At 68.4% G+C, this 57,671-nt stretch carries 50 protein-coding genes and 1 tRNA gene (2 of these 51 running past the window's edge); 26 read left to right on the forward strand and 25 right to left on the reverse strand.

Annotation, left to right across the window (positions count from 1 at the left end; genetic code table 11):
• A protein-coding gene (locus ACFVIV_RS28930) for a helix-turn-helix domain-containing protein (RefSeq protein WP_379201659.1) crosses the window boundary here: on the reverse strand, positions 1–331 show its 5' portion. It extends 1,607 nt beyond the left edge of the window; the window shows 331 of its 1,938 coding nt (coding positions 1–331); the start codon lies at positions 329–331; its stop codon lies beyond the left edge, outside the window.
• A gap of 257 nt (positions 332–588) precedes the next feature.
• Here ACFVIV_RS28930 and ACFVIV_RS28935 point away from each other — a divergent pair, with 257 nt between their 5' ends.
• From ACFVIV_RS28935 to ACFVIV_RS28945, 3 genes are all read left to right on the forward strand, one after another.
• Positions 589–1,914 (forward strand): hypothetical protein, encoded by a 1,326-nt coding sequence (locus ACFVIV_RS28935; RefSeq protein WP_379201661.1) that lies wholly within the window; start codon positions 589–591, stop codon positions 1,912–1,914.
• 33 nt (positions 1,915–1,947) lie between these two features.
• Entirely contained in the window at positions 1,948–3,258 is a 1,311-nt protein-coding gene (locus tag ACFVIV_RS28940) for a hypothetical protein (RefSeq protein ID WP_379201663.1), read from the forward strand.
• 114 nt (positions 3,259–3,372) lie between these two features.
• Entirely contained in the window at positions 3,373–3,609 is a 237-nt protein-coding gene (locus ACFVIV_RS28945; RefSeq protein WP_379201665.1) for a hypothetical protein, read from the forward strand.
• A gap of 6 nt (positions 3,610–3,615) precedes the next feature.
• Here the strand turns inward: ACFVIV_RS28945 and ACFVIV_RS28950 are convergent, their stop codons facing one another.
• The 8 genes from ACFVIV_RS28950 to ACFVIV_RS28985 form a co-directional block, all read right to left on the reverse strand.
• Positions 3,616–4,986, reverse strand: coding sequence for an amino acid permease (locus ACFVIV_RS28950; protein WP_379201667.1), 1,371 nt, complete (start codon positions 4,984–4,986; stop codon positions 3,616–3,618).
• A 92-nt stretch (positions 4,987–5,078) separates the two neighbouring features.
• Entirely contained in the window at positions 5,079–6,080 is a 1,002-nt protein-coding gene (locus ACFVIV_RS28955; RefSeq protein WP_379201669.1) for a proline racemase family protein, read from the reverse strand.
• The gene (locus tag ACFVIV_RS28960) at positions 6,080–7,657 is read right to left on the reverse strand and encodes an FAD-dependent oxidoreductase (protein WP_379201671.1); all 1,578 of its coding nucleotides are present in this window, start codon (positions 7,655–7,657) and stop codon (positions 6,080–6,082) included. Before ACFVIV_RS28960 ends, ACFVIV_RS28955 begins: the two co-directional genes overlap by 1 nt.
• Positions 7,654–7,842, reverse strand: coding sequence for a hypothetical protein (locus ACFVIV_RS28965; protein ID WP_379201673.1), 189 nt, complete (start codon positions 7,840–7,842; stop codon positions 7,654–7,656). The genes ACFVIV_RS28960 and ACFVIV_RS28965 overlap by 4 nt, the downstream gene beginning before the upstream one ends.
• Positions 7,839–8,273, reverse strand: coding sequence for a (2Fe-2S)-binding protein (locus tag ACFVIV_RS28970; protein WP_379201675.1), 435 nt, complete (start codon positions 8,271–8,273; stop codon positions 7,839–7,841). Before ACFVIV_RS28970 ends, ACFVIV_RS28965 begins: the two co-directional genes overlap by 4 nt.
• A gap of 8 nt (positions 8,274–8,281) precedes the next feature.
• The gene (locus ACFVIV_RS28975; protein WP_379201677.1) at positions 8,282–9,766 is read right to left on the reverse strand and encodes an NAD(P)/FAD-dependent oxidoreductase; all 1,485 of its coding nucleotides are present in this window, start codon (positions 9,764–9,766) and stop codon (positions 8,282–8,284) included.
• Between the two features lie 122 nt (positions 9,767–9,888).
• Positions 9,889–11,361, reverse strand: coding sequence for an aldehyde dehydrogenase (NADP(+)) (locus ACFVIV_RS28980; protein ID WP_379201679.1), 1,473 nt, complete (start codon positions 11,359–11,361; stop codon positions 9,889–9,891).
• Between the two features lie 59 nt (positions 11,362–11,420).
• Positions 11,421–12,332, reverse strand: coding sequence for a dihydrodipicolinate synthase family protein (locus ACFVIV_RS28985; protein WP_379201681.1), 912 nt, complete (start codon positions 12,330–12,332; stop codon positions 11,421–11,423).
• Positions 12,333–12,512: 180 nt separating this feature from the next.
• Here ACFVIV_RS28985 and abaF point away from each other — a divergent pair, with 180 nt between their 5' ends.
• The 4 genes from abaF to ACFVIV_RS29005 all read left to right on the forward strand — a co-directional run bounded on the left by abaF (position 12,513) and on the right by ACFVIV_RS29005 (position 15,890).
• Positions 12,513–13,886, forward strand: a complete 1,374-nt coding sequence (gene abaF / locus ACFVIV_RS28990) for a fosfomycin efflux MFS transporter AbaF (RefSeq protein ID WP_379201683.1) — start codon at positions 12,513–12,515, stop codon at positions 13,884–13,886.
• Between the two features lie 80 nt (positions 13,887–13,966).
• Entirely contained in the window at positions 13,967–14,629 is a 663-nt protein-coding gene (locus ACFVIV_RS28995; RefSeq protein WP_379201685.1) for a GntR family transcriptional regulator, read from the forward strand.
• Between the two features lie 92 nt (positions 14,630–14,721).
• Positions 14,722–15,423: a helix-turn-helix transcriptional regulator gene (locus ACFVIV_RS29000; RefSeq protein WP_379201687.1), complete on the forward strand. Its 702-nt coding sequence runs from the start codon at positions 14,722–14,724 to the stop codon at positions 15,421–15,423.
• 89 nt (positions 15,424–15,512) lie between these two features.
• A complete protein-coding gene (locus ACFVIV_RS29005) occupies positions 15,513–15,890 on the forward strand; it encodes a VOC family protein (RefSeq protein ID WP_379201689.1) in 378 nt (125 codons plus the stop codon).
• Positions 15,891–15,950: 60 nt separating this feature from the next.
• On the opposite strand, the gene ACFVIV_RS29010 is transcribed toward ACFVIV_RS29005, so the two are convergent.
• Positions 15,951–16,973, reverse strand: a complete 1,023-nt coding sequence (locus ACFVIV_RS29010; RefSeq protein WP_379201691.1) for an alpha/beta hydrolase — start codon at positions 16,971–16,973, stop codon at positions 15,951–15,953.
• A 221-nt stretch (positions 16,974–17,194) separates the two neighbouring features.
• Between ACFVIV_RS29010 and ACFVIV_RS29015 the strand changes: the two genes are divergently transcribed.
• From ACFVIV_RS29015 to ACFVIV_RS29030, 4 genes are all read left to right on the forward strand, one after another.
• A complete protein-coding gene (locus ACFVIV_RS29015; protein ID WP_379201693.1) occupies positions 17,195–18,061 on the forward strand; it encodes an RNA polymerase sigma-70 factor in 867 nt (288 codons plus the stop codon).
• 128 nt (positions 18,062–18,189) lie between these two features.
• On the forward strand, positions 18,190–18,627 hold the full coding sequence (locus tag ACFVIV_RS29020; RefSeq protein WP_379201695.1) for a hypothetical protein: 438 nt from the start codon (positions 18,190–18,192) through the stop codon (positions 18,625–18,627).
• 105 nt (positions 18,628–18,732) lie between these two features.
• On the forward strand, positions 18,733–20,313 hold the full coding sequence (locus ACFVIV_RS29025; RefSeq protein ID WP_379201696.1) for an AAA family ATPase: 1,581 nt from the start codon (positions 18,733–18,735) through the stop codon (positions 20,311–20,313).
• Positions 20,313–21,149, forward strand: coding sequence for a hypothetical protein (locus tag ACFVIV_RS29030; protein ID WP_379201698.1), 837 nt, complete (start codon positions 20,313–20,315; stop codon positions 21,147–21,149). The genes ACFVIV_RS29025 and ACFVIV_RS29030 overlap by 1 nt, the downstream gene beginning before the upstream one ends.
• A 22-nt stretch (positions 21,150–21,171) precedes the next feature.
• Here ACFVIV_RS29030 and ACFVIV_RS29035 read toward each other — a convergent pair whose 3' ends face one another.
• Positions 21,172–23,265: a phosphocholine-specific phospholipase C gene (locus ACFVIV_RS29035; RefSeq protein ID WP_379201700.1), complete on the reverse strand. Its 2,094-nt coding sequence runs from the start codon at positions 23,263–23,265 to the stop codon at positions 21,172–21,174.
• 199 nt (positions 23,266–23,464) lie between these two features.
• Between ACFVIV_RS29035 and ACFVIV_RS29040 the strand changes: the two genes are divergently transcribed.
• The 4 genes from ACFVIV_RS29040 to ACFVIV_RS29055 all read left to right on the forward strand — a co-directional run bounded on the left by ACFVIV_RS29040 (position 23,465) and on the right by ACFVIV_RS29055 (position 31,253).
• Entirely contained in the window at positions 23,465–28,930 is a 5,466-nt protein-coding gene (locus ACFVIV_RS29040) for a carboxyl transferase domain-containing protein (RefSeq protein ID WP_379201701.1), read from the forward strand.
• Between the two features lie 115 nt (positions 28,931–29,045).
• Positions 29,046–29,534: a peptidylprolyl isomerase gene (locus tag ACFVIV_RS29045; RefSeq protein ID WP_379201703.1), complete on the forward strand. Its 489-nt coding sequence runs from the start codon at positions 29,046–29,048 to the stop codon at positions 29,532–29,534.
• Between the two features lie 31 nt (positions 29,535–29,565).
• Entirely contained in the window at positions 29,566–30,027 is a 462-nt protein-coding gene (locus ACFVIV_RS29050; protein WP_379201705.1) for an SRPBCC family protein, read from the forward strand.
• Positions 30,024–31,253, forward strand: a complete 1,230-nt coding sequence (locus tag ACFVIV_RS29055) for a cytochrome P450 (RefSeq protein ID WP_379201707.1) — start codon at positions 30,024–30,026, stop codon at positions 31,251–31,253. Before ACFVIV_RS29050 ends, ACFVIV_RS29055 begins: the two co-directional genes overlap by 4 nt.
• On the opposite strand, the gene ACFVIV_RS29060 is transcribed toward ACFVIV_RS29055, so the two are convergent.
• Both ACFVIV_RS29060 and ACFVIV_RS29065 read right to left on the reverse strand, forming a co-directional pair.
• On the reverse strand, positions 31,211–32,023 hold the full coding sequence (locus ACFVIV_RS29060) for an SGNH/GDSL hydrolase family protein (RefSeq protein ID WP_379201709.1): 813 nt from the start codon (positions 32,021–32,023) through the stop codon (positions 31,211–31,213). The genes ACFVIV_RS29055 and ACFVIV_RS29060 overlap by 43 nt on opposite strands.
• 25 nt (positions 32,024–32,048) lie before the next feature.
• Positions 32,049–32,729, reverse strand: coding sequence for a hypothetical protein (locus ACFVIV_RS29065; protein ID WP_379201710.1), 681 nt, complete (start codon positions 32,727–32,729; stop codon positions 32,049–32,051).
• 67 nt (positions 32,730–32,796) lie between these two features.
• Here ACFVIV_RS29065 and ACFVIV_RS29070 point away from each other — a divergent pair, with 67 nt between their 5' ends.
• Positions 32,797–33,303 carry a MarR family winged helix-turn-helix transcriptional regulator gene (locus ACFVIV_RS29070; protein WP_379201712.1) on the forward strand — a complete coding sequence of 169 codons (507 nt, stop codon included), beginning with the start codon at positions 32,797–32,799 and terminating at the stop codon, positions 33,301–33,303.
• Here the strand turns inward: ACFVIV_RS29070 and ACFVIV_RS29075 are convergent.
• Positions 33,257–33,865 (reverse strand): YybH family protein, encoded by a 609-nt coding sequence (locus tag ACFVIV_RS29075; RefSeq protein WP_379201714.1) that lies wholly within the window; start codon positions 33,863–33,865, stop codon positions 33,257–33,259. The genes ACFVIV_RS29070 and ACFVIV_RS29075 overlap by 47 nt on opposite strands.
• 143 nt (positions 33,866–34,008) lie before the next feature.
• Positions 34,009–34,082: transfer RNA gene (locus ACFVIV_RS29080), tRNA-Leu, on the reverse strand.
• A gap of 232 nt (positions 34,083–34,314) precedes the next feature.
• On the opposite strand from ACFVIV_RS29080, the gene ACFVIV_RS29085 reads away from it, so the two are divergent.
• Positions 34,315–36,132: a VWA domain-containing protein gene (locus tag ACFVIV_RS29085; RefSeq protein WP_379201716.1), complete on the forward strand. Its 1,818-nt coding sequence runs from the start codon at positions 34,315–34,317 to the stop codon at positions 36,130–36,132.
• Here the strand turns inward: ACFVIV_RS29085 and ACFVIV_RS29090 are convergent.
• From ACFVIV_RS29090 to ACFVIV_RS29115, 6 genes are all read right to left on the reverse strand, one after another.
• Positions 36,129–37,595 carry a peptide MFS transporter gene (locus tag ACFVIV_RS29090; protein WP_379201717.1) on the reverse strand — a complete coding sequence of 489 codons (1,467 nt, stop codon included), beginning with the start codon at positions 37,593–37,595 and terminating at the stop codon, positions 36,129–36,131. The genes ACFVIV_RS29085 and ACFVIV_RS29090 overlap by 4 nt on opposite strands.
• Positions 37,596–37,730: 135 nt before the next feature.
• Positions 37,731–38,690 carry an exopolyphosphatase gene (locus tag ACFVIV_RS29095; protein ID WP_379201719.1) on the reverse strand — a complete coding sequence of 320 codons (960 nt, stop codon included), beginning with the start codon at positions 38,688–38,690 and terminating at the stop codon, positions 37,731–37,733.
• A gap of 3 nt (positions 38,691–38,693) precedes the next feature.
• Positions 38,694–39,254, reverse strand: coding sequence for a DUF501 domain-containing protein (locus ACFVIV_RS29100; protein ID WP_379201721.1), 561 nt, complete (start codon positions 39,252–39,254; stop codon positions 38,694–38,696).
• Positions 39,251–39,880, reverse strand: coding sequence for a septum formation initiator family protein (locus tag ACFVIV_RS29105; RefSeq protein WP_379201723.1), 630 nt, complete (start codon positions 39,878–39,880; stop codon positions 39,251–39,253). The genes ACFVIV_RS29100 and ACFVIV_RS29105 overlap by 4 nt, the downstream gene beginning before the upstream one ends.
• Before the next feature lie 31 nt (positions 39,881–39,911).
• Entirely contained in the window at positions 39,912–41,198 is a 1,287-nt protein-coding gene (gene eno, locus ACFVIV_RS29110) for a phosphopyruvate hydratase (RefSeq protein ID WP_379201725.1), read from the reverse strand.
• A gap of 154 nt (positions 41,199–41,352) precedes the next feature.
• The gene (locus ACFVIV_RS29115; protein ID WP_379201785.1) at positions 41,353–42,093 is read right to left on the reverse strand and encodes a lytic transglycosylase domain-containing protein; all 741 of its coding nucleotides are present in this window, start codon (positions 42,091–42,093) and stop codon (positions 41,353–41,355) included.
• 360 nt (positions 42,094–42,453) lie between these two features.
• On the opposite strand from ACFVIV_RS29115, the gene ACFVIV_RS29120 reads away from it, so the two are divergent.
• From ACFVIV_RS29120 to ACFVIV_RS29150, 7 genes are all read left to right on the forward strand, one after another.
• Positions 42,454–43,413: a TauD/TfdA family dioxygenase gene (locus ACFVIV_RS29120; RefSeq protein WP_379201727.1), complete on the forward strand. Its 960-nt coding sequence runs from the start codon at positions 42,454–42,456 to the stop codon at positions 43,411–43,413.
• A 23-nt stretch (positions 43,414–43,436) separates the two neighbouring features.
• Complete coding sequence (locus tag ACFVIV_RS29125) at positions 43,437–44,399, forward strand: ornithine cyclodeaminase family protein (protein WP_379201787.1); 963 nt, start codon at positions 43,437–43,439, stop codon at positions 44,397–44,399.
• A gap of 46 nt (positions 44,400–44,445) precedes the next feature.
• A complete protein-coding gene (locus ACFVIV_RS29130) occupies positions 44,446–45,798 on the forward strand; it encodes an alanine racemase (RefSeq protein WP_379201729.1) in 1,353 nt (450 codons plus the stop codon).
• A 76-nt stretch (positions 45,799–45,874) separates the two neighbouring features.
• On the forward strand, positions 45,875–47,041 hold the full coding sequence (locus ACFVIV_RS29135; RefSeq protein WP_379201730.1) for a PLP-dependent cysteine synthase family protein: 1,167 nt from the start codon (positions 45,875–45,877) through the stop codon (positions 47,039–47,041).
• Positions 47,038–48,450 carry an MATE family efflux transporter gene (locus ACFVIV_RS29140; protein ID WP_379201732.1) on the forward strand — a complete coding sequence of 471 codons (1,413 nt, stop codon included), beginning with the start codon at positions 47,038–47,040 and terminating at the stop codon, positions 48,448–48,450. Before ACFVIV_RS29135 ends, ACFVIV_RS29140 begins: the two co-directional genes overlap by 4 nt.
• Before the next feature lie 143 nt (positions 48,451–48,593).
• Complete coding sequence (locus tag ACFVIV_RS29145) at positions 48,594–49,544, forward strand: phosphodiesterase (RefSeq protein WP_379201734.1); 951 nt, start codon at positions 48,594–48,596, stop codon at positions 49,542–49,544.
• 170 nt (positions 49,545–49,714) lie between these two features.
• Positions 49,715–50,164 carry a flavodoxin domain-containing protein gene (locus ACFVIV_RS29150; RefSeq protein WP_379201736.1) on the forward strand — a complete coding sequence of 150 codons (450 nt, stop codon included), beginning with the start codon at positions 49,715–49,717 and terminating at the stop codon, positions 50,162–50,164.
• Between the two features lie 12 nt (positions 50,165–50,176).
• Here the strand turns inward: ACFVIV_RS29150 and ACFVIV_RS29155 are convergent, their stop codons facing one another.
• Positions 50,177–51,634: a stealth family protein gene (locus ACFVIV_RS29155; protein WP_379201738.1), complete on the reverse strand. Its 1,458-nt coding sequence runs from the start codon at positions 51,632–51,634 to the stop codon at positions 50,177–50,179.
• A gap of 423 nt (positions 51,635–52,057) precedes the next feature.
• On the opposite strand from ACFVIV_RS29155, the gene ACFVIV_RS29160 reads away from it, so the two are divergent.
• Together ACFVIV_RS29160 and ACFVIV_RS29165 are read left to right on the forward strand one after the other, a co-directional pair.
• Positions 52,058–52,543, forward strand: coding sequence for a hypothetical protein (locus ACFVIV_RS29160; protein WP_379201740.1), 486 nt, complete (start codon positions 52,058–52,060; stop codon positions 52,541–52,543).
• 150 nt (positions 52,544–52,693) lie between these two features.
• A complete protein-coding gene (locus tag ACFVIV_RS29165) occupies positions 52,694–53,269 on the forward strand; it encodes a TerD family protein (protein WP_379201742.1) in 576 nt (191 codons plus the stop codon).
• Between the two features lie 54 nt (positions 53,270–53,323).
• Here ACFVIV_RS29165 and ACFVIV_RS29170 read toward each other — a convergent pair whose 3' ends face one another.
• From ACFVIV_RS29170 to mfd, 3 genes are all read right to left on the reverse strand, one after another.
• A complete protein-coding gene (locus tag ACFVIV_RS29170; RefSeq protein ID WP_379201744.1) occupies positions 53,324–54,025 on the reverse strand; it encodes a sensor domain-containing protein in 702 nt (233 codons plus the stop codon).
• A gap of 64 nt (positions 54,026–54,089) precedes the next feature.
• A complete protein-coding gene (locus ACFVIV_RS29175; protein ID WP_379201746.1) occupies positions 54,090–54,788 on the reverse strand; it encodes a MazG family protein in 699 nt (232 codons plus the stop codon).
• Positions 54,785–57,671: the 3' portion of a transcription-repair coupling factor gene (mfd, locus tag ACFVIV_RS29180; RefSeq protein WP_379201748.1), read on the reverse strand. The gene runs 731 nt beyond the window's last position; the window shows 2,887 of its 3,618 coding nt (coding positions 732–3,618); its start codon lies off the right edge, out of view — the gene reads right to left on this strand; its stop codon occupies positions 54,785–54,787. Before mfd ends, ACFVIV_RS29175 begins: the two co-directional genes overlap by 4 nt.

The following is a 57,671-nucleotide window of genomic DNA, read 5'->3' on the forward strand; positions in this document are numbered from 1 at the left end:
GCAGGGTCATATAGGCGACGTCGGCGTGCAGCAGCCGCCGGGCGCGATGCACGATGGCCTGCAGCACGGCATCGACGTCCCGCAGTCCCGCGAGATCGCTGGCCGTATCGAACAGCGCCGCCAGCTCGGCTTCCCGGCGCGCGCGGCGTTCCAGCAGCGCCCGCACCCGCAGCGCGGCGAGTTTGGCGGACTCCAATTCGGCCAAGTGCGCGGGTGACACACCGGCGGCGCGGGCTTCCAGCACCGGCGCCTCGAATTCCACGGCCGATGCCTCGCGTTCGAGCAGTCCGAAGAAGATCTCCCAGCTCGCCGCCGTTCCCGGACGCCCCACACTGCCTCCCGCAATCACCCGATACTGCGGAACCCTAGGCCGCTCACCGGCATACGGCGATGTGGTCACCCCACATATCTGCGGCCGCGAATATCCGCGGGAACCACATACTGCGTGACCGCGTCCTGCCGTAAGAGCCGATCCAGCCAATGGTGATCCCCACCACATCACCCCCGCCCAATATGGCGCGCCACCACCTGGCTCCATGTCCGCGCGGTGAACAGAATTTCCGGCATTTCCGCTCGAGGAGGAGTTCGATGCCGCCGCTTCGCCGCCTGACCGCCCTGACCGCCGCGCTCGCGGGAACGGCGGTGATCGCCGGATACGCCACGCTGCCCGCGCCCCCGGATGTGCTTCTCGCGCAATGCCCCGCGCCGCTGGTGGTGGGTGCGCAGACGCAGATCGCCGCCTGCCTCGGCGATCTCACCACGGCCGGGACCGTCGCCTCCGGGCACACCGTGCCCGCCGACTGGGCTGGGCTGCATCCGAGTGGAGCCCGGAATCCGTCGGGCGTGCCCGGCATGCAGATCGACGGCTACTTCCCCGACGGCTCCACCACCAATACCCATCACGGCTGGAATCACGACAGCCAGTTCGTGATTCGCCTGCCCGACAACTGGAACGGCGGGCTGGTGGTGGCGGGCACACCCGGGAACCGGCGGCAGTACGCCAATGACTTCATCATCTCCGACTGGGTGCTGGCTCGCGGCTATGCGTACGCCGCCACCGACAAGGGCAATACCGGCGCCGAGTTCCACCGCGACGGAGTCGCGCCCGGAGATGCGGTGGCGGAGTGGAATACCCGGGTCACGCAGCTGACCATTGCCGCCCAGACCGCCGTGGCGCAGCGCTACGGGCGGCCCGCCGGCAACACCCTCATGGCCGGGATCTCCAATGCGGGCTATCTGGTCCGCTGGCAGTTGGAGAACGCGCCGTGGCTCTACGACGGCGGCGTCGACTGGGAGGGCAGCCTGTGGCAGGCCGACGGGGCGAACCTGCTGAGCTTCCTGCCGCCGGCGCTGCGCGGCTACGCGGACCTCGCGCACGATCCCGGCGCGCGCAATGCCGTGCTGGACGCCGGTTTCGACGCCGCCTCGGAACCGCTGTGGGAGTACCACAACACCGCGTATTGGGAACTCACGCAACGGATGTACCGGCAGGAGTTCGATCCCGCCTACACCGGCTCCGACGCCGACTACGATTACGCCGCCCGCCCGGCCGCCGTCCACGACGCCATGCGGCGGGTATCGCTCACCGGCCGGATCGAGCGGCCGCTCATCACGCTGCACGGCACCCTCGACACCCTGCTGCCCATCGGCCGCGACTCCGATGTGTACGCCGTTCTCATCCGGGATCAGGGCCGTGAGGCCGCGCACCGCTACTACCGCATCGACGGCGGCAACCACGTCGACGGCCTGTACGACCGGCATCCGAACCTGTTGCGCCCCATGCTGCCGTGCTTCCGCAGCGCCTTCGAGGCGCTCGAATCCTGGACCGCGACCGGTCAATTGCCCCCGCCGACCGCGACGCTGCCGCGTCCCGCCGGCGGTGATCTCGCCAATACCTGTGCACTACAGGGCTGAGCGAGGCTCCATCCCCAATGATGAGGAACCCCCATGAGATTCAGAGAACTACTGGCCGCCGCGGCCGTCGTCGCCGGGTTATCGGCGGCGGCCGTGCCCGGCGCATTCGCCGCGGTCCCCGCTCCCATCCCGGAGGATCTGCACGGCTACGACATCGATTCCATCTACGTCTCGGGCATATCGTCCGGCGGCTACATGGCCAACCAACTCCACATCGCCTACTCCGGAACCTTCTCCGGCGCGGGCATTTTCAGCGCCGGCCCGTACCGCTGCGCCGGTGACTTCGACTACGCCGTCCGCGCCCAGACCGGCTGTATGCAGAACGGCGCCCGCAAATCCCCCGCCGAACTGGCCGCCGAAACTCGCACCCTCGCGGGCTCCGGCAAGGTCGACGCCCTCGCGAACCTCTCCGGCGATCCGGTCTACCTCTACCACGGCACCAGCGATCAGACCGTGCTGGAGCCGGTGAACAACGATCTCGCGACGTACTATTCGGAATTCGGCGCGAATGTCACCTACGACAAGAGCGGCCCCGCCGGCCACGCCTGGGTCAGCCCCATCGGCCCGGTCGCCTGCGCCAGCACCGCCAGCCCCTTCGTCAACGACTGCGACACCGATCCGGTCGGCGCCATGCTGTCGAAACTCACCGGCGGCGTCAACGCCCCCGCCACCGCCCTCAACGGCAAACTCGTCCAGTTCGACCAGAACTCCTACGTCCCCGGCGGCAATGCCAACGCGATCAGCATGGACGCCAAGGGATTCGCCTACATCCCGCGATCCTGCACCGACGGCGCCACCTGCACCCTCATGGTCGCCCTGCACGGCTGCAAACAAGGCTTCGGCTACCAGGGCTTCGGCGACGCCTTCATGAAGCACGCCTACCTCAACGAATACGCCGACACCAACCACATGATCGTCCTGTACCCGCAGGCCATCCCGCTCAGCACCGCGAGCACCACCAACCCCAACGGCTGCTGGAACTGGTGGGGCTACGGCGGCGACGCCGCCTACGCCTGGCACGGCGGCAAACAAATGGAATCGATCATGTCGATGATCGCCGAACTCACCAGTGACACCACCCCGCCCACCACAACCACCCCGCCGACCACCACCGCACCGCCCACCACCACGACCCCGCCCACCACAACCACTCCCCCGACCACGACCGACCCGGCCCCCGCCTGCGTAACCGACAACAACTACGCCCACACCACCGCGGGCCGCGCCTACGCCGCCGGCGGCTACACCTACGCCAACGGCTCGAAACAGAACCTGGGCCTCTGGAACACCTTCACCCGGAGCACGATCAAGGAAACCTCCCCCGGACACTGGGAGAAGTGCTGAGAATCGGCACACCGCCAGGGGATTCCCCTCGGTTCCTCTAGTTCCCCGGTATCAGGGCCGAATCGTGCTCCAGCGGGAGGTGGCGCTGCGCTCGCGATTCCTAACGTCACAGGCATGACGATGATCGAATCCACCCGCCGCCTCGCCCTCTCGCTCACCGCGGCCGCCACGGCCGTCGCCGCCACCGTGCTGGTGGCGGCTTCGGCCCAGGCGTCCCCCGCCGCCGAGCACCGGCCAGACACCGAAACGGCCGACTACTGCGTGGGCGCCCAGCTCATTCGGGGCAGCGAGGAATCGACCCGTACCTCGGGCTGGTGCCTGCCGGATCCGGTGATCTGGCAGGCACCGTGAGGCGGCTCAGTTCTCCGCGGCGTTCAGCTTCGAATTGCGGTAGCCGAAGCCCAGATACAGGGCCAGGCCCAGGAGCAGCCAGGCGATGAAGCGGATCCAGGTGATCACATCCAGATGGCTGATCAGCCAGAGGGAGAAGGCGATTCCGATGAGCGGGACCACCGGGACCCAGGGGGTGCGGAAGGCGCGGTCGGCGTCCGGGCGGGTCTTGCGCAGGCGCATGACGCCGATCGCCACGACGATGAAGGCCATGAGGATGCCGACATTGGTGAGTTCGGCGGCCTCGCGGATGGGGAGGAAGCCGGCGATGAGGGCGGAGACGATGCCGACCGGCCAGATGACGCGGGTGGGGACCTTGCGGCGTTCGCTGCTCTTGCCGAAATAGGAGGGCAGCAGGCCGTCGCGGCTCATGGCGAAGCCGACGCGGGTGACGGCGAGCATGTTCGCGAAGGCGGAGGTGGTGACGCCGACGACCGCGCCGACGGCGATGACCAGGCCGAGGATGCCCATGCCGACGGTGTCGAAGGCGCTGGAGAAGGGGGCGGAGACGTCGATGTCGGTGTAGTTGACCATGCCGACGATGACCAGGCAGACCAGCAGGTAGACGATCGAGGCGATGCCGAGGCTGATCAGGATGGCCTTCGGCATGAGCTTCTTGCCGTCCTTGGATTCCTCGGCGGCGGCGCTCATGGCGTCGTAGCCGTAGACGGCGAAGAAGGCCAGGGCCGCACCGGATACCGCGCTGCCCACGCCGAACGGGAAGAACGGGGTGTAGTTGCCGGCCTTGATGTGGAAGGCGCCCGCGATGACCACCACGGCGACGATCAGCATCTTCAGGGCGACGAGTCCGGTTTGCACGCGGGCGGATTCGCGGGTGCCGCGCGAGAGCAGGTAGGCCAGCAGCAGGCAGAGCAGCAGTGCGAACAGGTCCACTTTGCGGCCCTCACCGGTGCCCGGTGCGCCGAGCGCCCAAGTGGGCAGGTCGAATCCGATGTAGTGGGTGATGTAGTTCAGGTATCCGGATACCGCGATCGCGACCACCGAGACGATGGCGGTGTACTCCAGCAGCAGATCCCACCCGATCATGAAGCCGATGATCTCGCCCAGTGCCACATAGGAATACGTGTAGGCGGAACCGGCCTTCGGGACCATGCCGGCGAATTCGGCATAACACAGGCCCGCCGCACCGGAAGCGATGATGGCAATGGCGAACGACACCAGCACGGCCGGGCCGGACACCTCATTGGCCACCACACCCGCCAGCGAGAACACGCCCGCGCCGACCAGCCCGCCCAGGCTCAGCGCTACCAGCTGCCATAGGCCCATACTCTTCTTGAAATCGCCGGTATCGGCGGTGCTGACGGGCATTCGCCGCATCACCCCGCTCCTGGTCACGGGCGTGCGGGGGCGGCGGGTTACGACAGACATTGTCGTGGCCTTTCAGGTGGTGATCAGTGAAACAGTTGTGGTCAGAACACGAAGCCCTCGGGGAACGGGTCCGACGGGTCCAGCAGGTAATTGGCCGTGGCGGTCAGCCAGGCGCGGCCGGTGAATTCCGGAACGATCGCGGGATGCCCACCGACCGTGGTGGTTTCGACCGCCCGCGCGTAGAAGGTGGTGTCGATGAACGAGTCGTTGCGCAGCACCTGATCGCCGGAAATCAAGCCGCGCGCATGCTGGCGGGCCAGTAGCGCGGAAGTGCCGGTGCCACAGGGCGAGCGATCGAACCAGCCCGGATGGATGGCCATGGCATTGCGGGTGTGCGCGGGCTCGGACGCCGGGTCGAGGAACAACACGTGCTTGCACCCGGAGATCCGCTCGTCCTCCAGATGCACCGGTCGCCGGAATTCATTGACGGCCCGCATGATTCGCAGTCCCGCGTCCGCGATCCGATCCTTCTCCGCGCGATCGAACGGCAGCCCGAGCTTGGCGGGATCGACAATGGCGTAGAAGTTTCCGCCGTAGGCCATGTCGTAGCGCACCGTGCCCAGCCCCGGCACCTCGACGTCATTGTCGAGGCTGTCGCAGTAGGCGGGCACATTGCGAAGGCTCACCGAATCCGCGTGCCCAGCACTGACATTCACCGAGGCCACCACGCGGCCGGCCGGAGTATCCAGGCGGATCTCGGTCACCGGCTCGGTAACCGGGACCATCCCCGCCTCCACCAGCGCGGTCGCCACCCCGATGGTTCCGTGCCCGCACATCGGCAACAGCCCACTGACCTCGATGAACAGCACACCGTAATGCCCGTCCGGCGTGGTCGCCGGTTGCAGAATCGCCCCGCTCATGGAGGCGTGCCCGCGCGGCTCGTTGACCAGCAGCCTGCGCAGTCCGTCCAGATGCTCGATGAAGTGAATCCGCCGCTGCGCCATGGTGTCACCGGGAATCGTGCCGACCCCGCCCGTCACCACCCGGGTGGGCATCCCCTCGGTGTGCGTGTCGATCGCGGAGATGATCATGCTGCTACGCATCAGTGCTGTCCTTCGGTATCGAGATCGGCGAGTTCACGAAGACGGATGGAGGCGGCCAGCGGCCGCCAGGCGGGAGTGGCCGCGGCAAGGCCTGGCAGCGGACGCGTCCCGGCACTGTCCGGGCACACCGCATCACGCGAGACCACCTCGCCCCGCGGTGTTGCCGGATTGGACGCGAGCACCCCGGCATCCGAGGCAGTGGTATGACCCGTTGTCGCCGAATGGCATTCGCGAGTGCCGGGCGCCGCTGACGGATCGGCTGCGCACTCCCGGCTCCGCAGGGCGTCGATGTTCGCGGCGCAGATCCGCCCCTGGCAGGGACCCAGCCCGGCGCGGGTGGCGAGCTTGGCGGGGCGGTAGCCGTCGCCCGCCGTGCGGTTCCAAGCAGCGATCAGCGCCTCGCGAGTGGTGCCCTCGCATCGGCAGATAACGGTGTCCGGTCGCGACCAAGCGAGTACGCCGGGGCGGATCGGGTGGGCGGCCACGAGCCGCGCCACGAATTGCTGCGCAGTGTGGTGCCGGGCGCGCAGCGCACGATCGGAGGCCGGATCGGTTCCGGCCGCGCTCATTCCGGCGACCCAGCCTTCGACGGCAGCCACCTGAGATCCGCCGATGCCGGTGATTTCCCCTGCCGCCCAGACCGCTTCGGCGGTGGTTCGCTGTGAGCGGTCGGTCCGGACGAATCCACCCGGCGTCAGCTGTGCACCGGCGGCCACCGCGAGTTCGTGCTGCGGGGTGAAGCCGTGCGATATCGCGACCGCGTCTACCGGCACCGTCGTGTGGCTGCCGGGGATGGGCGTCCAGTCCGCGTCGAGGCGGGCCACCGTGGCCTCTTCCACGCGACCGTGGCCCGCCACCGCGATGACAGCGCTCGATGTACGCAATGGAATGCGGTGCCGCACACCGGAAGCGATGTATTCGACGAGCTCACCGGCCTTGCTCGCGCTGTGCCGCAATTCCCACGGCCGCGCGGCCCACTGCCGGGCGATCCAGCGGCCTGGGTTCGCCTCCAGAACGGCGCGCACATTCGCCCCGCCGACAGCCAGCGACTGGGCTACGGGAAGCAGGAACGGTCCGGTCCCGGATACCAGCACCGACTGCCCGACCAGCACCCGTTGCGTCTTCGCGAGAGTCTGTGCGGCGCCGGCTGTATAGACGCCGGGCAGATCCCAGCCGGGAAAAGGGCACACCCGGTCGTAGGCTCCGGCGGCAATGACCAGCGCATCACCCTGAATCACCCGATGCGTCCGCTGGTCGCCTTCGACCCCTTGCAGCAATCGCACTGCGGGACAGCCACCCTCGGCATGCCGCTCGATCTGATAGACCGCCGCGCACGCCAGGTACTCGCAACGCGGATGCTCCATGAGCCACCGCGCGCGCTGCTCGGCTGCGTGATAACCATGGCCGATCGAGAATGGGCGGCGCACCCCGAAGGCAGCCGGAATCCGCCGGTTGTACTGTCCGCCGAGCGCCTCGTTCGAGTCGATGAGCGTCACCGTCGCTCCGTGCCGCAGCGCGGCTTCCGCCGCCGCCATTCCGGCCGGACCACCCCCGATCACCACTACATGCCTGGTCATCGTTCTCCCCCGACATGCCGCTCGGCCCGGTAGATCGCCGCCCGGAGCAGGGACGCGCAGCGCGGGTGGGCAGCCTTGCATCGCACGCACTTCTCGGACATGCGCAGGCCGTGCCCGATAGCGCCGGGGAAGCGCGCGCCGGAGGCCGCCGAACCGCCGCCGATCATCACCGCATGCCTGGTCATCGCTCTCCCTCGGTTGAGCCGAGCTGAGCGGTTACCGAATTCGACTGCGCGGCAGCCACGTCTGCTGTGACCGCGATGGCGCTCATGTCCGGTTGCGTGATGGCCGTGCCTGCTCGAGGCTCGATCGCTCCGGATTCAGCGGCGATCTCGCGGGTCTGGGTGGCGATCACATCGCCGTCGCGAGCCGGGCGACGGCACAGGCGGATATCGGGGATTCCGTTGACGGTGGCGGCGCAGTCGAAGCAGATGCCGATGCCGCAGAAGACGCCGCGGCGGCCGCCGTTCGGGCCGGTGCGCCAGTGCGAGCGGTCGGCGGCGAGCAGCACCGAGGCGAGGGTCTGACCGTGCACGCCGTTCACAGCGACACCGTCGATGGTGATGGTCAACGGGCGGTCCGACCGGCCGACCGGATCGCGCTCTGCCGGAATCATTCTGGGACTCATAGCGATACGTACTTCTTCGTCGATTCGAGCGGGGCGAGGACGGCGGGTCGGTCCACGGCGAAAGCCGTGATGTCGACTGCGGTGGGCAGATTCGCGAGTGCGGCGGTCAGGAGGTGGGCGGTGCCGACCGAGAGGCCGATGCCCGCACCCTCGTGGCCGGTTGCGTGCCAAAGGCCGGGCAGGCGGGGATCCGGGCCGATCACCGGGAGGTGGTCGTCGACGTAGGGGCGGAAGCCGCCGTAGGCGCGCATGACCGCCACGTCGGCGAGGACCGGGTAAAGGCGCAGGGCCTTGCGGGCGATGGCGGCCAGGCTGTCGGGGCGCAGCCGGTCGTCGAAGCCGCATTGGCGGCGCGAGGAGCCGATCAGCAGCGGGCCGCCCCGGGTGGACTCGACCACGGCCGAGGACTGTAGGGCCGCGTCCGAACTGCCGACCGCGCCTACGTAATCCGCGTCATAGACCTTGTGGAACACGGTGGGCGGCATGGGCGCGGTGATCAGCACATCGCCGCGGCGGGGTTTGACCGCGATTGGTGCGCCGAGCAGTTCGGACACCGGGCCCGACCACGGCCCGGCCGCATTGATCACCACGTCGGCGTAGCGGGTTCCCTTCGTGGTCCGCACACCGATGAGGCGACCGCCCTCGAGGATGGGCCCGGTTACGGCGCAACGCGTTTCGACGATCGCCCCGGCCGCGACGGCGGACCCGATCAGGGCCGCCGCCGCGCCCACGGGCTGCACCTGAGCGTCATCAGGGTAGTAGACGCTCGCGGTCACATCCCGGGTCAACGCGGGTTCGGCCGTAGCGAGCCGATCCGCGTCGAGTTCCTCACACCGCACTCCGGCCGCGCGCTGGCCACGGGCGAACTCGTCCAGTGCGGTGGCCCCGGCCTCGGTGGTGGCGACGACAATGCCGCCCTTGGGCTCCCATTCGGCGGCGGCGACCTCATCGGGCAGGCGCTCGCCGATGCGCACCAAGGTTTCCGGCCACAATCCGCGCGACAGCCGCGCGAGCTCCAGCTCCGGCCCCGGCCCCTTGTCCGATACGAGCACATTGCCCTCGCCGTGCGCGGTGGTCGCCGAGGCGAGCCCACCGGCCTCACAGACCCGCACCGACGCACCCGCGAGGACGAGCCGGTGCGCAAGCGCGCAGCCGATCATGCCGCCACCAATGATCAGCACCGCGAGCCCGTCGAGGATCACCGCGTCGGCCGCGCCGCCCGTCGTCCGTCGCGCCGGATCGCGGTTCGAACTTCCGGCCCGGCCCGGCACGCGCCCATCGGCGGCAGCCTGATCCAGCACACGCCCATCGGCGGCAGTCCCGTCCAGCACACGCCCATTGGCGGCAGTCCCGTCCAGCACGCGCCCATCGGCGGCAGCCTGATCCAGCACGCGGCCATCGGCGGCAGCCTGGTCCAGCACGCGCCCATTGGCGGCAGCCTGGTCCGGCACGCGGCCATCGGCGGTGGACTGGTCCGGCACGCGGCCATCGTGAGCGGTCCGATCCAGCACGCGACCGTCATCGGCAGCCGGGCCGCCACCACCGGGTGCGGGGTCACGCCGGTACGGGCCGGGCCGGGCCTCCCCCGTGCTGTCGCCGAGAGTCATTGCGCGGGTGCCCCGTTCACCGAACGCGGCACCGTCAGCGGATTCGCCTCGCGCAACGCCGGCGGCAGCAGGTCGTCGGGTACCGATTGGAAGACGACCGGGCGCAGGAAGCGGGTGACGGCCGCGGTGCCCACCGAGGTCGTCGACGGCGCGGTGGTGGCCGGGTAGGGGCCGCCGTGCTGCTGGGCGTAGGTCACCGACAGGCCGGTGGGCCAGGAGTTCCACAGGACGCGCCCGGCCACGGTCGCGGCGGCGGCGAGGAGGGCGCGGGTGGTGTCGTCGGCCCGGTCTCCGAAGACCGAGACGGTCAGCTCGCCGTGCAACGACCGGGCCAGCTCGTGCAGTTCGGCGGTGTCCCGGTAGGTCACCACCAGCGTTGCCGGGCCGAACATCTCGCGCATCAGGCTCTCGCGATCGGCCAGGACGGCGCGGGCGGTCGTGGTCAGCAGCAATGCCGCGCCGGGTCCGCCACCGGCCAGCACGCCGACCGCGGAATGCGCACGCACCTGCTCGACGGCCTTCTCGAACCCGGCCGCGATCTGGTCGTTGAGCAGCTCGCCGGTCGGTGCCGGGGCGGCGGCGATCAGCTCGGCCAGCACCGGAGCCTCCTCAGGCACCGCTACCAGGCCGGGCTTCGTACACAGTTGTCCCGCACTGGAACTCACTGCGGTCAGCAGTCCGGAGGCGATTTCGGCGGCTTGCGACCGCGCCGCCTCGGGCGTCACGAAGACCGGATTGATCGAACCCAGTTCCCCGTAAAACGGAATGGGCACCGGCCGGCCGCAGGCCAGGTCGTACAACGCACGGCCGCCCGCGGTGGAACCGGTGAAGGCGACGGCGGCCGTGCGCGGATGGAGCAGTGCCCGCACACCGGCGTCGCGTCCGAAGATCAGGCCGAATGTGCCGCCGGGAGCGCCGCATTCGCTGATCGCCTCGGCAACGAGAGCGCCGACCGCGCCGGACAGTTCCGGGTGACCCGGACTGGCCTTGACCACGACCGGGCAGCCCGCGGCCAGCGCCGAGGCGGTGTCCCCGCCCGCGACGGAGAAGGCGAACGGGAAGTTGCTGGCCGCGAAGTTGAGCACCGGGCCGAGCGGAATGTTCATGCGGCGCAGGTCCGGTCGCGGCACACCCATGGGCCACTGCGCATCCGCGGTGTCGATGCGCACATCGAGGAATCCGCCGTCGCGCACCAGCTGCGCGAACAGCCGCAGCTGGAAGGTGGTTCGCTTCAGCTCACCCGCCAGGCGTGGTTCCGGCAGCCGCGTCTCCCGTATCGCCAGCGGGATCAGCTCTGCGGCATGGGCGTCGAGCCGGTCCGCGATGGTGTCGAGCACCCGGGCGCGCTCGGCCAATTCCACGGCGGCCCAGGGCCCGGCGGCCGACGCCGCCGCGTCGACAGCGCTGTCGACCCCCGCGGGCGTCGTATCGGCGACGGATTCGACCGTGGTCGTCTCGTCGATGGTCATCGCATTCTCGCTTCCCGTATTCACCAGTGCGCGTGCGGTTTCGGTTGCGGTATCACCGCTTACCGGTAGCCCTTGGCCAGCACCTCGCGGGTATCGGCGGCGATCTTCGCGGCCAATTCCGGCGCCAGCGGCACGCGCGGGGGACGGCAGGGACCGCCGGGCCGCCCGGCCAGATCCATGGACAGCTTGATGGCGTGCACGAATTCGGTCTTGGAATCCCAGCGCAGCAGCTTGTGCAGGTCGCGGTAGAGCGGCAGCGCCTTGTCCAGATCGCGGTTCACCGCCGCGTTGTAGAGCTCGACCGTCGACTGCGGGATCGCGTTCGGGTACCCGGCCACCCAGCCGACCGCGCCGGCGATGCCGAGTTCCAGCACCACATCGTCGGAGCCGACGAGCACATCGAGATCCGGTGCCAGCTCCTTGATTTCGTAGAAGCGGCGCACATCGCCGGTGAACTCCTTGACGCCCACGATCAGGCCCTCGGCGTGCAACTCGGCCAGAATGCCGGGGGTCAGATCGATATGGGTGTCGATCGGGTTGTTGTAGGCCACGATCGGCAGACCGACCCGCGCCACCGTGCGGTAGTGATCGAGGATCGAATCCCGGCCGCCGCGATAGGTGTTGGGCGGCAACAGCATCACCGCCTGCGCCCCGGCCTCGGCGGCCTGTTCGGCCCACCGGCGAGCCTGCAATGCGCCGTAGGCGGCAATGCCGGGCATGACCGTGAATCCCGCGGGCGCCGCGGCGATGGCGGTGGCCACCACCTTGGCCCGCTCCTCGTCGGAGAGCGTCTGATATTCGCCGAGCGACCCGTTCGGGCTCACCCCGTGGCAGCCGTTGGCCGCCAGCCACGCCACGTGCTCGGCGTAGGCGTCGTAGTCGACCTCCAGGTCCGCGGTGAACGGCAGGGTCGTCGCGACCAGTACCCCGTGCCAGGGCTTGTACGCCGTTGACGTGGTCGTTTCGGTCATGAGGGCCTCCATCGGGTCGAGAGTCCGGGAAGAGCGCCCGGCCGCCGCTGCCACCCCAGTGCCGTGTGACATTGCACTGAAGCTAGCGGGTGTGGCCCACCTCACGCAACCACTTGCGTGAGCGCGGTCACTTCTCTACGGTGCAATGTCACACTTCACTGAGCGATGAGGGCGCACACCATGACCGCTGTCGACGGCACCGCCGCAATCACACCGCAACCCGACGGCATCGACCAGAAAACCCAGGCCCCCACCGGATTACGCCGCATCGTGGCCGCGGCCATGGCCGGTGCGGTGGCCGAGTGGTACGAGTTCTTCCTGTACGGCACCGCCTCGGCGCTGGTCTTCGGCGAGGTCTTCTTCCGGTCCAGCGGCAATGCCGTCGACGGCATCATCGCCGCCTTCGCGCTCTACGCGGTCGGCTTCCTGGCGCGCCCGTTCGGCGGGCTACTGTTCGGCCACTTCGGCGATCGGGTCGGCCGCAAGGCCCTGCTCCAGCTCAGCCTGGTGGTCGTGGGCATCACGACCTTCCTCATGGGCTGCCTGCCGGGCTTCGACGCCATCGGCTACTGGGCCCCGATCCTGCTGGTGACGCTGCGCCTGATCCAGGGCTTCGCCTTCGGCGGCGAATGGGGCGGCGCGGTACTGCTGGTCAGCGAGCACAGTCCCGATGACCGCCGCGGCTTCTGGGCCAGCTGGCCGCAGGCCGGCGTACCGCTGGGCAATGTGCTGGCGACCGTCGTGATGCTCGTGCTGTCCGCGAACCTGTCCGACGAGCAGTTCCTGTCCTGGGGCTGGCGGATCGGCTTCTGGCTGTCGGCCGTCGTCGTGATCGTCGGCTACTGGGTGCGCTCCAGCGTCGACGACGCCCCCATCTTCGTCGAGGCGCAGGCGAAATTCGAAGCGGATCAACAGCGTTCGCTCGGCATCGTGGAGGTGCTGCGGTATCACTGGCGCGCGGTGCTGATCGGCATCGGCGCGCGCTTCGCGGAGAACATCCTCTACTACATCGTGGTGACCTTCTCGATCACCTACTTGAAGCTGGTGGTGGAGGTGGATACCGCGCCGATTCTCGGCCTGATGCTGGTCGCGCACCTGCTGCACTTCTTCATGATCCCGGCCGCCGGACTGCTCTCGGACCTGATCGGCCGCCGGCCGGTCTACCTCACCGGCGCGGTGCTCACCGCCGGCTGGGGATTCGCCGCCTTCCCGATGATGGACACCGGCAACTACGCCATCATCATCGTGGCCATCACCCTCGGCCTGGCGATCGAATCACTCACCTACGCACCGTATTCCGCCCTCATGACCGAGATGTTCCCGACCCACGTCCGGTACACGGCGCTCTCGTTCTGCTATCAGGTCGCGCCCATTATGGCGGGCTCGCTCGCACCGCTGATCGCCATCAGCCTGCTGAACGGCTTCCACAGTTCGGTGCCGATCTCGCTGTATCTGGTTGCGGCGGCGGCCATCTCGGTCCTCGCGGTGGGCTTCGCCAAGGAGACCTCGGGCGCCTCGCTGCGGACCGTCGACGCGGAGGCGGCCGCCCGATGAACCCGGAGGATGCCACGTGACATGGCATAGAATGCGGGGCGACCGATCGAATCAGCCGTCATGAGCAGGGGAACGGGCACGTGAGCATCGACCACTTCACCCAGATGGAGAAGGTCAGCCTCCGCGACAAGGTTTCGCGGGCGCTGCGCGCGGCCATCATCGCCGGGGAGATGGAGCCGGGCGTCGTGTACTCCGCCCCCACCCTCGGCGCCCGCTTCGGCGTCTCCGCCACGCCGGTGCGGGAGGCCATGCAGGATCTGGCCCGCGAGAATCTCATTTCCATCGTGCCCAACAAGGGTTTTCGCGTCACCGAGGTCGCCGAGAAGGACCTCGACGACATCACCGAAATCCGGCTGCTGCTGGAACCGCCCACCGTCCGCGCGGTCACACCGCTGATCCCGGCCGCGGATCTCCCCCGGCTGCGCGAACTCGCCGCCGCGATCGTCGACGGCGCCGAACGCGGTGATCTGGTCGAGTACACCGCCGCCGACCAGGTCTTCCACCTGACCCTGCTCGGCTACGCCGACAACCCCCGGCTCAATGCGCTCGTCTCCGACCTGCGCGACCACACCCGCCTGTTCGGCCTCGCCGCCCTGGCGCAGAAGGGCGAGCTCGTCGATGTCGCCCGCGAGCACTTCACCATCGTCGACCTCATCGAATCCCGCGATCAGGACGCCGTCGAGACCTTCCTCTGCGAGCACATCAAGCAGGCCCGCGGCCGCTGGGCAAAGCCCGAGGACTGAGCCCCGCACCGAATCCGGCCGTGCCGCGCGCCGGTGAGAACCCCTGGGCGCCAAGCCCGGAACATGTCGGTGGTGATCGCTACGGTCGGGGCGTGAATCGCACGGATCGGCTCTACGCGATCGTGGAACAGTTGCGGGCCGTCGCACCGCGCATGCGCACCGCCCGGGAGCTGGCCGCCCGGCACGGGGTCAGCATCCGGACCATCGAGCGCGACATCAGCGCGCTACAGCAGTCCGGGGTGCCCATCTACGCCGATGTCGGGCGGCGGGGCGGCTATGCCCTGGAGAAGACCATGTCGCTGCCGCCGCTGAATTTCACCGCGGCCGAGGCGGTGGCGCTGGCCGTGGCGGTGGCGCGCGGCCACGACGGCCCGTTCGCGCGGGCCGGGCACAGTGCGCTGCACAAGATTCTGGCGGCCATGTCGCAGCAGAACACCGCGGCCGCGCGCGAGCTGGCCGCCCGGGTGCGACTGCTGGACGGCCCGGATTCACCCGCGCCCGAACCGATACCGCCGGTCATCGAACAGGCCATCCTCGCCCGCCGCGCGCTGCGCATCGGCTACCTCGACCGCTCCGGCGCGCACAGCGAGCGCGAGGTGGAGCCGATCGTGCTGCTGCTCGGCTCGCCCGGCTGGTATCTGGTCGCCTGGTGCCGGCTGCGGGACGAGGCGCGCTGCTTCCGGCTGGATCGGATGACCGGCGTGACCTTGACCGATTCGCCGACACCGGAACGCACGCTCGAATCCTGCGATCTGGACGCGCCCCTGCATCGTGTGCGAACGATCACGCTCTGACGGACGGAAACACCGACAGCGGGTTGTCGCCGAGCGGGGAGATCGTTGTGGCGCAAGCACAACCACCACGACTCTTCGGGAGACGAACAATGACCGCACCCGCCTACAACACGGTCGCCTGGTTCCAGGTCGGCAGCAATGAACCCGACCGCGTCAAGGACTTCTACGGCGCGCTGTTCGGCTGGAACTTCGCCTCGGATCCGAATGGCGGCGGAACCTACGACCTGGTCAGCTATCCCGGCAGCGAGATCCCCCACGGCGGCGTCGCGCACACCCCCGACCCCGCCGGAAATCACGCGATCTTCTACGTCCTGGTCCAGGATGTCGCGGCCACGGTGGCCGCGGCGGAACAGCACGGCGGCAAGATCTCGACGCCGCCGTTCACCTCCCCGGACGGCCTGGTGTTCGCCAAGATCCTGGACACCTCCGGCAACTGCTTCGGCGTCTTCTCGCCCGCGCCGAAGTAGCCGCCAACGCGTTCGGTCCGGGGGCCCACAGGGCTCCCCGGACCGAACGAGAGGTAACGATCAGGCCTGGATCTGCATGCTCGCGGCCAGCATCGGCCACGACTTGTGCAGCGCCTCTTCCCAGTACGGCCAGTAGTGCGTGCCGACCGGGTTGAACTGGTAGGTCGCCGGGATGCCCAGCGAATCCAGCTTGTTCTTGAGGTTGGCGGTGCAGCCGTTCACGGCCGCCTCGATCACCACGCCGAGGGTGAGGTTGATCGCGCCGGTCACGCCGGGGGCGCTGCTCAGGTAGTACTGCACATCCTCCATGACCGGGATGCCGCTGCCGCTGGAGATGTAGAGCTGGGTGCCGCGCAGCTTCTCGGCATTGATGACCGGATCGTTCTCCGCCCACAGCGGGCTGTCATCCGGCCCGTACATGTTCTTGGTGTCACCACCGGCCCAGGTCTCGGTGGAGAACTTGACGAACTGCTTGCCCGCCGGATCGGCGATCTGCGCGCAGCCGCTGTAGGCGGCGACGCCCTTCCACAGGCCCGGCTTGGCCTCGGCCAGCTGCAGCACCGAGGTGCCCGAGGTGGACAGGCCGGCCAGGGCGTTGAGGCCGGTGGAGTTCAGCGTGCTGTCCAGCAGCGGCGGCAGTTCCTCGGTGAAGAACGTCTTCCACATGTTCACGCCGAGCTTGGGGTCCGGCTTCTGCCAGTCGGTGTAGTAGGTGCCGCGCCCGCCGATCGGCTGGATGACATTGACCTGCTTGTCGGCCAGGAACTGCAGCGCATCGGTCTGCGCCTTCCAGCTCGCGGTGCCCTCACCGCCGTCCAGGCCATTGAGCATCCACAGGTTGGGCGCGGGCGTGGACTCGTCGACGGGCCGCTGCACGTCGACGGTGATCTCCTGATCCATTGCCGCCGAGTACACCTTCAGGTGCCAGGTCCGCCCGTCCTTCTGGACGGAGGTGACCGAGGACGCCTTGGCGGGCGCCGCTGAAGTGGTACCTCCGACCACCGCCACGGACATCGCAACGGTGAGCGCCACAGCGCCTGCCCGCAGCGCGGCGAGCGATCGTCTCGGTAGTCGACAACGCATCAATCAATCCCTTACTCACTGTGCTTGTGAACGGCTCGCGGGAAACCTCCCCGACACGGTTGATCTTCCGGCGTGGCGAAACCGTTACTGGACAGCGTCGTGCATCGGCGGCTGTTGCGCCAATTCGGGCGTGAGGTGCGCCACAGGAATTCGCTGTCACAAAAGCGGGGCGGGCGGCATCTGGTGGGGTGAGAACCATCGCGAACGCAGAGGAGCAACCCATGCCGGATCCAGCCACCGAGGCGTTCGTCGCCCACCGCCGGCTGCTGTTCACCGTCGCCTACGAGATGCTCGGGTCCGCGGCCGATGCCGAGGACGTGCTGCAGGAGACCTGGCTGAAGTGGGTGGGCGTGGACCCCGGCACGGTCCAGGATCAGCGCGCGTATCTGGTCCGGATCACCACCCGCCAGGCGCTCGGGCGGCTGCGTTCGCTCGGGCGGCGCAAGGAGTCCTATGTCGGACCGTGGCTGCCCGAGCCGCTGCTCACCGCGCCCGATGTAGCCGACGATATCGAGCTGGCGGAAAGCGTGTCGATGGCGATGCTGCTGGTGCTGGAGACGCTCACCCCCACCGAGCGCGCGGTGTTCGTGCTGCGCGAGGTCTTCGGCCTGGACTACGACGAGATCGCCGAGGCCGTGGACAAGAGCCCGGCCGCGGTCCGCCAGATCGCGCACCGGGCCCGCGGGCACGTCGCCGCGCGCCGCCCGCGCGAGGTGGTGTCGCAGGCCGAGACCCGCGAGGCCCTCGACGCGTTCCAGCGGGCCGTCCGGACCGGGGATATTCAGAGCCTGCTCGATATTCTCGCCCCCGATGTGGTGCTGCTGACCGATGGCGGCGGGATCAAGCAGGCCGCGCTGGAGCCGCTCATCGGCGCTGAACTGGTGGCCCAGGTGCTGAGCCGAATCGCCGCGGCGTCGCTGCACGCGGCGCAGATCAATGGGAATCCGGCCTTGATCGTCCGGATCGACGGCGAGATCGACACCGTGGTGGCGCTGCGCATCGACCGCGGCCGCATCACGGGCCTGTACGCCGTGCGCAATCCGGAGAAGCTGTCGCAGCTCGAGCACGAGACCGCGCTGCGCCGGTGAGTATGGCCGGTGAACGCCGGTCGCTGAATGATGGCAACTGTTCAGCAACATTCGCGATCGTCTCGGGGCGGTGCTGGAATGATGTGGGAACCAACCATTTGCGATCATCCACCGTCTCGAGGCTCGCAATGATCATCACCCGACTTCGTTTCCGAATCCCGGTTCTGGCCGCCGTCGCGGCGGCCGCCGCGGCGGTCCTCGCCGCACCGGCGGGCGCACAGGAATCCGCCTCCGTCTCCGTCGACCGCACCATGCCCTATCGGGTCACCACCCTGGGCGTCAGCGGCACGGCCACCTGCACCGGCGGCGGCACCGCCGGCATCGATATCGTCGACGGCTCGCTCGAGCAGATGTTCGAGGGCGGCATCGGCGGCCCGATCGCCGTCGTCCTCGACGGCGCGGTCCTGGTCGACTGCGATGGCGCGGCCCACCAGTGGTCCGGCAATCTCGTCGCCCCCGGCCGCGCCCTGCCGAACAGTTCCGGCGGCACCCTCACGGTCAACCTCAAACAGGGATCGACGGTCATCGCGACCACGGGTCCCAAAGGCGTGTACATCGTCGCCTGACCTGATCCGCTCACCCGCGCATCCGGCCTGGGCTCGGTACGATTTCAGCGGTGGAACGCCCACGGCTGAACGGGGGCGTGCGCGGCGGGTGAGCGGGTGGACGACATGGAATTCGTCGTTGTCGGAGCGGACGATCCGGGAGATCGGCGGCCACGGACCGGCTATCTGCATCCGAACGACTGGGACGATTGGTTCCGGTTCGAGACCACCTTCTCGCTGGTGTATGTCGACGACGGGCTGCTGGAGCATCCCATCGGCTCGGTCAAGATCGGCCAGTTCGGCATGGGCAAGGGCGCCGGGCGCAATGCCGCACGAGACGACGAGTCGGGCTTCCGGAACCCGGAGTTGCCCAGTCGATTTCACTCGCTCGCGCGGGACCGGTTCTTCTCCCTCGGCCAGGACGCGGACTACTACGACGCCCTGAACCGGCTGGGGGCCGGTCTGCGCGAGACCATCCTGGGCGCTTTGAACGATCTCGCCTACGACGACGAGTTGCTCGCACCGGCGCTCGGCGAGCGGGTGACCGAGAAATCGCTGCTGCGGTTCATCAGCCGTGCGACCGTCGAGGGGCAGTTCCGGCGAATGGCGCACGGCGGCGCGCGCCTGACCCGCTACCGGTTCACCTTCTTCCCCGAGGACTCGGGTGCGCGGGAGGACGGCATCGGATTCCTGGTGGTGCCGGATTCCAAGCCGCCCACCAATATTCAGGTACTCATCGGCCGCAATGGGGTCGGCAAGACGAGGCTGCTCGACAGGATGACCCGCGCCCTGGTCGGGCAGCGGTCGCACGGGGACGGCCTGGGCGAGTTCGAGTTCGTGAGCGAGGACGCCGGCGATACGACCGGATTCTCGAAGGTGGTGTCGGTATCGTTCAGCGCCTTCGACTCGGTGGATCCGGTGACGCCGCGCCGCGGCGAGAACTACGTCTACATCGGGTTGAAGGCCTCGCCGGAGCGGGCCGATCCCACCGGGCCGAAATCGCGGGTGTCCACCAAGTCCCCGCTCATGCTGAGTCGCGAGTTCAGCTCCAGCGTGCTGAATTGCCTACGGGGCGAACGATTGCCGCGGTGGCGGCGGGCGCTGAGTCAGCTGCAGGCCGATCCGGTGTTCGCCGATTACGAGGTGGCGAGCCTGGCCGACGACGAGGACAGCGAGGACGAGCACAAGCAGCGGGCCCGCGCCCGGGACATGTTCCGCTCGCTCAGTTCCGGCCACAAGATCGTGCTGCTGATCATGACGCGACTGGTGGAGCAGGTCGACGAACGCTCCCTGGTGCTGATCGACGAACCCGAGGCGCATCTGCATCCGCCGCTGCTGAGCGCCTTCGTCCGCGCCCTGTCGGACCTGCTCGTGGACCGCAATGGGGTGGCGCTGGTGGCCACGCACTCCCCCGTTGTGCTGCAGGAGGTTCCGCACGAGTGCGCGTGGATCCTGCACAAGTCCGGTGGTGCCACCTCCTTCGTCCGGCCCCGCGTCGAGACCTTCGGCGAGAATGTCAGCGTCCTCACTCAGGATGTCTTCGGCCTCGAGGTGACCAAGTCCGGATTTCACCAGCTGCTGCTGGATGCCGTGGCCGAGGGCGGCAGCTACGACGACATTCTGGCGAACTTCCGCGGGCATCTCGGCGGCGAGGCCCGCAGCATTCTGCGCGGCCTGGTGGCGACGCGAGATCGCGAGCTCGCCTGATGTGGAGCGTCACCCCGCCGCCGCACGAGGCCGAGGCGGTCTTCCGCCGCTGCATCGGCCGCGGCCGGGACCACGTGCGCCTGCTGCGCGCGGCCCCGGAGGTGGCCGCGGCCGCACAGCGCTATGAATCCGCCGCCACCGCAGGGCAATTGCACACCCTGCGCCCCGCGGAGTTCACCTCCGCCCACATGACCGACAAGGAACTCCAGAACACCTACAACAACCGCATGGTCCGCCGCAGCTCCCCCGGCCGGCCCGTGTACACCCAGATCCGGCAATCGGCTCCCGATCAGATCTGCCCGCTCTGCGGTCACCGCCCGGTGGCCAGCCTCGATCACGCCCTGCCCAAGAAGCACTTCCCGCTGCTCGCAGTCGCGCCCGCCAACCTGGTCCCCTGCTGCGCGGACTGCAATCACACCAAAAGCGAAGCCATTCCGAGCAATCCGGGCGAGGTCTACCTCCACCCCTACTTCGACGACGTAGACGACGACATCTGGCTCGTCGCCGACATCATCGAATCCGCCCCCGCCGCAGCCGTATTCGGCGTCTCCTCCCCCACCCACTGGAATCCGGACCTCGCCGCCCGCGTGAAGTTCCACTTCAAATCGCTGGGCCTGGCGAATCTGTACACCGCCCAGGCGGGATCGGAGATCCGCGCCCTCGCCTACGTCAGCGCCGGCGCCCATTACCGCGACGGCCCCGACGGCGTGCGTGAAGTCCTCGCCGACTACCGTGACGGCCGCCGTCGGCTACATCAGAACACCTGGCAGGCAGCCCTTTTCCAGGCCCTGCTGTCTTCCGACTGGTATTGCGACGGCGGTTTCCGCAGTACCTGACCGGAACGAAGCGGGCGGGTGATCATTCCTGCGGATTGCTCTTCTCGATCCGCCCGGTCATGCGCCGGTAGAAGTGCGCGTCATCGGGCGCGGTGATCTCGACGTCGTACCACCCACGCTCCGTGGGCCATTGGATGCGGTGCGATCCGCCGGAGGCGATTTCGATGGTGCGGCGGGCGCCGAAATAGCGCCGCGAGACGAGGATCGAAGTCACCGCGCGGGCACCGCGATTGGTCAGCGAAATTGTCAGGTGGTCGCGCGAATCCCCGATCTCGGAACCGATTACGACGCCGGATGCGGCACCATCGGTGTTCCCGCGCAGTTCGCACCAGAATCGGTTCGGGCCCTGGACCACGAGGTCGTATTCGCCATTGACGGTGAACCGCTCATCCACGATGCCCAGGACATCGCGGTGTTCCGGATATTCCGCCTCTCCGGCGAACGGGTAGATCGCGAAATGCGCCGATGATTTCCCGGTATTGGACAGCCGGACAGTGAGGGCCGAACCGGATAGCGCGCTGGAGACCGCGGGTTGATACGGGAGCGGGCGGGCGGGGCGGTGACCCGGTTCCTGCTCAGCGGGTGCGGGGGTGGGCGGCGGGGCCGGGCGCCAGCGGCGGACGCGCGGCGGAACCGGTTCGGGCGGCGCCAGTTTCGGCGGATCGGCGGCGGTGGTGAAGTCGAAGGCGGAGGTCAGGTCGCCGCAGACGGTGCGGCGCCAGGCGCTGATATTCGGTTCGCGGACTCCGGTCCAGCGTTCCAGGAAACGCAGGACCGAGGTGTGGTCGAAGACCTCGGAGTCGACGTATCCGCCAATGGTCCACGGGGATACGACGATCATGGGCACTCGGGGGCCGAGGCCGATCGCCTTGCCGTCGAACCAGTCGTCGCCGGAGCCGCCGGTCGGCCGGGGCGGCACCGGGGACGGGACATGGTCGAAATAGCCGTCGTGTTCGTCGAAATTGATGAATATCGCGGTCTTCGACCAGAGTTCGAGATCGGAGGCGACGAGGTCGAGCAGCCGGTAGATGAAGTCCGCGCTGCCGGAGGGGGTCGATTCCGACGGATGCTCGCTGTACTTGGCAGGGGGTACCAGCCAGCTGACCTTCGGCAGCGTGCCGGCCTCGATATCGGCGGCGACGCGGCGCAGCAGGGTGTCCGGCTCGCTGCGATACATGCCCCGGTCGAACAGGCTCCGCTCCTGCGGGCTCAGCTTCTGCCTGGCCGCCTCCAGCTGTGCGAGCAGCCGGCGCTGCTTCCACCCCCATTTCCCCGGCAGCGCTTCGTAGAACTTCTCGGTGGTGCGGTACCTGCCGTCGACCTCGGCCAGCAGCTTGTCGCCGATCCGCTTGAAGGGCGCGAAGTATTCGACCGGGTTGTCGGTGAAGTTGTCCCACTCCTGGTAGATCTGCCACGAAACACCCGCGGCCTCCAGCCGTTCCGGATACGTCGTCCAGTCGTAGCCGGGGTGGTCGCGGTCGTAGGCGGCGTTGTCGATCGCCCGCGCGATCCCGCCCGGCTCGAATCCGGTTGTGCCGGTGAAGAAGTAATTCCGATTCGGATTGGTGCCGCCGTGCATCGAGCAGTGGTAGGCGTCGCAGACGGTGAAGGTGTCGGCCAGCTCGTACTGCAACGGCAGATCACCCCGCTCGTAATAGGCCATGGTCGCCGCCGTCTTGGCCGGGATCCAGCCGTCCCACCAGCCCTGCGCCCACGCCGCCGTGCTGCCCCGCCACTCGTGGTCGAGGCTGTCCAGGTATTGGATATCGCCGTCCGGCCGCCCCGCCCGCCGCGCCGCCTCCCGGGCCGAGAACGGCGCCACGGTGTCGCCGCCCGGTCCGGACACCGGCTGCCGGAAGACCGAGCCGCCGCCGCGCAACCGCAGGGGCGATTCGTCCCCGAATCCGCGCACGCCGCGCAGCGTTCCGAAATAGTGGTCGAAGGACCGGTTCTCCTGCATGAGCAGGATGACGTGTTCGATCGCGTCCAGTCCCCCGGACCGCATCGGTTCCCGCATGGCGCGGTGCAGTGCGAGCGGCAGCACAGTGACCGCGGCCACCCCGGCGGAAACCGCGGCGGCGGTCCCGAGTACTTTCCGACGCGAGAATCCGGCCATGCCATCAGTAGATCAAGACCATCGCGCCGAGCGGATAACACCCGCCGCCCCGGCGTCAATCAATAAATTGCCCGGAATACGTGCGAGTAACCTCCGCGCGCTGTGTACCTGCGGGCAATAGCAAGGCACACTACGCGAGACCGGTAGTCGCAACCATCGCCCGACCGGGCCATTGCCGCGGAATGGAAGGAGCCGGCGAGTGTTCAGCCGCATCGCCATCGTGAACCGAGGAGAGGCCGCCATGCGGCTCATCCATGCCGTCCGAGATCTGGCCGCGGAGACCGGGCAACCGATCGAAACCGTCGCGCTGCACACCGATGTCGACCGCAACGCGACCTTCGTGCGCGAGGCCGATATCGCCTACGACCTCGGCCCCGCCTCCGCCCGCCCGTACCTGGATCTCAAGGTGCTCGAGCGCGCCCTGCGCAAGACCAAGGCCGATGCCGCCTGGGTCGGCTGGGGCTTCGTCGCCGAGGACCCGGCCTTCGCCGAGCTGTGCGAGCAGATCGGCGTCACCTTCATCGGGCCCAGCCCGGAAGCCATGCGCAAGCTCGGCGACAAGATCGGCGCCAAGCTGATCGCCGAGGAAGTCGGCGTGCCCGTCGCGCCGTGGAGCCGCGGCGGGGTCGAGACCGTGGAGGACGCGGTGGCGGCCGCCGCCGAGATCGGCTACCCGCTCATGCTCAAGGCCACCGCCGGCGGCGGCGGGCGCGGCATTCGCATGATCACCAATGAGGCCGAGCTGGTCGACGCCTACGAGCGCACCCGCCAGGAGGCCGCGCGCGCCTTCGGCAGCGGCGTGGTGTTCCTGGAGCGCCTGGTCACCGGGGCCCGGCACGTCGAGGTCCAGGTGATCGCCGACGGTCAGGGCACCGCGTGGGCGCTGGGCGTGCGCGACTGCTCGGTGCAGCGGCGCAATCAGAAGGTCATCGAGGAGTCGGCCTCGCCGGTGCTGCGGCCCGAGCAGGCGGCCGAGCTGAAGGCCTCGGCCGAGCGGCTGGCCATCGCGGTCGGCTACTGCGGCGCGGCGACCGTCGAATTCCTGTACCACCCGGGCGATGAGCTGTTCGCCTTCCTCGAGGTGAACACCCGCCTGCAGGTGGAACATCCGATCACCGAGATCACCACCGGTTTCGACCTGGTCCGGGCGCAGCTGCAGGTCGCCTCCGGCCAGAAGCTCGAGGGTGAGCAGCCCGCCGAGCGCGGCCACGCCATCGAGGCCCGGCTCAATGCCGAGGATCCCGATCGCGACTTCGCGCCCGCGCCGGGCCGCATCGCGCGGCTGAGCCTGCCGGCCGGTCCGGGCATTCGGGTGGACACCGGTGTCAGCGAGGGCGACACCATTCCCGCCGACTTCGACTCCATGATCGCCAAGATCATCGCCTACGGTCGCGACCGCGATCAGGCGCTGGGCCGACTGCGCCGGGCCATGGCGCAGACCCGGGTCGTCATCGAGGGCGGCGCCACCAACAAGAGCTTCGTGCTCGATCTGCTCAATCAGCCCGAGGTCATCGACGCCAGCGCCGACACCGGCTGGATCGACCGGGTGCGCGCCGAGGGCCGCCTGGTCTCCGACCGCCACTCCGCCATCGCGCTGGCCGCCGCGGCCATCGACGCCTACGAGGAGGACGAGCGGGTCGAGCGGCACCGGCTGCTGTCCACCGCCTCCGGCGGGCGGCCGCAGGTGCAGCACGAGAGCGGACGGCCGCGGGATCTGAAACTGCGCGGCGTGAGCTACCGGGTGCGGGTGGCCCGCATCGGCGCCCACCGGTTCCGCATCGGCATCGAGGCGGGCGGCGAAACCCGCACCGCCGACGTCGATCTGGAGCGTTTCGACCAGCACACCGGGCAGATCATCGTCAATGGCTCCCGGCATCGCCTGATCACCGGCACACACGGGCCGATCCACCTGGTCGAGCTCGACGGCGTCACGCACCGCATCAGCCGCGACGAGGGCGGCGTGGTGCGCTCGCCCGCGCCCGCGCTGGTGGTGGCCACCCCGCTGGAGGTCGGCGCCGAGGTCGAGGCGGGCGCGCCCGTGCTGGTGCTGGAGTCCATGAAGATGGAAACCGTGCTGCGCGCGCCGTTCCGGGCGCGGCTCAAGGAATGCGCCGTCTCGGTCGGCACCCAGGTGGAGACCGGCGCGCCGCTGCTGCGGCTGGAGCCGCTGGTCGAGGACGGCGACGAGGCCGACACGGCCGCAACCGAATCCGCCGATCTGGATCTGCCCGGCCGGACCACGGAGGAGCAGCCCGAGGAGCGCATCACCCGCGGCCTCGAGGATCTGCGCAGCCTGCTGCTCGGCTTCGACGTCGACCCGCACGACGAGGGCCGGGTGGTCGAGGACTATCTCGCCGCCCGCCGGGAGGCCGTCGCCGACAATCGCCGGCCGCTCGCCGAGGAACTCGAACTCGTGCAGGTCTTCGCCGATCTCAAAGAGCTGAGCCACAATCGCTCCTGGGACGACGACAGCTCGCCCGGCCATGTGCACAGCGCCCGCGAGTTCTTCCACACCTACCTGCAGAGCCTCGATGTGGAGCGAGCCGGGCTGCCGGAGTCCTACCAGGCCAAGCTGGCCAAGGCGCTCGGCCACTACGGCGTCACCGAGCTGGAGCGCACGCCCGATCTGGAGGCCGCGGTCTTCCGGATCTTCCTGGCCCAGCAGCGCCCCTCCGACACGGTCGCGGTCATCACCGCGCTGCTGCGCGAATGGCTGCAGGAGCCGGTGCCGGACCGCGCGCTGCGCGAACCCGTCGGGCTGGCGCTGGAGCGGCTCGTGGCGGCGACGCAGGTGCGCTTCCCCGTGGTCGCCGACCTCACCCGCGGCGTGGTCTACGCCTGGTTCGGCTACCCACTGCTGCAACGCAATCGCGCCCGCGTGTACACCAATGTGCGCAAGCACCTGAGCCATCTGGACGCGCATCCGGGCACGCCCGATCGCGCCGAGCGGATCGCGGATATGGTGCGCAGCACCGAACCGCTGGTGCGGCTGCTCGGGCAGCGGCTGGTGCGCGGCAGCGAGGACAACACCGTCATGCTCGAGGTGCTGACCCGCCGCTACTACGGCAACAAGGGCCTCACCAGCGTGCGCACCCAGGAGGCCGGCGGCTGCACGTTCGTCATCGCCGAGCGCCGGGGCCTGAGCCTGGTCTCGGCCGCGGTGAGCTTCGACGCGCTCGGCACCGCCCTGCGCGGGCTCGGCGAGCTGGCGAGCAGCGGCGCGTCCATCGAGGCCGATGTCTACCTGGCCTGGGAGAAGCAGCCCGAGGACTTCGAGGCCATGGCGGCGGCGCTGCAGGAGGTGCTCAACGCGCACCCGCTGCCGCACCAGGTGCATCGCATCACCGCGACCGTCGCGGGCAGCGGCGGCGCGGTCATGCACCACCACTTCACCTTCCGCCCCTCCGCCACCGGCATGACCGAGGAGCGGCTGATCCGCGGACTGCACCCCTACATCGCACAGCGGATGCAGATGAAGTCGCTGCACAAGTTCGACCTCACCCGCCTGCCGTCCTCGGACGACGAAGAGGTGTACCTGTTCCGGGCGATCGCCAAGGAGAACCCGGCCGACGAGCGGCTCATCGCCTTCGCGCAGGTGCGCGACCTGGCCGCGCTGCGCGAGCACGACGGCCGGCTGCTCGCCCTGCCGACGGCGGAGAGCACCATCGCCACCTGCCTGGACTCGATTCGCCGGGCGCAGTCGCAGCGGCCGTCGAACAAGCGGTTCAACACCAACCGCATCGTCATGTACATCTGGCCGCCGGTCGATGTCACCCGCGCCGAACTGGAGACGGTGCTCGGCGGGCACGTGCTGCCCATGACCTCCGGCGCCGGGCTGGAGGAGATCCTGCTCATCGCGCGCCAGCGGGATCCGGAGACCGGGGAGCTGACCAAGGTCGCCGTGCGCATCTCCTTCGACGCCACCGGCGGCGCCGATGTGACCATCAGCGAGCGGACCGACGAACCGGTCGAGCCGATCGACGCGTACCGGCAGAAGGTGCTGCGGGCCAGCAGCCGAAACACGGTGTACCCGTACGAATTGACGTCGATGCTGGGTGAATTCGCCGAGTACGACCTCGATTCCGCGCACGCGCTGGTTCCGGTCGACCGGCCCAAGGGACGCAATACCGCGGCGCTGGTCGCGGGTGTCGTCAGCACGCCGACCGAGCTGCATCCCGAGGGCGTCACCCGCGTGGTGCTGCTCGGCGATCCGACCAAATCCCTTGGCGCGCTGTCGGAGCCGGAGTGCCGGCGGGTGATCGCCGCGCTGGATCTGGCCGAGCGGATGCAGGTGCCGCTGGAGTGGTACGCGCTGTCCTCCGGCGCCCGCATCTCCATGGAGTCGGGCACCGAGAACATGGACTGGGTGGCGGCCGCGCTCAAGCGGATCGTCGAATTCACCCAGGACGGCGGCGAGATCAATATCGTCGTGGCGGGCATCAATGTCGGCGCGCAGCCGTACTGGAACGCCGAGGCCACCATGCTCATGCACACCAAGGGCATTCTGGTCATGACCCCGGATTCGGCCATGGTGCTCACCGGTAAGCAGTCCCTGGACTTCTCCGGTGGCGTGTCGGCCGAGGACAACTTCGGCATCGGCGGCTACGACCGCGTCATGGGCCCCAATGGCCAGGCGCAGTACTGGGCGCCGAACCTGCACGCCGCCCGCGATGTGCTCATGTCGCACTACGACCACACCTATGTGGCGCCCGGCGAGCAGTCGCCGCGGCGGTCGCCGACCAGCGATCCCACCGATCGCGACGTCTCCGACTTCCCGCATGTGGTGGCGGGCAGCGATTTCAGCACCGTCGGGGAGATCTTCTCCGCGACCGCCAACCCGGATCGCAAGAAGCCCTTCGACATTCGCACCGTCATGCGGGCGCTGGCCGACCAGGACCACCCGGTGCTGGAACGCTGGGCGGGCATGGCCGACGCCGAGACCGCGGTCGTGCAGGACGCCCGCCTCGGCGGTATCCCGGTGTGCCTGTTGGGTATCGAGTCGCTGAGCGTGCCGCGCCGCGGCCTGCCGCCCACCGACGGTCCCGACACCTACACCGCCGGCACCCTGTTCCCGCGCTCGTCGAAGAAGGCGGCTCGCGCCATCAATGCGGCCAGCGGCAATCGCCCGCTCGTCGTGCTGGCCAACCTGTCCGGCTTCGACGGCTCTCCGGAGTCGATGCGCAAGCTGCAGCTCGAGTACGGCGCCGAAATCGGCCGGGCCATCGTGAATTTCCAGGGCCCCATCGTGTTCTGCGTGATCTCGCGCTACCACGGCGGCGCGTTCGTGGTCTTCTCGAAGGCGCTCAACCCGAATATGACCGTCCTCGCATTGGAGGGCTCCTTCGCCTCCGTTCTCGGCGGCGCGCCCGCCGCCGCGGTGGTCTTCTCCAATGAGGTGAACGCCCGCACCGCCGCCGATCAGCGAGTCCGCGACCATCAGGCCAGCGCGGCCAATGCCACCGGCACCGACCGCGCCACCCTGGCCGCCGAACTCGACGATCTGCGCTCCTCCGTCCGGGCCGAGAAGCTCGGCGAGGTCGCCGCGGAATTCGATGGCGTGCACAATATCCAGCGCGCCGTCCAGGTCGGCTCGGTCGACGCCATCATCCGCGCCGCCGAACTGCGCCCGCGCATCATCGAGGCCATCGAGGCCCGCCTGGGCTGACGGCCGGTAGACACTCGAAGCCCCACCCGGCCCATTGCCGGGTGGGGCTTCTGCTCACCGGGGCGGGCGTCGGATACATTTGCTCGTCCGCAATTCCCCGGCGAAAGGCCGCGCCATGCTGATCGGTACCGACAAGGTCGTATCCATCGACTACACCCTGACCGACGATGCCGGCGACGTGCTGGACACCTCGGCGGGCGAAGCGCCGCTGCTGTACCTGCACGGCGCGGACAATATCGTCCCCGGCCTGGAGCGGGCGCTCGACGGGAAGACCACCGGCGACGAGGTCGACGTCGTGGTCGAGCCGGAGGACGGGTACGGCGAATACGTGGCCGAACTGGTCAGCGTCGTGAACCGCGACATGTTCGAAGGCATGGACGAGCTCGAAGTGGGCATGGAGTTCGAGGCCGAGACCCCGGACGGCGAAGGCCAGATCGTCACCGTCGTCGAGGTGGACGGCGACGACGTCACCATCGACGGCAACCACCCGCTGGCCGGGGAGCGCCTGCACTTCCGGGTCACCGTCGTCGACGTCCGCGACGCCACCGCCGACGAACTCGCCCACGGCCACCCGCACGGCGACGACGACGATCACGAGCACTGACGCCGGCCCGGCCGCGAGTTAGGCTCGCACCGTGCAAGATTCAGTCACCGTCCAGATGGCCGCGCCCGCCGCGCCGATCTGGGACCTGATCAGCGACGTCACCGACGTCGGCCGCTTCAGCCCGGAAACCTACGGCGCCGAATGGCTGGGCGGCGCCACCGCCCCGGCCGTCGGCGTCAAATTCCGCGGCCGCGTGAACCGCAACGGCTGGGGCCTCAAATACTCCACCGTCTGCAAGATCATCGCCTGCGACCCCGGCCGCGAATTCGCCTTCACCGTAATCGGCCCCGGCGACACCCCCATCAACACCTGGCGCTACCAGCTCACCCCCACCGAATCCGGCACCGCCGTAACCGAATCCTTCGAACTGTCCCGCACCCTCCCCCTGCGCGTCTACTGGTTCCTGGCGGGCTGGACCCGCGGCAAAACCAACCGCGAGAACATGCTCGAAACCCTGCACCGCATCAAGAAAGTCGTCGAAGAACCCCGATGATTCGTTCCAGCGCTCCGTTCGATGCCGCCTATCTGGCCGATCCGCATGCCGTGCATCGGCGGCTGCGGGAGGCCGGGCCGGTGCATCGGGTGGAGTTGCCCGGGGGTGCTGCCGCGTGGCTGGTCACCCGGGAGAGTGATGTGCGGGAGGCGCTCGCGGATTCGCGGTTGTCGATCGACAAGCGGTCGGCGCGTGGTGGTTACAGCGGGTTCGCGCTGCCGCCCGCGCTGGATGCCAATCTGCTGAATCTCGATCCGCCGGATCACACGCGGCTGCGGCGGTTGGTGTCGCATGCGTTCACGCGCGGGCGGATCGGCGGGCTCGGGCCGCGGATTCAGGATGAGGCGGAGCGGCTGCTCGACGAGATGGCGGGGTGTGATCGGGCGGATGTCATCGCCGACTTCGCGATTCCGCTGCCGATGGCGGTCATCGGTGATCTGCTCGGCATTCCCGAGGAGGATCGGGGGCGGTTCCGGGGGTGGACCGAATCGCTGCTGGCTCCCGATCCGGCGCGGCCGCAGGAGGCGAAGCTCGCCATTACTCGAATGGAGGAGTTCCTCCTGGAGTTGATCGAGCACAAGCGAGCCGCGCCGTCCGACGATTTCCTCTCCGACCTGGTCGCGGTCCGGGATGAGGACAATGACAAGCTCACCGAGGATGAGCTTGTGTCCCTTGCCTTCCTGATCTTCTGGGCCGGGTACCAGAACTCGGTGGATCTGATCGGCAACGGTGTGCTGGCGTTGCTGGACAATCCCGATCAGCTTGCGAGACTTCAGGCTTCGCCCGATATCAGCGACGAGGCCATTGAGGAACTGCTGCGGTTCACGCATCCCAGCCAATTCGGCATTCGCCGATTCCCGACCGAGAACATCAGTATCGGCGGGGTCGAAATCCCCGCGGGTGACACCGTATTGCTCGGTGTCGCCTCGGCCAATCGCGATCCGGACCGCTTCCCGAATCCGGATGCCCTGGATCTGGCCAGGACGGACAACCCCCATCTCGCCTTCGGCCACGGCATCCACTACTGCCTGGGCGCCCCGTTGGCGAGATTGGAAGCCCGCATTGCGCTCCGGAGCATCCTGCATCGCTTTCCCGCCCTCGCGCTCGCGGTTCCCCGCGCCGAACTCCCTTGGCGGCCATCATTCCGCGAGCACGGGCTGCGAGCCCTGCCCGTGACGCTGACTCAGGACAGCGCGGCGACGACGGCGCGGGCGACCGCGACCTGACCCGCCGGTGTGAGGTGCACGCCATCGGTTTCGTACAGCCGCCGGCCCGCACCGGGTCGCGTGGGGGCGAGCGCGTCCACGACCGGTTCGGCGCGATCCCACAGTGCCCGCGCCGTCTCTTCGTGATCCTTTGCGCGCCAGCTGATCCCCGCCCGCTGGAACGGCGGGAAGGCGGCGATCAGCGCCTCGTCCATATCGGTGGGCGTGATCCAGACCCACCGCGCGCCGCTGAGCCGCACGCCCTCGTCGTGCAGCAGTCCCAGATTGCGAGTGGTCTCCGCGGCGCTCACCACCCGCGGGCCGTCCGCGCCGAGGCGCTGCGCATCATTGGCCCCGATCTGGCACAACACCCAGTCGGGACGGTGAAATCCCAGCGCGGCAACGCCTTTCAATGTCTGCGTCGTAGTCGCCCCCGCCACCGCGAGATTGGTCAGTTTGATTCCATCCCCCGGCCGCCGCAGTTCGAGCAGATGGCGCAGAATCTCGAACCAGGACAACCGATCCGCGGTGCTGCTCTCCCCGATGGCGACCACATGCGCACCGGGCCCGAACGGCAGCCGGTCGACCTGACCGGCGACCTCCGGATCGGCCAGCAGATCCGCCGCCGCCGCTCGCGCCTGAACGGTGAAATCCTCACATAGCGACCGGTATTCGCCGACGTCCAATCCGAACAAGGCCGCTATCCGGGCATCGTCGAGGCCGTTCAGGTACGGCAGCGACAGTCCGGGCCGCTGGAACCGAACCAGCTTCATGGTCATCTCGGTATTCATGGTGTTCTCTCCTGGAGCGACTGGATTACGAACGGGGAAGCAGGAATCCGACGGCGATCAACCACGCCATGCCACCGAATCGGGCAACGGGCAGCAGAAACGCGGCGGCGGTGACGGTGAGCGCCGCAGTCGTGCACATCGCGACGACGGCGATCACCAACCCCACGCCGAGCAACCAGGGCGCGAGCCGCCGCTGCGGCAACGCCGCCAGCGCGAGACCCGCGATCAGCAGGCCGGTCGACATGACATTTCCTGGTCCGCCGCACAGGAATGCGAGGGTGTGCAGGGCGCGCACCACCGCCGGCTCGGTCACCACCTCGGGCACCGTCAGCACCCAGCTGACCACCCCGGACAGGATCAGAAAGCCCACGGCGAGCGTCCCGCCGACGGCCGCGAGCGCAGGTGCGAATCCCGCGGCGAACCGCCGCACCCGAGCCGCGGCCCCCGCGACATACAGAGCCAGCGGAATCGCGCTGGCGAATTGCAGCACCGCCCCGGTGCGCACCGCCGCGGCATGGTCGCGGAAGTACTCCAGCGCCTCCCCGGCATCCCCGAAGGGTGATGGAAACGGGCTCCCACCAGCCTGAACAGTACTGATAACCAGACCTGCGACAAACAGTCCGGCAGCAACGGCCCCGAGGATCCCCAGCGGCGGTTCGAGGGATATGGCGGGCCGATCGACGCGGGATGTGGCTGAAATGGCCATAGCAATCCGTTCTCAGAAGTGAATCGTTCTCTAGAGTGAACGATTATCCGCTGTGTACGATAACGCCGTGTCCCACCCGGAGCAAGAGGATCGAGAGCAGTCCCAGCCGAACCGCCCCATGCGCGCGGTGGCCTTCCAACTGGCCCAGCTGGGCGCCCACGCCGCCCAGCGCTTCGCCGACCGCATCTCCGAAATCGGCCTCACCCCACCCGAAGCCGGCATCCTCCGCCTGATAGCCGCCACCCCCGGACTCAGCCAGCGCTCCCTGGCCGCCCAACTGGGCGTGGTCCCCAGCCGCGTAGTAGCCCTCATCGACCCCCTCGACCGCAAGGGCCTCATCGAACGCCGCCGCAGCCCCGCCGACCGCCGCAACCACGAACTCCACCTCACCCCCGAAGCGGGCCAACTCCTCGCCCGCCTGGCAGCCGTCGCCCTGGCTCACGAATCAGACGTGACCGCAACCCTTTCCGACGCCGAATACGAGCAACTAGCCGGCCTCCTCACCCGGCTCGCCACCGCCCACGACCTCACTCCGGGCGTCCACCCCGGCTACCGCACACCGACCGGGCCGTAATCCCCCCGAAAACCTTGCGCCACAACGCCCGCGGCCCGAACCGAGCGATCAAGTCGGTCAACACCAGCTGGAATATGACCTGCCCGCCACCACGCGCGGGCGAATCCTTCTCCGACGCAATCCAGACCTGAAAGTTCGCCGGGTTGATGGGAATCGAGATGTGCTCGTGCGTAATCACCCACTCGCCGTCCACCCGCCGCAGGCAAACGGTCTCCCGCACCCATATCGACAGCTCGATCCCACCCCGATGCTTCCCCGAGTCCAGATGCAGCATGTCGGCGAAGGCGACATCATCACCGGCGACGATGGTCAGATCGTGCGTCTCCAGCCCAATGGGCCCGTCATACCCGTCGAACCACCGCACGAAGTTGCGCCGCACCTCCTCGGCTCCCCTGAACCGCAGCGGAGCCACGGCATCGTAATAGACGATGCCGGGCGAATAGAACGACATCAGCCGATCGATATCCTTCGACCGCTGCGCATCGGTACGGCTCTCCAGCAACGCCCTGATCCGGCCCTCATTCGAGGTCATCGTGCCTCCGTTCGAGAATTCGAACCGCACCCCGCATCCCGGCGACGGTCCCGTGGTTTCAGAAGGTCCGACGACACAGCTACGCCGAATGTGAGCCCGCCCGCCCCGGATCAACAAGATCACCAACCAGGCGGAGAACACTGAAAAATGGCAATCTATCTGCGGTTTTTGAGTGCCCCCGGTCGGGATCGAACCGACACTGTGCGGATTTTAAGTCCGCTGCCTCTGCCAATTGGGCTACGGGGGCGCCTCGGTCAGAGTACCGAGCCGTACGGTCGTGCTGGAATCACCTCGGGGGTGAATTCTGTAGGGGTTGGGGGATGAGGGGTGGTGCGCAGAAAAATGGCGGGTTTGTTTTAAGGGGGGTGTGATCTGCGTCTCTTTGATATCTGGGGGCTCTGGGGGTGGCGGTACGTTCGCGGGTGATGAAGGATTGGGTTCGGAAAAGCTTGGCGGGGTTGGTTATTGGTGGCGCAATTGTGTCATTGACCATTGGCGTGGCGGGGGCCGTGGGGGATCGGTACGCGCCGACAATGGTGGTGCTGGATGCTTCCGGGTCGATGTTGGCGGCGGATCCGGGGGGCGGGACCAAGATGGATGCGGCCAAGAGTGCGGTGCGGGGGTTCGTGGCGACGGCGCCGGCGGAATCGAAGGTGGGGCTCGCCGTGTACGGGACCGGGACCGGGTCCTCGGAGGCGGAGCAGGCGGCGGGGTGCCGGGATGTCAGCGTGCTGCACGAGGCGGGGCCATTGGATCGGGGGGCGCTCACGGCGGCGGTGGATGGTGTGACGCCGCAGGGGTTTACGCCCATCGGAACCGCATTGCGGACGGCGGCGGAGGCACTGCCGAAGGAGGGGCCGCGGTCGATCGTGCTGGTGTCGGATGGCGAGGACACCTGTGCGCCGCCGGACCCGTGCGAGGTGGCGCGGCAGTTGAAACAGGAGGGGACCGATCTGGTGGTGCATGCCATCGGGTTCGGGGTGGACGAGCAGTCGCGGGTGCAGTTGACGTGTTTGGCGCAGGCCACCGGGGGGACATATAGCGATGCGGCGGACGGGAAGACGCTCGAGCAGGTGCTGCCGCGGATCACTGCCGCGGCGCTGCGGAATTACGAGGCGGCGGGAACGCCTATAGCCGGGACCGCGAATTATGGTGACGCGCCGGTGGTGACGGAGCCGGGACAGTATCTGGACACCATTGGGCGCGGAGAGAAGCGGTTCTACGGCGTGGACGTGCCGGCGGGGGCCACCGTGTATTTCACGGCGGCGCTGTCGTTTCCGCGACGCAATGACGTCGGTATTCTGGAGGATCTGAATCGGCTGGAATTGCGGGCATACGGGGCGAACGGGGAGGACTGCAATAAGTACGAATCGGAATTCGTCACCAGGTCCAGTGATGGCGAGGCGCTGACCGCGACGCTCACATTCGCGGAGGCCGGTGAAAATTCCGGCCCGCCGGGATGTTTCGGGGCGGGACGGTACTACTTCACCGCCCAGTGGGCGCAGGCGTCGGACGGAGCGCTGGAGCGGATGCCGATGGAACTGCTGGTGGGGATCGAACCCGCCCTCGCCGGCAGCGGCGGGCCGGAGGAGGTGGGCGCCGTGCCGGAGTACACCACGCCCACCGGCGCCGCCGTGCCGGTCGTCGGCGGCGGGTCGTTCACCGTGGCCGCCACGCTCGACGGTTCCGGCGTCTATACCGATGCCCTGCGTTACGGCGAGCTGGTGTTCTACAGGGTGAAGCTGGATTGGGGTCAGGCACTGGCCTATCGCGTGCACTACGACTCGATCGGGCGGTCCGGGCTCGAGACCATCGCCAATGTGGACACCGCGATCTACTCACCGCTGCTGGAAGAGGTGGAGAGCGATACCCACGCCTACACCGGCAGCGAGCTGGACCTGCCGGCGAACAAGGCGCTGTCCACCTACCCCATCCGATATCACAATCGCGACGGCAAGGTATTCGATGCCCGCGACCAGGCCATGGCGGGCTGGTACTACATCGCGGTGAAACTGGGCCTGCCGCGCGAGGATTCGGACACCCCGCCGGTGCCGATCCGCCTCGACGTGCAGGTGGCGGGCGCGGCCGAACCCGGCCCGGTCTACGCGCAGACCGCCCCGAACAGCAATACGCTCAGCGGCGACGACCCCGCCGGCCCCCGGACGGAGAACACCGCCGCCGGGCACCGGGACGGCAGCTCGGCGGCGGTGTGGATACTGCTGGGCGGCGCGGCGGTGTTCGTGATCGCCCTCGGCGTGCTCGGCAATCTCGTCGTCCGCAACCGCGGCAGGAGTTAGTGCACGCCCTCCATGTGGCGGGTCACCCAGGGCGCGATGCCGAGCACGATCGCGCCCACGGCAATGGTCACCAGACCGGTAATGCCGAAGTAGGCGAGCTCGTGCTCCTCGGAGTAGAACTTCGACAGCACACCCGACATCGAGGTGCCGATGCCGACGGAGAAGAAATACAGCGCCATCATCTGCGCGCGGAAGGCATTGGGCGCCAGCTTGGTCGTGACCGCCAGGCCGATGGGCGAGAGCAGCAGCTCGGAGATCGCGAAGCCGCCGAGGACCACGAACACGAACAGGATCGGCACCGCCTTGCCCTCGGTCCCGGAGAACAGCGCGAACAGCATGAACGCGATGCCCATGCCGATCACGCCGAGCGCGAACTTGCGCGGCGTGCTGGGCGCGCGATTGCCCAGTCGCGTCCACATGATGGCGAACAGTGGCGACAGCGCGATGATCCACACCGGCTCCATGGACCCGATCCAGTTCGACGGCGCGGTCCAGCCGAAGACATTCCAATCGACCCGCTCATCGGAGTACACGGCCAGCACGGTGAACATCTGCTGGAACAGCGACCAGAACACGGCGTTCGCGATGAACAGCGGAATGAAGGCGCGGACCCGGCTGCGTTCGGTGGTGTCGACCAGGGGGCTGGTCAGCATGACCACGAAGTAGGCGATGGAGGCCACCACAATGACGCCGGTGGTGACATCGGGCAGGTTGGCCAGCGTCAGCAGCCCGGTCGCCCAGGCGATGGCGACGACCACGATCACCGTTGCGAGCGCGGCCAGCACCCGGGGGATCATGGTGCGCGGCAGCGGATTCGGCACCTCGCGACCGTGATCGCCGAGGTTCCGGCGGAACACCACGTACTGGGTCAGGCCCAGCGCCATACCGATGGCGGCAGCGCCGAAGCCGTAGTGGAAGCCGACCTTGTCCTGCAGCAGACCGGTGATCAGCGGGCCGGCGAACGCGCCGAGGTTGATGCCCAGATAGAACAGCGTGAAGCCGCCGTCGGCGCGCGCGTCGCCCTTGGCGTAAAGCGTGCCCAGCAACGAGGAGGCGTTGGCCTTCAGCGCACCCGAGCCCAGCGCGACCAGTACCAGACCGACGGCCACACCGGCCAGATCCGGGATGACGGCGAGGGCGATATGGCCCGCCATGACGATCACGCCGCCGTAGAAGACCGTGCGCTCCATGCCCAGCACCCGGTCGGCAATCCAGCCGCCGAGCACCGTGGACAGGTAGACGAGACCGCCGTAGGCGCCGACGATGCCGGTGGCGGTGGCCTTCGGCAACTCCAGCCCGCCCTCGGTGGCCGAGTAGTACAGGTAGTAGCCGAGGATCGTGAGCATGCCGTAGAACGAGAATCGTTCCCACAGCTCGACACCGAACAGATTCGCGAGGCCGATGGGGTGTCCGAACAGGGTTCGTTCGTCGACCGGTTTCGCGTTTTGCGCTACTCCTGACATAACTCCAGACCCTCCCATATAGGGCAATCTGACAGCAACCTCAGCCGTTAACCTATGTCACAGTTGCCCAGTACAGGCATAAGTTGTGAGGTTGATTCCTATTCGAGTTGCCAGGTTTTCCGCCGTGCTGCTCGATCAGGCGATGGACAGCGCGATCCCGTCCAGAATGTCGTGCTCGCTCACGATCAGCTCGCTGATCCCCGCGCGCCGCGCCAGCTCGTCGGCCAGCACCTCGGTGATCACCGCGCCGCCGCCGATCACATCCACCCGCCCCGGATGCATGGGCCCGAGCGCGGCCCGCTCATCGTGGTCCATCCCGATCAGCCGATCGCACACCGCGCGCACCTCGGCCAGCGACAAGCGCGTGAGATGCACCTTCTCCGAATCGTATTCGGGCAGATCCAGCGCGACCGCCGCCAGCGTGGTCATGGTCCCGGCCACGCCCACCCAGGTGTGCGCGCGCTCCACCGGCACCACGCCGAAGGCCTGCGCCAGCCGCTCGGAGGCGAAGAACCGCGCCGAGGCGACCTCTTCGCGAGTGGGCGGATTGCCGCGCAGGCAGCGCTCGGTGATCCGCACGCAGCCGATATCGGCCGAGTACGCCGACTGCACGCCGTTGCCGTCGCCCAGCACGACCTCGGTGGACCCGCCACCCAGATCGACCACCACGAAAGGCCCTTCCGCAGCGGATAATTCGCCGACCGCCCCGGCGAACGACAGCCGCGCCTCCTCATCGCCGGTAATGACCTCGGCCTGCGCACCGGGCACCACCCGCTCGAGTTCGGCGCTGGTCATCGAGAAGAAGTCGTCGCGATTGCTCGCATCGCGGGTGGCGGAGGTGGCGACCATGCGCACCTTGGTCACCCCGGCCTCGATCATCTGATCGACGTAGTCGTGCAGTGCGGCGCGAGTGCGCTCGATGGCGTCCGGGTGGAGTGAGCCGTTCGCGTCCACACCCTGTCCGAGCCGGACGATCCGCATCTCGCGCTGCACATCGGTCAGATGCACCGTTCCGGCCTCGTCCCGGACGGCATCGGCGATCAGGAGCCGGATGGAGTTGGTGCCGCAATCGACGGCCGCGATGCGCTCACTCATTGACTAGTCCTCCGACTTCGCCTGGTACTGCTCGTAGTTCGGCCAGTCTGCCGGAATCGCGGTGCCGCGCAACCCGTGCTCGGCCGCCAGCGCCACCGCCTCGTCGCCGAGCAGGTTCAGCCCCGGCCCCTTGGCCAGCGAGTGCGCAATGAGCACGTGCAGGCACTTGACCCGATCCGGCATGCCGCCACCGGCGAAATCGGTGCCGAGATCCTCGATGGCGTTGCGCTCGGACAGGTAGCTCTCGTACGCCGCGCGGTAGGAGGCCGCCAATTCGGTGTCGTGCGCGAGCCGTTCGGTCATCTCGCGCATCAACCCGGTGGTCTCCAACCGGCTGGCCTCGGCGGTGAGCCGCGGATCGGTCAGGTAGTACAGCGTCGGGAACGGCGTCCCGTCGGGCAGTTTGGGAGCGGTCTGCACGACCGCGGGCAAGCCGTCCGGCGTGCGGTACGCGATGGCGAGCACGCCGCGGGGCTCCCGGCCGAGTTGCTGGGCGACTATCTCGAGATCCCGCTCGCTGGGCGGGTCCCCAGGGAGGTGGCGGGCGTTCTCGGATTCGGTCACCTTGGTTGTCCTTCCTCGGTCGGGGCGGGCGGCGCGGGGGCCGCCGGATTATCGGGCTCGGTGGTGGCCGGCTGCGGTGAGGCGATGCTCTGCCACAGTTCGGTGTACCAGGGGTCCGGAGCCTTGGCGTGGGTGGTCATGGCGGGCACGGCCGGTTGCTCGATGCCGGGCACCTGCACGATGTAGGGGGTCTCCCCCGGCATGACCAGCCGCAGGCGGTCCCGCGCCTCGGCCTTGATGTAGGCCGGATCCTGTTGCTGCGCACGGCGATCGCGCAGCCGATTCACATCGGCCTCCAGCTGCTCGCGCTGGGCGGCCAGTTCGGCGGCCTCGGCGCGCTGGGAGAAGTAGGTGCGCAGCGGCACCGCGAGGGTGAGCGCGAGCCCGCACAGCACCGCCGCGAGCAGTACGGCCCGCCCGGTGGACATGCCGAGGATCTTGCGTTCGTGCCGTGCGGATTTGCCCGTCGACTTGGCGGCCCGGCGCTTGACCGCCTTGGCGCCGGCGGCGGTGCGGGCGGTGTCGGACGCCGCCCGCTTCGCGCCACTACGCGGCTTGGCGGTCCGCGACGGGCGGCGGTCACCGCGTCCGGCCGGACTGGTGCCGCGTGCCCGTCGCTCCGTCATCTCGACTCCTTGGGTTCAGCCTTCGAAAGTGTCAGCCTTCGAATGCGAAGCGCGGGAAGGCCACATCTCCCGCGTAGCGTGCCGAGTCACCGAGGGCGTCCTCGATGCGCAGCAGCTGGTTGTACTTGGCCACGCGCTCCGAGCGAGCCGGCGCGCCGGTCTTGATCTGACCGGAGCCGACGGCCACGGCCAGATCGGCGATGGTGGTGTCCTCGGTCTCGCCGGACCGGTGGCTCATCATCGTCTTGTAGCCGTTGCGGTGGGCCAGGTCCACGGCGTCCAGGGTCTCGGTCAGGGTGCCGATCTGGTTGACCTTCACCAGCAGCGCGTTGGCGGCGCCCTTGGCGATGCCCTCTTCCAGGCGCTCCGGGTTGGTGACGAACAGGTCGTCGCCGACCAGCTGCACCTTGTCGCCGATCTCGTCGGTCAGCGCGACCCAGCCGTCCCAGTCGTCCTCCGACAGCGGATCCTCGATGGATACGATCGGGTACGAGGTGAGCAGTTCGGCGTAGAAGGCGTTCATCTCGGCGGCGCTGCGCACCACGCCCTCGAACTTGTAACCCGAACCGGCGGTGTAGAACTCGGTGGCGGCCACGTCCAGGGCCAGGGCCACGTCGGTGCCCAGCTTGTAGCCGGCCTTGTCGATGGCGGTGGCGATCAGGTCCAGCGCGGCGCGGGTGCCCGCGACGTCCGGCGCGAAACCGCCCTCATCGCCGAGACCGGTGGACAGGCCCTGGGCCTTGAGCACGGACTTGAGCGTGTGGTAGATCTCCGCACCCCAGCGCAGCGACTCCTTGAAGGTCGGCGCGCCGATCGGGGCGATCATGAACTCCTGCACGTCCACACCGGTGTCGGCGTGCGCGCCACCATTGAGGATGTTCATCATGGGGACCGGCAGGACGTGGGCGTTGGGGCCGCCGACGTAGCGGAACAGCTCCAGGCCCGAGGATTCGGCGGCGGCGCGGGCCACGGCCAGCGAAACGCCCAGCAGGGCGTTGGCGCCCAGGCGGGACTTGTCCGGGGTGCCGTCCAGATCCAGCAGGGTCTGGTCGACGGCGCGCTGCTCGACGGCGTCGAGACCGATCACGGCCGGCGCGATCTCGTCGAGGACGCCCTCGACGGCCTTGCGCACGCCCTTGCCCTGGTAGCGATCGCCACCGTCACGCAGCTCGACGGCCTCGTGCTCACCGGTGGACGCGCCGGAGGGCACGGCCGCGCGGGTGAGGGTGCCGTCGTCGAGAGCGATCTCGACCTCGACGGTGGGGTTGCCACGCGAATCCAGAATCTCGCGAGCTCCGACCTGTTCGATGATGGCCACGAAACGACACTCCTTCGGCTGCTGACTCGGCAGGTCGCACGGTGTAGTCCGTGCGCGTCCGAGCCTAACGTGCTGGCGCAGGTTGGTGGCAACGCCCCTGCGGCGCGCCCGTGGTCGACGGGAAGATATATCTTCGGGCTCTGCCCTCGGCGCTTCAGGCTTTCCGGCCCACGCTGTACGCGGCGGCGCGGTCGCGGACCTTGTTCATGTAGGCATTGGACTGGTTGTAGGTGAGCAGCGCCTTCTGCCAGCCGGGCGCCTCGGCCAGATTGCCGCCCATGGCGCAGAGGTAGCGCGCCGCGGTCAGCGCCGCATCGTCGATATTGTCCGGATCGGCAATGCCGTCGCCATTGGCGTCGACGCCCCAGCGTTGCCAGGTCTCCGGAATGAATTGCAGTGGGCCCACGGCGCGGTCGTAGATGTCGTCGCCGTCGAGTTTGCCGCCGTCGGAGTCGCGAATGGTGGCCACGCCCGGCGAACCGTCGAGCGCGATACCGCGAATCGGGGGCGACACTTTTCCGTCGTCGCCGACATCCGCGCCGCGATGGGTGCCGTGCTTGCTCTCCACGCTCGCGATGGCGGCGATGGTGGTCCAGCCGATGCCGCAATCCGGACGCGATTGCGCCATGACCGCCGCGGCATAGGCGTACGCCTCGAAGGACACCACCGGAATGCCCAGCGGGTCGGCCTGCTCCTCGGCCCAGGCGCGCAACTGCAGGGCGGTGCGGCCCGGCGCGTTCAGATCGATGGCCGGGATCGGCGCGCCCGGGCCGGGCGGAACCCCCTCCGGGATGGGTGTGAGATTCGCTGCACCGCAACCGGTTAGCAGCACGACAGCAGCCGCCGTGCCCAACAGGCCGGCGCGGGTGAGAGCGGCGCCGACGCCGGCCTTCATGGAACGCACCCTTCTCATCATCCAGATGGATCGGCCCTCCTACCAGGAACGTGAACGCCGCTGCGCGCGAGTCGCGCCGGGCATTCGCGGTCGGATACCCTCCCGGCAGATCTTTCATGCGCAGTAGCTATTTTCGGGACACGCCCTTAGGTAAGCCTTGCCAAATCAATTCGCGGCGGATAGCTTCCTTGACCGAACGAGAAAACCCATGTCACCTCCCAGGCCAGGAAGGCAATCCCCTTGGTGAAAAGCGTTCTCTCCGAACGTAAGACGCTTCACCCCTCGGAACTCGAACGACGCGAACTCTCGGCAAACTCCGGACGGGCGATCCGCGCCCTCGCGGCTGAGATTGCCGTCACAGTGGAAACCACTCCGGCGACCACCGCCACCCTCACCGATTCGGTCCTGTTGCACCACATCGACTCCCGTTACCGCGAATTGCCCGACGATGTGCACCACGCCATGCGCGCCCCGGCCACCGACGCCGGAGTCGCGGTCATCTCCCGGTTACCGATCCGCGACGCCGAACTCGGACATACGCCACTGGATTGGCGCCAGGCCGCCGCCTGGGCCGGGGAACCGGAACACGGCCCGGCCTCCTTCGAACTCGACATCACCATGTTGCTACTGGCGCGCTGCGCCGGTGAACCCTTCGGCTGGCAGGGCCAGCAGGCGGGCCGGCTGGTGAACAACATCCTGCCCACGCCCGGACACGAGCACGAGCAGTCCGGCGCGAGCAGCACCACCCTGCTCAGCCCGCACACCGAGGATGCCTTCCATCCGCGGCGGGCCAATCTGCTCATGCTGGGCTGCCTACGCAATCCCGATGGCGTCGGCACCACCGTCTCCTCGGTGCGCAATGTGGAACTGGATGCGGCACAACGGGATCGGCTCTCCAGACGCGAGCTGCCCATCCTGCCGGACGTCTCCTACGGCAGCGACTTCCCGGACGCGGTCGCGCCCGCCGTCGCCACCCTGGGCAGCGACCAGAACCGGCTCACCCTCCGCTACGACCCGGCGTACACCCCGCTCGCCGAGGCCGACCCCGAATTCCGGGCCGCCTACGATCATTTGGGCGCCGAACTCGAAAGGGTATGCATCACCGCCGCTTTGACCCCCGGGGAGTTGCTGCTGGTGGACAATGACGTTGTGGTGCACGGACGGGTACCGTTCACCCCCCGTTACGACGGCACCGACAGGTGGCTCAAACGGGTGAACATCCGTCTGCCCCAGCGCCGCCGCGACCCATCCGAGGCCGCCGAGAACGGATACGGCCAATCGGTGGTGGCGCCGTTCCGACTGCTAGGAAACCGTAAGTGAATACCCGACCCACCCCGCTGCGCGTGCTCAGCCGCAGCGATCTCGCCGATGTGCCGATCAGTCCCGCGGAGGTGGTGCGCGCCGTCGAGGAGGCGTATCTCGCCTTCGCGGGCGGGGATTCGGACAATCCGCGCAAACTCAGCGTCGCCCATCCGGATGGCTGGTCGGTGGCCTACGCCATGCTCGGCCGCGACGGCCGCCGCCGCGTGGTGGCCATGAAGACCAGCTACAAGTTCGATCCACAGCACGATCGCAGCACCAAGAAGTACTACACCACCATCACGCTCTACGACGATGCCACCGGTGTGCCGATCGCCATGATGGACTGCGCCCGCGTCGGCGCCCTGCGCACCCCCGCGGTCTCGGCCCTGCTGGTGCGCGAGACCGCACGGCCGGGCGCGCGCAGCGTGCTGCTGATCGGCACCGGCGAACAGGGCCGCAATGCCCTGCCGCACCTGCTGGCCGCGAACCCGCAGCTGAACAAGCTCATGCTCTACGGCACCCATCCGGAGGGCCTGGAGGCGGTGTATCGGCAACTGCTGCACCATCATCCGCAGGCCGAACTGGAGATCGTGAGCGATCCGATCACCGCCGCGCGCACCGCCGATGTCATCCTGGCCACCGCCGGACCCGGCACCCGCGTCGCCATCGAGGCCAAGAACCTGGCCCCCGGCGCGACGGTGGTGCTGGTCGGCTACGGCCTGGCGCCCTCCACCCTGATCGAAGCCGATCGGGTGATCGCCACCAGCGCCGAGCAGATGGCGCTCACCGGCACCGATATGGCGGGGCCGGACGGCCGACTACGCCGGGTGGACGCCGAGCTGCCCCAGATCCTGAGCCGCCGCGCGGTCGGCCGGACCTCCGACGAGGAACGCATCTTCGTCTACAACTCGGGCTTGGTGCTCACCGATATCGCCGTCGCACACGCACTCGCCGGCCGCGCCATCGAACAGGGCCGTGGCACCGAGGTCCCGCTGTGGGACTGAAGGGATCCCGGCCGCGGAATGAAGGGGGACAGCTCTGACGGACTTCGTGAAAACCCTGACGGTGCCGCCCGGCGGCCTCTCCGAGATCACCGCCGCGCCGATGCCGGCATACCGGGACGATTGGGAAGAGCGCCTGCTGGCGGATCCGAATCTGTTGCGCGAGATGGCCGATGGCATCGGCGGCCCGTTCCATCTGCTGTATCCCGCACGGGTCGTCCACAATATCCGCGCCTTTCAGCGGGTATTCGCCCGCAAGGGCGTGGTGGGGACCGTCTACTACGGCAAGAAGGCCAACAAATCCCCCGCCGTCGTCCGCGCCTGCGCGGAAACCGGTGCGGGCGTGGATGTTTCCAGCGTCGGCGAATTCACCGCGGCGCTGGCGGGCGGCGTGCGCGGCGAGGACCTCATGGTGACCGGGCCGGCCAAATCCGATGAGCTGCTGCGCCTGGCCGCCCAGCAGCGCGCCCTCATCGCCATCGACGATCTCGACGAGCTGGCGCGCCTGACCGCGACGGCCATTCCGGCGCGGGCGGTGCTGCGCGTGCTGCCGCGCGGCTCGGCCAGCCGGTTCGGCATGACCGGCGATGAACTCGATCTGGCGCTCACCCTCGTCGACGCCGAGGCGATCCGCCTGGAGGGCTTCAGCTTTCACCTGACCGGCTACGAGGTCGCCGACCGCGCCGCGCTGGCCCTGCAGCTGATCGCCCGCTGCCGGGAGGCGCGCGGGCTGGGGCATCCGGTGTCGACCATTTCCATCGGCGGCGGCTTCGGCGTGGACTATGTGCCCGCCGAGGCCTGGCACGCCTTTCTCGACGGCGTGAACGACCGCTGGTTCCACGGCGGCCGCGCCCCCGCGCCCGATTCCTATTACCCCTACCATTGCCCGGTTCCCGGACCGGCCATGCTGGAAGCCATTCTCGAACACGGCGAGCTCGGAAATCAGCTGCGTGCGACGGGAATCCGAATGGCCATCGAACCCGGCCGCGCCCTGCTGGATCGCGCCGGATGCAGCGTTTTCCGCGTGCAGGGCGTGAAAGTGCGTTCCGCGCACGGATATCCGTATGTGATCCTGACCGCGGACGGCACCAGCTTCAGCCTGTCCGAACAATGGTTCGACAGTGAATACCTGCCCGATCCGGTGCTCTGGCCGGAGTATCCCGGCGCCGTCACCCCCACCTGTGTGGGCGGTTCCTCATGCATGGAAACCGACATGTTGAGCCGGCGGCGCATTCCGCTCCCCCGCCTCGCCGCCACCGGCGATTTACTCGTCTACCCCAATACCGCGGGCTATCAGCAGGACAGCAACGAATCGTCCTTTCACGAGCTCCCGATTCCCCCCAAGATCGTGTTACGGGACGGACCGGACGCGCGACTATTCGAATGGAAGCTTGTCGACTAAGGTTGCCCTCAGCTCCCTTCCAGGTCGTTGAACTGCCCGTTTACGCACAACACCTACGTCACGAGGAGATACGTTCATGCCGGTTGTCACCACGCGCGTGACAGACCTGATCGGCCGGACCCCGCTGTTCGAGCTGGCTGCCACCGCCACCGGCACCCGGTTGTTTCTCAAGCTCGAGAACATGAATCCGACCGGGGCCGCGAAAATCCGAATGGCTCGCGCCATGGTCGACGATGCGGAAGAGCGCGGGCTGCTGACACCCGGCGGGCACATCATCGAATCGACCTCCGGAAATACCGGGCAGGGCCTGGCGGTTATCGCGGCCGAACGCGGGTATCGCTTCACCGCGGTAGTCGACAACCACGCCTGCAAGGACAAACTCCGTTCGATGAAAGCCATGGGCGCGAAACTGGTGTTCGTCGCCGACGACGGTGACGACAGCCTTTCCACCTCGGCGCGCGAGGACCTCGCCGAGGAATTGGCGCGGCGGGAAAACGAGGCCGCGATCCGAGAAGGCCGCACGCCCAACACCTACTTCACCGAACAGCACAACAACCTCGCCAACGCGCTCGGTTACTACGCCCTCGCCGATGAATTGCTGGCCGATCTGGACGGCCGGGTGGAAGTGCTGATTTCCGCCGTCGGCACCGGCGGCTCGCTGTTCGGCACCGCGCGCCGGCTGCGCGACCTCGGCCACGAACCGCTGCTCTACGGCGTGGAACCGGTGGGCTCCATCGCCTTCGGCGGCCCGGCCGGGCCGTACTGGCAGTCGGGCACCGGCACCCCCGAGGGCGCGGATCCGGGCAAGATCGTCGAGGAGGATCTGGGCCTGCTCAAGGAGGGCGTGAAGGTCTCCGATGTGGAGGCGTTCGCCGCGGCCCGGGTGATCGCCGCGAAGCTGGGGCTCATGATCGGCGGTTCCGCGGGCGGGTCGGTGTACGCCGCGCTGGAGCGCATGCACGAATTCCTGGCGGGCTCCCATGTCGTCAGCATCGTGTGCGACGGCGGCGAGAAGTATCTGGACACCGTCTTCGACGACGACTGGATGAGCGATCGGGATCTGCTCGACGCGGAGACCGAGCAGCGCGTGGCCGAATTGCTCGACCGCTACCGCCCCGCGCACCGCGGCGCCGCCGCGCCCGCGACCACCCCTGCGCCCGCGACCACCCACGCGATCCTGGTGCCGCCCACCGCCGCCGCCGCGACCGCCGGTGCGCAGCGCAGCGAGGCCGCGGCCCGATGAGCATCAGCCTGCGGCAGACCGATGGGCGTCAGCTCACCGCGCTGGCGACGCCCATCGCCCTGACCCAGCTCGCCCAGGTGGCGGTGTCCACCACGAATATCGCGCTCATGGGCACGCTCGGCGTGCAACAGGTGGCGGCGGGCGGGCTGGCGCTGGTGCTGTTCAACCAGATTCGCACCATGTGCGTCGGATTGATCACGGGCACAGGCAATCAGGTGGCGACGGTGGTGAGCCGCGGCGAGAAGCGCGGCCGCCCGACCACCGGCCGCACCGTCAATGCCGAAGTGCGCGAAGTGGTGCGCTCCAGCTTCCTGATCGCGACCCTGGCCGGAATCCTCGGCGGCGCACTGCTGATCGCGCTGGGCTGGTCGCTGCAGTGGCTCGGGCAGGACGCCGCGGTGCTGTCCGAGGCGCGGCCCATGATGGTGGCGCTCGCGCCGGGCCTGTTGCCCTGCTTGTGGTTCCAGGTGCTGCGGCAGTACACCGTCGGCATGCAGCGGCCGCAGGCGCTGCTCACGGTGACGCTCGGCTCGGTCGCGCTGAATCTCGTACTGGCGCTGGCCTTCATCCACGGCTGGCTCGGCCTGCCCCGGCTCGGCCTGACCGGCGTCGGCGTCGCCACCTCACTGGTCTTCCTGATCACCTTCGGGGTGTTCTGGGCCATGGTGCGCCGCGACGCCGAACTCGGTGCGACACTGCCGATTCGCCTGTGGCCGGTGCATGCCCGCACGGTGCGCGAGGAACTGAAGCTGGGCACGCCGATCGCGCTCACCTACGGGTCCGAGGCCGGCATGTTCTCGGTGCTGGCCCTGGTCATGGGCAGCCTCGGGGCCGCCGCGCTGGCCGCGCACAATGTCGTCTACCAGATCGTCTACATCGTGTTCCAGGTCGCCATCGGCCTCTCGCACGGTTCGTCCATCCTGGTCAGCCGGGACGTGGCCCGCGACGAATTCGGGCATGCGCGGGCCATGGCCTGGCTGGCGCTGCGCTACGCCCTGGTGGTCACCGTCGTCACCGGCGCCGCGTACGCCATCGCCCCGAACTGGGTGCTGCGGCCCTTCATGGACGTCACCGACGCCGAAACCCTGGCGCTCGCGCACACCCTGCTGCTGATCGCCATCGTGCTGCAATTCTTCGACGCGGCCCAGAACATCGGCGTGGGTCTGCTGCGCGGTCTGAAGGACACCAAGGCCGGTTTCCGGCTGTCCCTGGTCGGCTACTGGGGTGTGGGATTGCCCACTGCCCTGCTGCTCGCTTTCCCCCTCGGATTGGGCGCAGCGGGGGTCTGGTGGGGCCTGACAGCGGGTCTCGCCACCACCGCTGTCCTGATGCTGCGCCGGTACTTCACCCTGCTCCATGAGCGTGAGCAGGAACATCCCCGACTGCTGGCCGATAGCCTCCAGCACTAGGCCGACACGCAATACTCACCTTCCCGCAAGCATGCCGTCACTGGACGTGGGCAGGCTGGAGTTAACAGGCTTGACTATTCTTGCGACGGAATCGGCAAGCAGGCAGTCCAAGGGCGAACCACCACTGGCCGGGGAGGATGTCCGTGTACATCACGAGAGTCGCCGAGTATCCGAGGGCAGATCATGTCCTGTTCCACTTCAGCGATACGCATCTGATCGATGGCGGGGACCTGTACGGCGATGTGGACGCCGAGGCCCGCCTACGCGAGCTACTCGGGCAGGCCGAGGCCAGCCGCATCACCCCGACCGCCATCGTCTTCACCGGCGATCTCACCGACAAGGGCGAACCGGGCGCGTACCGCAGGCTGCGCGATCTGGTGGAGCCGTTCGCGCAGCGCATCGGCGCACCCCTGGTGTGGGTGGCCGGCAATCACGACAATCGCGCCGCACTACGCGAAAACCTGCTGGGCGAAACGGGTTCCGCGAAACCCTTCGACCGCGTGCACATGTTCGACGGGCTGCGGATCATCGCCCTGGACACGACCGTGCCGGGCCACCACTACGGCGAGATCAGCCCCGCCCAGCTGGCGTGGCTACGCAAGGTGCTCGCCGAGCCCGCGCCCTTCGGCACCATTCTGGCCATGCACCACCCGCCCATACCCTGTGTCCTCGACCTGGCGGTGACGGTGGAGCTACGCGATCAGCGGCCCCTCGCCGACGTCCTGGACGGCACCGATGTGCGCGCCATTCTGGCCGGGCACCTGCACTTCTCGACCAGCGCCACCTTCGCCGGAATTCCGGTGTCGGTGGCCTCGGCCACCTGCTACAGCCAGGATCTGGCCGTCGAGACCGGCGGCCTGCGCGGCCGGGACGGGTCGCAGGCGTTCAACTACGTGCACGTCTACCCGGACACCGTGGTGCATTCGGTGGTGCCGATCGGCGCCGGGCCGACGGTCGGCGAACCCGCCGATCCGCGGCAGGCGGCGAAGCGGCTCGCCGATGCCGGCATCGTCATACCACCCGCGGCGGGCATCCCTCATGTCCTACGCCGCCGCGCCGCCACCCCCGAGTCCGACGGGGAAACGGTTAGCTGAGGTCATCCTGCACCGGCTCGGCATTCGATTCGGGTCGCGCGGGATACGCAGGCCGGGCGCGGCGCGGCGGCTACCCCGAGATCACGAGCCTCCGACGGGGCTCGCCGCATGACACCCTCCCGGACCGCGGTTAGGGTAGGCTAACCAGGGTTGAATCGACAGGAGGTCGCATGCGAGTTGTGGTGTTGTTCGGAACCGAAATGGGCACCGCGGAATTGGCGGCGGACGCCATTGCCGATGTGCTGATGAAGACCCATGACGTCGCGGTCTACGACATGTCCGACTACGACGTGGACGATCTCGATATTCGCGACTTCCACGTACTCGTCTGCTCCACTTACGGTTCCGGCGATCTGCCGACCGGCGCGGAGCCGTTCTTCGAACAGCTCGACGACCGGCTGCCCGATCTCACCGGACTGCACTTCGCGGTCTATGGACTCGGCGACTCCGTCTACCAGGACACCTTCAACCGCGGCGGCGAGATCTGCGCGGAGAAGTTCAGCGCGCTGGGCGCGGTCCAGGTCGGCGAGCACGCGCGCCACGATGCCTCGGCCTCGTTCCGGCCACAGCAGGATGCGCGGGAGTGGGCCGAGCGACTGCCCGTGCCCGCCCCCGCCTGATCCGGGATTCGTTCAGGCAGCGCCCGATTCGAAGGCCGCCATCGTCCCCGCGATGGCGTCCGGCTTCTCCCAGGGCGCGGGCTCCGGGAAATAACCGTCCAGGAATTCCGACACCGCCCGCACCCGCTCCACCTCCGGCACCTCCGGGAAACTGCCGTCGTTGAGGCAGAAGAAATCCACATTGCGCCGCTTGGCCAGCCCGTCGAGCAGGGCGAGGCCGGTGTACAGGGTGGTGTCCACATAGCGCATCTTGGCCGCCTCCTGCGGGACGGCCCGGCCGGTGAGCAGCGCGTAGTAGTGGTAGAGCGAATTGGTCACCGAGATATCGGTGGCCGCCCGGAACCGGCTGGCGCGGGTGCGCGCGAAGTCCTCCGCGAAGACCTGCTCCATCTCGTGCAAGACGCTGCGGCGCAACGGCACCGGCGTGTGCTCGAGATGCCGGGTGGTGATGTGGCCGAAGCGCCGCTGCAACAGCGCGCGGTTCACCCGGGCCGCGTTCTCGAAACCGCTGCGGCGCTCATTGTTGCGGCCCGGCCCGATGCGCGTGCCCGCCTCGATGTAGCGGCTGATGCCGGCGGGGGTGAAGAACATGGACGGGCGCACCGGGCGCGCGAAGAACATGTCGTCATTGGAGTACAGGAAGTGCTCCGACAGCCCGTCGATGTGCTGCAACTGGCATTCCACCGCATGGGAATTGAAGATCGGCAGCCCGCTCACGTCCGGGAAGTGGTCGATGGCGCGCACGATCGTCACCTTGGGATCGGCTGCGAGCCAATCGGGTACGCGCGAATCGGTGGCGATGAAGATGCGGCGGATCCACGGCGCGTTCTTGTACACCGAGCGCAGCGCATAGCGCAGTTCGTCGATCTGGCGGATGCGGGCGTCCGCGTCGTCGCCCTCGCCGACCACCACCTGCGCCAGCATTCCCGCACGGCGAGCGCGGAATTCGGGATCGCTGCCGTCCACCCAGGAGAACACGATGTCGATATCGAAGCCGACATCGGTGGGATGCGGCGCGAACATGCCGTCCAGTGTGGGCCAGCTCGCGTCGTACAGCAGCACCGTCGCCGGCTCGACGTCGGCGAGGTCGAAGACATTGCGGGTCAGCGCATTGGGGCGCGGGCACTCCACGGTGTCGCCGTGGTAGTCCCACAGTTCGATATCGACGTGATGCGCCGCGTCCAGATCCCGGCCCAGCCGGAACACATTGTGCTGCTTCTCATTGCACGAGAAGCCCGCCACCACGGCCGCGCCGAGCACCCGCCGCAAGGCCGCCCGGTGCAGGCTGTCCACCGCCAGCACCAGCCGATGATCGGCATCCCGTACCAACAGGTACGGCACCTCCGCCTCCGCCAACTCACCGCGCAGATAGCGCAGATCCTCCAGCACCGCCGCCGACACCACCAGATTCGCCGCCGTCGAGCGCCCCACCATCTCCACCGGCGGCTGCCCCGAACCCATATCCACCATTACCGATCTCCGCTCTGTCGCGCTCTACACCTCACGTCTGCCCCCAGCGGTCGGCCCGGCCCCGCGAAACCCGTTGAGTCACCTCACTCGTTCAGCGGGCGCGTGGCCGCGCCGTGTTCTGATGCTGTTGCGTTCGTCGACGCCGCGATGGGCGGACGAGCTTCACCGGACGGTCATCGGCCGGTTACTCGCACGACCCCGTTCAGACGGGGGACTGTAACGAATGATGAGGCCGTTATCGCTTCTCGTCAATCCATTACCCCGCAGGTCTACCGGTGTTTTCACATCTGTAACCAAGGAAACGAGTGAGCCTCGCGAATCGGATGATCAACTTGGACGCCAGCGCACCACGGCGGCAACGGCATACACTTCATGGCAACACAGTCCAGCCCGCTGTGTGAACCCGATCGTGAGGTGACGCGGATGGTAGCCGAAGCGCGGGAGCGTCAGGAGCCCTCGACGGCTCAGAATGACCACCCCGAACTGGACACCCTGCCCGAATGGCCACTGGATACCATCGCCGTTCTGGTGACCACCGACCCAGCGCCCCATGCCATTCCGGTCTCCTGGCCGGTGCGCGCCGGAGACAGGAGGATTCTGCTCAGCCTGAAATCCGATCGCGGCTCACTGGCCCGGCTCCGGGAACGCCCCGAGGTCGCGCTGCTGATCCTCGGCGGCGGCAATGTGGCGCTGTGCGCGCGGGGAACCGCCCGTGTGATCGCCGACCCCATGCCGGGGGCCGCGGACTACACCGCGGTCGCCATCGAGGTCGAGGCCATCGACGATCACCGGCAGTCGGCGTTCGCGGTGGCCGGCGGCATCCGGCGCACCGTGCTCGACCCGAGTGAGCTGCGCTACCTGGAGGAACGGGTCGCGACGCTCAAAGCCATGGCGGCAGGCCGCAATTGAGCATCGAGCCCGGCCGGGACTGAGGTGTAAGACCCCGCTTTCTAAGGGAACTCCTACCCGCGGTACGGAATTGAACACGCACAATGCGCCTCCGTATCGACCATAATCGTGAAGGGATGCGGTGTACTTGCGCCGCGGGGAAGGAGAATTGTGAGCGTCAGCTTGGCCAAGGGCGGAAATGTTTCGCTGTCCAAACAGGCCCCGAACTTGACCAAGGTCGCGGTCGGCCTGGGGTGGGACGTACGCACGACCACGGGCGCGGACTACGACCTGGATGCCAGCGCGCTGGCCTGCGGGTCGAATCAGCGGGTGTTGTCGGATGCGCATTTCATCTTCTACAACAACCTGCGCTCGCCGGAGGGGACCATCGAGCACACCGGTGACAATCTCACCGGTGCGGGCGAGGGCGACGACGAGGTGATCAATGTCGATCTGGCGGGCATGCCGCCGACGATCACCAATATCTTCTTCCCGGTCTCCATCCACGACGCCGATATGCGCCGGCAGTCCTTCGGGCAGATCCGCAATGCCTACATTCGCGTGGTGGACGCGGTCACCGGCGCCGAGCTGGCCCGGTTCGACCTGACCGAGGACGCCTCCACCGAGACCGCCATGGTCTTCGGTGAGCTGTACCGGCACGGGGCGGAATGGAAGTTCCGGGCCATCGGGCAGGGGTATGCGTCGGGGTTGGCGGGCATTGCCCGCGATTACGGGGTCAACGTCTAGAGAGGGAGAGTCGCGGGCTCTGCGCCGCCGCGCCTGTGGAGCGGGAGCGGCGGATCAGAGCCCGCGGATCTTCGTGGCGATGCGGTCGGCGATGACGGCCGAGGTGCGGGCGTCGGCGTAGGAGCAGCTGGAGACCTCGATCACGGCATTGCCCTGGGTGCGGATGGTGTCCGAGCAGACCCAGGTGGTGCCGTCCGAGGAGACGGTCCAGTCCACCGAGATGGCGGACGGATCGGAATTGTGCGGCACCGCGGTCACCCGCAGCGTGCTGGGCTGTTCCTTGGCGTCCTTGGGGGTGGTCTTGACGTCGGTGTCCTTGCACTTCGACAGGACCTCGCGGTATTCGCCCACCAGATCCTCGGCGATCACGAAGTTCTTGAAGGTCGTGACGGTCTGGTAGATGGCGTGGTCGTACTCCTCGGAACCCTCCTGCAGCGAGCGCAGCCGGTAGCCGGTCCACTTGTCGCCGTAGGTGTCGGAGTTGCCGGTGTAGAGCATGGGACCGCAGTGGGAGGGCTGATAGGTGAAGTTCGGGGCGGTCGGCACGGTGTTCTCGAACTGCAGTTTCAGGCCGGTCGCGGCCACCACCTTGCCGAGTTCGTCCGGGGTGAGCATGACATCGGCGATCTTGTCGGGGGTCAGCCGCGGCATCTTGGCCACGATCGGATCCGGTGTGGCCGTACCGCTCACGACCTTTCCGCAGCCGGTCACCAAGAACAGCAGCGCCACAACCCCGGCGATCCCACGCCCCCGCATTGGTCCTCCTCTGAACCCGAAAACAGCTGAAGCATAGCGGGCCGCGGCGGGGGCTCGCCCGGCGTTAATCCAGTGGCCAATACTGCCGCCAATCCGTTGCCGAGAGCGCCCGGCGCTCCCCGCGAGCGGCCTCGGCGGCATCCTCGGCGGCGCGAATGGCGGCGGCGAAATCCAGGGTCGCCTTGCGCAGCCGCTCCTCCGCGCTGTCCGGACCGCCCAGTTCGACGAGCCGGAGCTGCCGCGGAATCAGCTCGTCCGGCAGACCGGCCCTGGTGCTGCGCGAGCGGATCTTCTCGGCCAGCGCCAGCGCGGGCTGGGCCATGGCAATGCCGTCCAGGCAGGAGCGGCGGGACTTCTCGCTGGTCTTGCGCTCCTCCCAGGCGCGTTCCTGGGCGGCGATCTTGGCCTCGATATCGGCCGCCGCGCCGAAGGCGTCGTCGAGCAGGTGCGGGCTGCGGTGGGTCAGCTTGGCGACCAGCGCGGCGGCCACTTCCGCGACCGTGAATTCGCCTGCGGCCTCGGCGATCCGGGAGTGGAACAGCACCTGCAGCAGCAGATCGCCGAGCTCCTCCTTGATGGTCTCGGCATCACCGGCCTGGATGGCGTCGAGGAGTTCATAGGTCTCCTCCAGCAGGTACGGCCGCAGCGAATCGTGGGTCTGGGTGACCTCCCAGCCGCCGAAATTCCACAGCCGGTCCATGACGTCGACGGCTTCGGCCAGGGCCTCGGCCATCAGCGCGGTCTCCGCGTCCGGTGCGCTCATCGAGCGGCCGAGACCTCGGTCGCGATGCGGACATCCACCGCGCCGGGGGCCTTCCCGTCCAGGGCGAGCAGCAGATCGGCGACGAATTGCAGCACCTGCACATCGCGCACGCGGGCCGCACCGACGCTGTCCTCCACCCGCGGCAGCGGCAGCTGCACGATGCCGGTGGCGGCGCGATAGGTGGCGTTCGGGTAGAGCCGCTTGAGCCGCAGCTGTTTCGAGTCCGGCAGTTGCAGGGGCGACACCTTGAGCGTGGTGCCGGTGACGCCGATCTCGACAATGCCGTACTCGCGAGCCAGCAGGCGCAGCTTGGCGACCGACACCAGCCGGCCGACCTCGACCGGGAGCGGGCCGTAGCGGTCCACCAGCTCCTCGACCACGGCGGCCAGGGCCGAATCGTCCTGGGCGGCGGCGAGTTTGCGGTAGGCCTCCAGGCGCAGCCGGTCGGAGGCGATGTAGTCGGGCGGGATGTGCGCGTCCACGGGCAGGTCGATGCGCACCTCCTTGACCTCTTCGTCGACGGTGATGGGGCGGCCGTCGGCGGCGGCGCGATAGGCCTCCACGGCCTCGCCGACCAGGCGCACGTACAGATCGAAGCCGACGCCCGCGACATGACCGGACTGCTCGGCGCCGAGCACATTGCCCGCGCCGCGAATCTCCAGGTCCTTCATGGCGACCGCCATGCCCGCGCCCAGGTCCGAGTTCTGCGAGATGGTGGCGAGCCGGTCGTAGGCGGTCTCGGTGAGCGGCTTCTCCGGCGGGTACAGGAAGTAGGCGTACCCGCGCTCGCGGCTGCGGCCGACGCGGCCACGCAGCTGGTGCAGCTGCGAAAGACCCAGGGCGTCGGCGCGTTCCACGATCAAGGTGTTGGCATTGGAGATGTCCAGGCCGGTTTCGATAATGGTGGTGCAGACCAGCACGTCGAATTCCCGCTCCCAGAAGCCCTGCACGGTCTTCTCGAGGGTGTCCTCGTTCATCTGCCCGTGCGCGATGGCGACCCGCGCCTCCGGCACCAGGTCACGAATCCGCTTGGCGGCCTTGTCGATCGAGGACACCCGATTGTGCACGTAGAACACCTGGCCGTCGCGCAGCAGCTCGCGGCGGATGGCGGCGGCCACCTGCTTGTCGTTGTAGGCGCCGACATAGGTGAGGACGGGATGGCGTTCCTCGGGCGGGGTCAGGATGGTCGACATCTCGCGAATGCCGGCCAGGCTCATCTCCAGGGTGCGCGGAATCGGGGTGGCGGACATGGTGAGCACGTCCACGTGGGTGCGCAGCGCCTTGATGTGCTCCTTGTGCTCGACGCCGAAGCGCTGCTCCTCGTCGATGATGACCAGGCCCAGGTCCTTCCAGCGCACGCCGGTCTGGATGAGCCGATGAGTGCCGACCACGATGTCCACCTCGCCGGCGGCCATGCCGTCGATGATCTCGCGGGATTCGGCGGGATCGGTGAAGCGGGACAGGCCCTTCACGGCGACCGGGAAGCCGGCCATGCGCTCGGTGAAGGTCTGCAGATGCTGTTGCGCCAGTAGCGTTGTCGGCACCAGCACGGCGACCTGCTTGCCGTCCTGCACCGCCTTGAAGGCCGCGCGCACCGCGATCTCGGTCTTGCCGTAGCCGACATCGCCGCAGACCACGCGGTCCATCGGGACCGCCTTCTCCATATCCGATTTCACCTCGGCAATGGCGGTGAGCTGGTCGATGGTCTCGGTGAACGCGAAGGCGTCCTCCATCTCCTGCTGCCACGGGGTGTCCGGGCCGAAGGCGTGACCGGGCGCGGCCTGGCGGGCGGCGTAGAGCTGCACGAGTTCGGTGGCGATCTCGCGAACCGCCTTGCGGGCCTTGCGTTTCGTATTCTGCCAGTCGGAGCCGCCGAGTTTGGACAGGCTCGGCATCTCGCCGCCGACATAGCGGGAGAGCTGGTCGAGGGAGTCCATCGGGACGAAGAGCCGGTCGCCCGGCTGGCCGCGCTTGCTGGGCGCGTACTCGATGACCAGATATTCCCGCCGCGCCCCGCCCACGGTGCGCTCGATCATCTCCACGAACCGGCCGATGCCGTGCTGATCGTGCACGACCATGTCACCGGCGCTCAAGGCGAGGGGATCGACCTGATTGCGCCGCCGCGCGGCCAGCTTCTTGCCCTCGGCGGGCGCGGTGACGCGATTGCCGGTGAGATCGGATTCGGCGATGACCACGAGCTTGGCGTCGTCGAAGACCACGCCGTCGTGCAGCGAACCGCACAGCACGCCGACCAGCCCGCGCACCGGTTCCGCACCCGGTTCCAGCGTCGCCGCGGGCACCTCGGCATCGGCGAGGCGTTCCAGAATGCGTTGCGCCGTACCGTGTCCCGCGACCACGATGACCGCGCGCCCGCCCGTCGAGACGTGGGCGCGCAGGGAAGCGAAGATCGTGGCGACCAGTTCCTCGGACCCGCGCGCGGACGGCGCGGACAGCACCGGCAGCGCGATCTCGTTCGGATCGTCGGCGGCAAGGGGGCTCAGCGTCCACCAGGGCAGGCCACGCCGTTCGGCGTCGGCGTGCACGACATCCAGCCCCCGATAGGACGAGGCGGCCAGATCGAGTCCGTGCGCCCCCAGCGGCGCGGCCCCGCCGAAGGAGGCCGCCGTCCACGACGCCTCCAGGAACTCCTGTCCGGTGCGCACCAGATCGGCGGCGCGCGTCCGGATCTTCTCCGGATCACACAGCAGCACATGCGTTTCCGCCGGCAGCGCATCGATGAGCAGATGTAGCTCACCCGGCTGCAGCACCGGCAGCAGCGCCTCCATGCCCTCCACGGGCACACCCTGGGAGATCTTCTCCAGCATCTCGACCAGGGCCGCGTCCGCCGGATTCTCGGCCGCCACCCGCGCGGCCCGCTCCCGC

It is taken from the genome of Nocardia sp. NPDC127526, assembly GCF_042672265.1.
GTDB lineage: Bacteria > Actinomycetota > Actinomycetes > Mycobacteriales > Mycobacteriaceae > Nocardia.

Bases quoted from the DNA above. Each gene is read 5' to 3' on its own strand.
- ACFVIV_RS28935 (WP_379201661.1), top strand. From the start codon at position 589: ATGCCGCCGCTTCGCCGCCTGACCGCCCTGACCGCCGCGCTCGCGGGA.
- ACFVIV_RS28940 (WP_379201663.1), top strand. From the start codon at position 1,948: ATGAGATTCAGAGAACTACTGGCCGCCGCGGCCGTCGTCGCCGGGTTA.
- ACFVIV_RS28945 (WP_379201665.1), top strand. From the start codon at position 3,373: ATGACGATGATCGAATCCACCCGCCGCCTCGCCCTCTCGCTCACCGCG.
- ACFVIV_RS28950 (WP_379201667.1), bottom strand. From the start codon at position 4,986: ATGCGGCGAATGCCCGTCAGCACCGCCGATACCGGCGATTTCAAGAAG.
- ACFVIV_RS28955 (WP_379201669.1), bottom strand. From the start codon at position 6,080: ATGCGTAGCAGCATGATCATCTCCGCGATCGACACGCACACCGAGGGG.
- ACFVIV_RS28960 (WP_379201671.1), bottom strand. From the start codon at position 7,657: ATGACCAGGCATGTAGTGGTGATCGGGGGTGGTCCGGCCGGAATGGCG.
- ACFVIV_RS28965 (WP_379201673.1), bottom strand. From the start codon at position 7,842: ATGACCAGGCATGCGGTGATGATCGGCGGCGGTTCGGCGGCCTCCGGC.
- ACFVIV_RS28970 (WP_379201675.1), bottom strand. From the start codon at position 8,273: ATGATTCCGGCAGAGCGCGATCCGGTCGGCCGGTCGGACCGCCCGTTG.
- ACFVIV_RS28980 (WP_379201679.1), bottom strand. From the start codon at position 11,361: ATGACCATCGACGAGACGACCACGGTCGAATCCGTCGCCGATACGACG.
- ACFVIV_RS28985 (WP_379201681.1), bottom strand. From the start codon at position 12,332: ATGACCGAAACGACCACGTCAACGGCGTACAAGCCCTGGCACGGGGTA.
- abaF (WP_379201683.1), top strand. From the start codon at position 12,513: ATGACCGCTGTCGACGGCACCGCCGCAATCACACCGCAACCCGACGGC.
- ACFVIV_RS29005 (WP_379201689.1), top strand. From the start codon at position 15,513: ATGACCGCACCCGCCTACAACACGGTCGCCTGGTTCCAGGTCGGCAGC.
- ACFVIV_RS29010 (WP_379201691.1), bottom strand. From the start codon at position 16,973: ATGCGTTGTCGACTACCGAGACGATCGCTCGCCGCGCTGCGGGCAGGC.
- ACFVIV_RS29015 (WP_379201693.1), top strand. From the start codon at position 17,195: ATGCCGGATCCAGCCACCGAGGCGTTCGTCGCCCACCGCCGGCTGCTG.
- ACFVIV_RS29020 (WP_379201695.1), top strand. From the start codon at position 18,190: ATGATCATCACCCGACTTCGTTTCCGAATCCCGGTTCTGGCCGCCGTC.
- ACFVIV_RS29025 (WP_379201696.1), top strand. From the start codon at position 18,733: ATGGAATTCGTCGTTGTCGGAGCGGACGATCCGGGAGATCGGCGGCCA.
- ACFVIV_RS29030 (WP_379201698.1), top strand. From the start codon at position 20,313: ATGTGGAGCGTCACCCCGCCGCCGCACGAGGCCGAGGCGGTCTTCCGC.
- ACFVIV_RS29035 (WP_379201700.1), bottom strand. From the start codon at position 23,265: ATGGCCGGATTCTCGCGTCGGAAAGTACTCGGGACCGCCGCCGCGGTT.
- ACFVIV_RS29045 (WP_379201703.1), top strand. From the start codon at position 29,046: ATGCTGATCGGTACCGACAAGGTCGTATCCATCGACTACACCCTGACC.
- ACFVIV_RS29055 (WP_379201707.1), top strand. From the start codon at position 30,024: ATGATTCGTTCCAGCGCTCCGTTCGATGCCGCCTATCTGGCCGATCCG.
- ACFVIV_RS29060 (WP_379201709.1), bottom strand. From the start codon at position 32,023: ATGAATACCGAGATGACCATGAAGCTGGTTCGGTTCCAGCGGCCCGGA.
- ACFVIV_RS29065 (WP_379201710.1), bottom strand. From the start codon at position 32,729: ATGGCCATTTCAGCCACATCCCGCGTCGATCGGCCCGCCATATCCCTC.
- ACFVIV_RS29090 (WP_379201717.1), bottom strand. From the start codon at position 37,595: ATGTCAGGAGTAGCGCAAAACGCGAAACCGGTCGACGAACGAACCCTG.
- ACFVIV_RS29095 (WP_379201719.1), bottom strand. From the start codon at position 38,690: ATGAGTGAGCGCATCGCGGCCGTCGATTGCGGCACCAACTCCATCCGG.
- ACFVIV_RS29105 (WP_379201723.1), bottom strand. From the start codon at position 39,880: ATGACGGAGCGACGGGCACGCGGCACCAGTCCGGCCGGACGCGGTGAC.
- ACFVIV_RS29115 (WP_379201785.1), bottom strand. From the start codon at position 42,093: ATGAAGGCCGGCGTCGGCGCCGCTCTCACCCGCGCCGGCCTGTTGGGC.
- ACFVIV_RS29135 (WP_379201730.1), top strand. From the start codon at position 45,875: ATGCCGGTTGTCACCACGCGCGTGACAGACCTGATCGGCCGGACCCCG.
- ACFVIV_RS29140 (WP_379201732.1), top strand. From the start codon at position 47,038: ATGAGCATCAGCCTGCGGCAGACCGATGGGCGTCAGCTCACCGCGCTG.
- ACFVIV_RS29150 (WP_379201736.1), top strand. From the start codon at position 49,715: ATGCGAGTTGTGGTGTTGTTCGGAACCGAAATGGGCACCGCGGAATTG.
- ACFVIV_RS29155 (WP_379201738.1), bottom strand. From the start codon at position 51,634: ATGGTGGATATGGGTTCGGGGCAGCCGCCGGTGGAGATGGTGGGGCGC.
- ACFVIV_RS29160 (WP_379201740.1), top strand. From the start codon at position 52,058: ATGGTAGCCGAAGCGCGGGAGCGTCAGGAGCCCTCGACGGCTCAGAAT.
- ACFVIV_RS29170 (WP_379201744.1), bottom strand. From the start codon at position 54,025: ATGCGGGGGCGTGGGATCGCCGGGGTTGTGGCGCTGCTGTTCTTGGTG.
- ACFVIV_RS29175 (WP_379201746.1), bottom strand. From the start codon at position 54,788: ATGAGCGCACCGGACGCGGAGACCGCGCTGATGGCCGAGGCCCTGGCC.